This window comes from Facklamia hominis CCUG 36813 (genome assembly GCF_000301035.1).
GTDB classification, from domain to species: Bacteria; Bacillota; Bacilli; order Lactobacillales; family Aerococcaceae; genus Facklamia; species Facklamia hominis.
The window spans coordinates 461,371-519,041 of the sequence record NZ_JH932292.1 but is presented as its reverse complement, the minus strand read 5'-3'; the positions used below and the strand labels follow the sequence as shown (position 1 = coordinate 519,041).

Here is a 57,671-nt window from a genome sequence, read left to right as displayed (position 1 = left end):
GATGGCTTTTTTGGATAAACGTTGGATAAAAGCTGTTCCACTTTTTATCTCAGTACTATGACGGGTTCCTGACGGAAAAATCCCTAGATGGAAGCCTTGTTCCAGTTGCTTAACCGCAAATTTTAAGGTCTTTGGAGAAGGTTTTTCTCTGTTGACGGGAAAGACATGTGCTTTAGTGAGTAAATAACCTAACCATTTCCATTTGAATAGGGAGTTTTTTGCCATAAAAGAAATTTCTTCTGGAGCCCAGACGATAGCAAGGTAAAAAGGGTCATAGAGAGATCGATGAGTGGCAGCAATAATATAAGGCTCTTCTTTGGGAAGATTTTCAAGTCCTTGGACTTGGGTAGGTCCGTTAAATAAAAAGAAGATATGACGGACAATTCTAATGGCTAATTGGTAAAAATTCATAATCACTTGCTCCTTTGATTAAGATCATGTTTATTTTACCAATCTCTATCAGACTTGCAAGTTTGAAGTACATTTGGGAGGATTCAAATGCAAAAGGTATTTTTTGGAATCGTGGTTACAATGGTAAGCTGTATGTTTTTTACACACTCCGTAGTTAGCCAAGGCATAGAGGGGAAGGCGGAATTATTAGAAGTTTTTCCTTTAGAAAAGCAGATATTTACTCAAGGGTTTGAACGAAATGAGCAGGGGATGCTTTACTTGGGATCTGGTAAATATGGGCAGTCTGCCGTTGGTATCCTCGACTTAACATCTGGGGAATGGTTAACTCAAGTAGATTTGCCAGAACAATATTTTGGTGAAGGACTCACTATTGAAGGAAATCATCTATGGCAGTTAACTTGGAAGGAAGGCAAAGTCTTTAAATGGCAATTACCTGATTTCACTTTGTTGGATACTTATTCTTATCTAGGTCAAGGTTGGGGGTTGGCCTATGATGCGGATCGGTCACTATTTTGGTTGTCAGATGGAAGCAGCCAGCTTTATCAACAGGACCTGGAAAATTTTAAGCGATTAGGACAAGTCACAGTTACGCTGTTAGGACGCGAAATAGACCAATTGAACGAGTTAGAATACGCTCAAGGAGCAATTTTTGCTAATATTTGGTATGATAATAGAATCATTAAGATTGATCCAGAAACGGGTCAAGTTATTAAAGTATATGATTTATCGTCAATCTTAGATCAACTACCTTTAAGTGATGAGGCGCGTCGTCAGATGGATAGTCTTAATGGGATTGCCCATATTGATCAAGATCGTTTTTATATCACGGGTAAATACTATCCATTTGTTTTGGAAGTTCGACTGAAGAATGAGTAATTAGAAAGAAGGAATAGTGTGCCAGCAGTAACATATGAATTAATTAAAGAAGAAAAGCATACAGGTGCCCGCCTGGGAATACTCCACACCCCGCACGGATCATTTGAAACACCGATGTATATGCCGGTTGGAACATTAGCAACCGTGAAATCTTTATCACCAGAAGAATTAAAAGCCATGGGAGCTGGAGTCATCTTATCGAACACTTATCATTTATGGCTACGTCCTGGTGAAGATATTGTTGAGGATGCAGGTGGATTGCACACCTTTATGAATTGGGATCAGGGACTTTTAACGGATTCCGGTGGATTTCAGGTTTTTTCTTTAAGCGATATGCGTCATATTGAAGAGGAGGGCGTTCATTTTCGTAACCATTTATCAGGTGAGAAGTTATTTTTAACGCCGGAAAAAGCCATTCATATTCAAAATGCCTTAGGATCGGATATCATGATGTCTTTCGATGAATGTCCAGAGTTTCATCAGCCCTATGATTATGTTAAAAAATCCATCGATCGTACTACTCGTTGGGCAGAAAGAGGATTAGAGGCTCATCAAAACCCTGATCGTCAAGCCTTATTTGGCATTTGCCAAGGAGCAGGTTATAAAGACTTGCGTCTTCAGCATGCTAAAGATATGGTTTCTTTAGATTTTCCGGGTTATTCAATTGGAGGTTTATCTGTCGGTGAAACGAAGGAGGAAATGAATACCGTTCTAGATTACTTAATGCCAGTATTGCCTACTAATAAGCCACGTTATCTGATGGGCGTTGGCTCGCCGGACGCCTTAATCGATGGTGCGATCCGAGGGGTAGATATGTTTGACTGTGTTCTAGCGACTCGAATAGCCCGAAATGGCACTTGCATGACCTCTAAAGGACGCCTGGTTGTAAAAAACGCCTGTTACGCTAGAGACTATACACCAATTGATCCTAAGTGTGACTGCTATACTTGTAAACACTATACCAGAGCTTATGTCAGACATTTAATTAAATGTGATGAGACATTTGGTTTGCGTCTCACTTCGATCCATAATACTTATTTCTTACTGAATTTGATGCGACAAGTTCGTCAGGCAATTCGAGAGGATCAATTATTGGAGTTTAGGCAAGCTTTTCGTGAAGAATATGGTTATAATAAGCCAGGAGCACCTGCATTTTAGTCGTTAGCTATTGAAAGAAGTCATAAAAAACTGTTATACTTAAGAGGTAAATTAAAGGAGGAACTATTAATGGAATTTCTCGTATCGTTGATGCCACTAATTGTCATGTTTGCTTTGTTTTATTTTATGTTGATTCGTCCTCAAAAGAAAGTTGCTAATCAAAAGAAACAACTTTTGGATGCTCTAGAAGCGGGGGACGGAGTCGTAACGATCGGTGGTCTGCATGCTATTGTTGATGAAGTTGATCATCAAGAAGGAATTGTCGTTTTGGATTGCGAAGGTGTCTACTTAACCTATGAATTAAATGCAATTGCAAATGTGAAAAAGAAAGTTAAAACCGATAAGACAAGTGTTGAAGATTTGGCCCCACAAGAAGTGGTTGAAGAAGAGATCGATGTTGATCCAGATGTAAGTGAGTCTTAGTCGTTATTTTTGGAGAATTAGATTTAGATCAATAGACTTTGATCTAATCGAGTAAAAGAATAATCAATAAAAGGCGTTGGCAACAAACTTGTTTAAGTGGAGCAATGCCTTTTTTTGATAATAAGGTAGGAGGATTGGCCATGAGATAATTGGCCATTCTTAAAGGAGTTAGTATGGTAGATTTTTTTCTAGAAATGAATCCTGTCTTTCAAGCCGCTATGGCTGGGATTTTTACGTGGTTTTTACATTATTAGGTTCAGCCACTGTGTTTTTTGTTAGGGAAGTGAATGAACAGTTTTTGGCTGTGATGCAAGGCTTTGCAGGAGGCATCATGACAGCGGCCTCATTTTGGTCGCTATTAGCACCGGCTATAGAGCAGGCAAGTGTCTATTCCATGGGCTTGCCAGCTTGGTTTCCGGCTGCGGTAGGTTTTTTAGTGGGAGGTCTATTTTTAAGACTGATTGACCGGATTGTGCCCCACTTTCATTATGCGGCGGATCATGGGGACTTTAATCCAGAAAAGACTTCAATTTCCAAGACCTGGATGCTTTTCTTAGCAGTAACCATTCATAATTTGCCAGAAGGTATGGCTTTGGGGGTTGCTTATGCCGCTGTTGCGAATGGTTCTGGCTCAATGACTTTAGCAGCCGCTCTATCTTTAACTTTGGGGATTGGTATCCAGAATTTTCCTGAAGGATCCGCTTTATCAATGCCACTCTTGACCGAAGGAAAATCAAAATTTCGAGCCTTTAATCTTGGACAGATGTCCGCTTTAGTAGAACCGATCGGAGCAGTTATTGGAGCAATGGCTCTATTATTTATGCAGCGGTTATTACCGTATGCACTTTCATTTGCAGCGGGAGCCATGATATTTGTCGTCATTGAAGAATTAATTCCTGAATCACAATCTGCTCATTCAACGGACCTTTCAACGCTAAGTTTTATGTTGGGCTTTGTTATTATGATGATATTAGATGTTGCCTTAGGTTAATTTGATTGAGAAGGGGCTTAGTATGACCAATAAACAAGAAAATGTTCTCCGATATATTCAATCGCTTCCCTTGGGGTCTAAGATTTCTGTTAGAAGTCTGGCTAAAAAGTTTGGTCTGTCTCAAGGGACCGTTTATCGAGCAATTCAAACAGCAAGAGATTTAGGTTATGTATCGACCATTGAGCGAGTAGGGACTATTCGGATATCTAAGAAATTAGATAGTCGGGTTGATGACCTAAATTTTTCTTCGATACTTTCTTTAATCGATGGCCATGTTTTAGGTGGTAAGTCGGGAATGAATAAGCCCCTGTCTAAATTTATCATTGGGGCTATGACCTTAGATGCTATGGCAAAGTACTTTGCCAAGGAGACCCTTTTGATTGTCGGTAACCGAGCGGATGTTCAGCGCTATGCCTTGAAAAATGGGCTTGCTGTTTTAGTTACTGGTGGATTTACTTGTCAAAAAGATATTATTGAATTAGCGGATCGTTTAGAGTTGCCACTTTTAACAACTGTTCATGATACTTTTACAGTTGCCAGTCTTATTAATCGAACTTTGAATGAACAAATGCTTAAAGAAGAAATAATCCGAGTGGAGGAGATCTATACTCCCTTTGAAAGGACTCTATGTTTGAAACCAACAGATACGGTTAAGGAGTTTAATCAAAAATCAATGGTTTCAGGTTTATCGCGCTTCCCGGTTGTAGTTAATCAACGATTGGTCGGGGTGGTAACGGCTAATGATTTAATGGGCTTGGGACAGACTGGGAGTATTGAACGAGCCATGTCTAAGGAATTGATAACGACGGATCTCCACACTTCTTTGGCAGCTATTTCCTATAAGATGGTTTGGGAAGATATTGAAATGATTCCAGTTGTCGCAGATGATCGTACCTTATTGGGAGTCGTCTCACGTTATGATGTTATGAAAGCTCTTCAAGTTCATCAAAAACAGCCTCAAAGCATTCAAACTTTTGAAGATAAGATTTCGGACCATATTGAACGTATTCCAAAAGAGGACTTTGCCATGTCTTATGATTATCGCATCAAAATTGAAGCACCGATGGTGAATCAACTAGGTACTCTGTCTTATGGCTATTTGTCAGAATTGATTGTGCAAGTAGCAACGGATAAGCTTAAGGAAAAAATTGGACAAATGGTGATGCTAGAAAGTTTATCTCTGCATTATTTTACGAGTATTCAGCTAGGACATCGGCCCTATTTTAAGGTTAATATTTTAAATTTAAACCGTCGAAGTGCCTTGGTGGATGTCAAGATTTATTTAGAGAATGTGGTTGTCGCTCAAGCTAATGTAGGAATGCAAATTATTGAAAAAACCTATCGGGAGGTATAACCATGCAATTAGAGGCAAAAGTTAGAGAAGAGATTTTTGAAGCCATTCAATCCTTTCAGACAATTATTATTCATCGTCATCAACGACCAGATCCTGATGCCATTGGTAGTCAGCTAGGGTTAAAGAGTTTTATTAAAGAACTTTATCCTGAAAAAAATGTTTTAGCGGCCGGGACCATGAGTGAAGGATTAACTTGGATGGGTCAAATGGATTCGGTAGAGCTTGCTGATTATCAGAATGCTTTAGCCATTGTTTTAGATACGGCTAACCAACCGCGAATTGATGGTGAGTGGTATCAAGAAGCATCCAAGCTTATTAAGATTGATCATCATCTAATTGTCGATTCATATGGCGACTGGCAATGGGTCGATGAATCAGCCTCATCTTGTGCTGAGGTACTATGCCAAATGATCTTTGACCAGTTTCCCCAATTAAATTTGACTAAAGAGGTGGCCGAATTATTTTATGCGGGTATCGTGGGTGATACGGGACGTTTTCAATTTTCTAACACAAGGTCAGAAACCTTTGAAGTTGTGAGTCGGTTGATGCATTATGGCATTGACTTAGCTGCCATTAATCAACGCTTTAATGAACTAACAAAGGAAGAATTGGATTTTATGGCTTTTGTGATGGGACGGATTGTTCTTCATCCGGCAGGAGTCGCATCTGTTTTGTTAAATCAGTCTGATTTCACAGACTTTGGGGTTAAGGAGGAAGCGAGCAATCAGATCACTCATATTCCCGGCCGAATAAAAGGGGTCCTTTCTTGGGTGATTTTTATCCAACAGGCTGGGCATAATGGTAATTATCGGGCTCGCATTCGGTCCAAAGGGCCTAGCATTAATGAAGTAGCGATGCATTTTGATGGGGGTGGGCATGCTATGGCTTCAGGAGCTAAGGTGGCGGATTTAGCTGATAGGCAAGCCTTAATTCAAGAACTTATTCAAACAAATCGAGACTATTTAGCCCAGTCTAACTAGTTAGTTTTTGTTAATTAGTGACAAAGACCCTCTTGTTAGCAAAATAGTTGATAAAAAGCCCGATACAGAATTAGCTAAAATCTATAGGAGCTAATTTGTATCGGGCTTTTAGTCATAAACTAGATTAGTTAATCATCTATCCAATGACGATGATCTTTTTGTAAAAGTTGATAGGCTGCCTCAGGACCTCGACTAGCGGCAGGGTATGAGTGAAGAGGAAGCCCTTTTTTTGTAAAGGTTTGGCGTATTTGATCGATAAATCGCCAAGCATATTTCACCTCTAATGCGTGAGCAAATGAAGAAAGATTTCCTTCAATACAGTCTAGAATTAGTTTTTCATAATCGCTGGGAATTTGGGCTAAGTGCTCTTGTTTTAGACGATATTCTAAATTAAGGGGTTGCCATTGATGTTGGGACCATGAATCTTGTTGGTTAAGTTGTAAGTTAAAATGTGGATCAGGTGCAATTTTAATTTGGAAAAAATTCGATAATAAAGCTTCGTGCTGATTTTTAAAGATCAGCTTTATATCTGTTTGTTTTTGAGATAAGGCTTTGCCGGACCGAATATAAATAGGAACTCCTTGCCATTCTGGAAGATCAATTTCTGCTTTAAAAGCGAGAAAAGTTTCTACTTGGGATTGTGGATCTACCTGGTCTTCTTGGCGATAACTAGGGAGATTCAAGTCAGAATTGGCACTATATTGTCCGCGAACTACATGATCAATGGGGGGATCTGCTAATTTAAGATGGTCTAGGATCTGGATCTTGCGCTGCCTTAAAGTGTCGCTGTCCATACTTGACTGGTCTAAGCTGAGAGTTACAAGAGTTAGTAATTGCAAGGCATGATTTTGGATCATATCTCGAGCGACACCTGCTTGTTCGTAGTAACCTGCACGACCAGCGACACCTAAGTCTTCATTCAGGGAAATCTGGATATGGTCAAGCCATTCTGGTTGCCACAACTGTCTAAATATGGGGTTATCCTGCCGAATGGGTAAAATTTGATTGACAATGGATTTGCCGAGATAATGGTCCATACGAAAAATTTGTTCTTCTTCAAAGGATTGACATAATTGTTTTTGTAGTTGATCCGCTGATGCTTGATTATAGCCAAAAGGTTTTTCAATGACCAAGCGATTAAAACCGTTACTGGACATAGTCGCTTCTTCTTTTAGATAGCGGCTGATCGTAGGGAAAAGTTCTGGGGCAAGAGAGAGATAAAAGATACGATTGGGTGCTTGATAATTATGGGCGAGTTCGTCCAATTTAGCTTTTAATTGGGGATAGTCCTCTTTTAGACTAGCATTGTGTGAAATGTAATAACAATGCTTCATAAAGTGACTTAATTGTCTAGCGTCTAGTCTAGCTTGATGGATACTTTCGGCAATTACCTCTCGAAAATGCTGATTTGACCACTCTCTACGAGCACTTCCCAAGAGAACAAAGGAGTCTGGAAGATGTTTTTTTAAGAATAATTGATAGAGCGCAGGATAGAGTTTTCTTTTAGCAAGATCTCCACTTGCACCAAATAGTGTAAATATTATTCCTTCGTTTATCATAATGAGCCTCCCTATCTGTAACGCTATTATTATAGCCAATTTATAAAAATCCATCAACTGAAAGTCTTATGAGCTCAAGCTTTGTATGCTATAATGAGAATTAATAAAGCCCTATAAGGTGATTATAAGGAGAATACCATGTTATTTAAACAACTTTCAATTCAACCATTTATTCATGAAGCCTTAAGAAAGCTTCATTTTTCATCATTGACGCCGGTACAAGAAGAAGTTATACCACGTGCCCTAAAAGGGGAATCTCTTGTTGTTCAATCACAAACTGGAACCGGTAAGACGCATGCTTTTATGATACCTATTATGAATCAGATAAAAGCTGATCGACAAGAAGTTCAGGCTGTAATTACAGCCCCTAGTCGTGAATTGGCCGCTCAACTTTATGATGTGGCTGTTCAATTGGTTGAAGATAGCCCTGCTGCGATTCAGATTATGGCTTGTATAGGGGGGAGTGACAAGCAACGACAATTAGATCGACTTACGAATCAGCAACCGCATGTGGTCATTGGAACTCCAGGTCGGATCTTTGATCTTATGAAAGAAAATGCTCTCTGGGTTCAAACAGCACATTGCATGGTAATTGATGAAGCTGACATGACCTTAGATATGGGATTTCTATCTTTGGTGGATGAAATTGCCTCTCGCTTACCCGCAGATCTTCAAATGATGGCTTTTTCAGCAACTTTTCCGCAAAGTTTAATTCAATTTTTGAATAAATACATGAGTCAACCAGAAATTATTAAGATTGATAGTAACCGCATATTAGTGGATCAAGTTGAGAATTACTTGATCAATACAAAGGGGCGGGATCGTAAAGAACTGGTCTATCAGTTATTGACCTTAGGGCATCCTTTTTTAGCGGTTGTTTTCTGTAACACTCGTCATTACGCAGATCAGATGACCGAATATTTGCGAGAAAATGGGCTAAAAGTTGCTAAAGTTCATGGAGGCCTTGATGCGAGAGAGCGTAAGCGTATTATGAGACAGATCAAACAGTTAGATTTTCAATATGTGGTGGCGTCGGATCTTGCTGCTAGGGGAATCGATATTCCGGGAATCTCCATGGTTATTAATACGGAGTTGCCTAAAGACTTGGAATTTTTTGTTCACCGAGTGGGACGCACAGCAAGGTCGAATATTGCAGGTACCGCATATACTTTTGTGCAGCCTGATGATGATGAGCGTTTAAGTCAACTTGAGGCTAAGGGGATTGAATTTAGAGAAGTAACCCTTGTAAATGGCGAAATTAAAGAAATTGAACAACGTTATCGTCGGACACAACGTTCTGATCATCATCGTCAGGAGATTGATCACACGGTTAAGGGAATGATTCATCGCAGCAAAAAATCAAAAGTTAAACCGGGCTACAAGAAACAATTAAAAGAAAATATTAGATCTTATCAAAAACAACAAAGTAGACGGCGAGCTAAGAATCGACGTAGCTAAGTATAACGCTCCCTTTAGCTATGATTGATTTTTAATTAGAGTTAAAGAGGCTGTGACACAAGTCTCAAAAATACCCAGAAATTTTATCCAATAGGAGTAAAATTTCTGGGTTCTTTCTTTTTCTGTCTTTCTTAATCGCAATTTTCTTAGGTTAGTTGCCATTAGAGCTAATCCCATCTCATTATTCACGGCCTGTTTCCCTCGAACATGAAATCGAGTGAATCCCAAACAAGCCTTCAGATGACCAAATGTTGGTTCAACATCGATCTTCCGCTGGCTATAAATTGGACGATATTTCGGATCTTTTAAGAGCCCCCTTTGCTTGGCTTTGAAGTAGTCATACGAAGGATTAACCGTAATTTTTCGGACATATCCTTTCTGAGTAAGGGCTGCTTCAATTTCTTGTTGATTCTCATCGATCCGTTCTGCTTGATACTCTTTAAAATTTCTTTCAAAACCATACTTATCCGTTCGGGTGCGATAAGCGAAGAAATTAAATCGTACCCCTTGAGGATCGACGTAACAGTCTTCTTTTTCATCATAGTCCCAATTCATGACTTTTGAGTCGTCACTTCGCCATTTTCGACTCTGTTCTTTAAGATACGTGCCATAAGGAATTAATGCGGTGATTTCGGGAAAGCTTTCTTCAAGATAAGTATAGTTACTTTCAGAGCCATATCCTGCATCCATACTCACCACTGAAAAGGAGCGAAACAGTGCTTGATGACTCTCAAAGAAAGGTCTTAATGTCCGCGTATCTGTCGGGTTTGAAAAAAGTTCATAAGCTAAAACAAACTGATGAGAGGTGGCAATCTGTAAATTATAGCCCGGTTTCAACTGACCATTCTTCATGGGATCTTCTTTCATTCGCATAAAGGTCGCATCGGGGTCCGTTTTTGAATACGAATGACGTTCACCTAAGATGGCTCGTTGCGTTTGATAGTGTTGATGCTTGGAATGACAATGTTTCATGCGCCTCAATTGACTCTTGACTTTTCGCTGCTCCTTTTTGTGAGGATTCGGTGACAACCGAGGAGACTCTTCGATGGTTTCCTCTAAGTCTTCTAAGCGAACTTCAAGCTGGGTAATGGTTTCTTCAAGCCCTTCAAGCGTTAGTGGGGTCTCTTCTGGAATCAACCCCATTTGATAATACTGACGCATTTCATTGACGAGTTCGGTCATCTTTTGTCGATTCATTGCTTCAAAGCGGATCGTGTTCTTTTTCCAGACAAAGCTGTACTTATTGGCATCCGCTAAGATTTTTGTCCCATCAATAAAGAGATGATCATCGATAAGTCGTTGTTGTCTTAAATACCGCACAAATTCATCATAACTTTGTTTAAGAATGTCAGCTAATTCATCGGACTGTCTAAATCGACAAATTGTACGGTAAGAAGGTACTTCATTTTGACACAACCAGATAGCGGGCAGATTTTCGCGAGCCAATTGTTCCATCGAGCGACTGGTGAAGACACCGCGAGAATAAGCATATAATAATAACTTGAGTAACATCGAGAAGTCATATTTACGAGGACGACCAAAGAGATAGGGATAATGAATCTCTAGAGAGTCCACAAATTGATGAATATAGTAGCTGATGTGATCTTCTTGAGGGCGGTATTGATAAGAGACTTCCAAATAAAGTTGATTTAGGTTATAATGAGTATGCATTTTTTGGTCCTTTCTAGGATTGAAATGGAAACAGAGGGGTGAGGTCCTCTGTTTTTTTATTGATTAACTTAATTATAACATAAAAACCGGCTGAATCGTTGATATTACAACGATTCAGCCGGTTTTTTGGTGGACTTATGTCACAGCCTCTTTATTTTTGCTATTTTTTTGGATGATCATGATTTTCCTTAGAATGATCGTCAGAATTTTTATCGGATTTATCTTCGCTAGCTTTGATAAACTCTTGGATTTCATCGATTTCTTTTTGATCAATAAGATCCGCCTGATCAGGGCCTGCTAAGTATTCATGCAGGCTTTTAGGATCTTCGTTTACGAGACGAGCAAATTCATCTTTATCGATCGTTTGAATTTTTTGCATCACTTCACGGATAAAGAGTGTATGACGCTTAAAGGCGTAATAGGCAATCATTAAGATGAGTACCACAATGGCGAAAATCGGCAGATAGAAATTCGGTAAAAACATTTGAATTATTTGTAGAAAGATCAAAGGGAAGAAACTGCACATAATGACTAATTTTAATCGGTAAGAAAAAGTTAAAGGGGTATTTAGCCAAAAATTTAGAATTCCTGAGAATAAAGTTGTTAATGCGATTAAGTAAGCATAGAATAAGAAGCTTAATAGAAACGTGCTAAAGAAGACCAGTGGTTTAGACATTCTTAAGAGATCAAGACTTTGATGAAGGCTTGCTTCATTAGGAATGATTTGATAGTCAAAGGTCATTAATTGATTTTGGCCTTTTAGGTAGAATAAAATTTGATCCTTGCTTAAAATCAAATTCACTAATGAGTTTGACGATATTTTTTCAGCGTCTTCATTATTTAGTATAAGGCCACCGTCAGTACTATGGTTAACTAGTTGGTCATCAACGACCAATTGGAAGGGGGCGGAATGATAGTAAAGTGATTTTTCACCAGAGGCCAGTTGAAGTTCCTCGTTTTTAACTTGAAATTTAGGAACATGGGTATCCGCTTGGCCAATATTATCTAAGAGGTTTTGATAACTTGGACGAATCGCGATAAAAGTATTTAAAGCCATAAAAAGTGTGACAATAAGTGCCAGTATAACGTGTTTTGACCAGGCTAAATCAATACCTTCAATGAAATAGCGCGGATTTGACAAGGCGGCTTTAAGTATTAAAAATGTACGCTTCAAATAGAAACATCCTTTTCATTATATTTTCGTACTTATCTTAACGAATATTGGAATGGTCTGCAAGTTTATCTTAAGATTGATTTTTGATTAAAGTCCCTTGATCACTTTTATAAGCTGCGAGAAATAGGAGCAGTCCAAGAGCGGTGATAATGAATCCATAGAAAATTGACTTAGGGCGGTAGGATAAGGTCACTTTATGGTCACCATGTGTGATAGGAATCGCCATCATCGTATCGTTGAGGACCTTTTCTTGTTTAACAAGTTGATCATCAACTTTGATGGACCAGGCCGGATCGTAAGCCATCGGGAAAAGAAGATAAGCCTGATTTTGTTGAATGCTTATATCACCTTGAATTTTTGTTGAAGAAAAATGCTTGATTTGAAAAAGGTGACTTTGTTTTTCATGGATCATAGCTTGATACTTCTTCAGATTAAAGCGATATAGAGCCATTAAATTAGCTTTAAGCTGTCCTTTTTTTAGATTAATTCGAAAAGTTTGTTGGTTCTTTGTCTTATTATAAGAAGCATTAATAATTTGGCGGCCATCAGATGTAAGGTGGTAGTCGTAATCTTGACCATTTAGCCTTAATTCTACTTGCGATGGTGAATACTGGCTAGGAAGGGTAAAGTAATAGGGGTCGCTGCTTGTTGTTGAAAAACGAATCAAGATAGATCCAGGTCGGTTGTTATCCTTTTTAGCATAAGTATAGAAGTCCCCGTCGCCCCGATCCAATACCTCCACATTATCATATTGCGTACTATCTAATTCGATGGGTTCGAAGAAGGGTTGATGGTCACCATCATAAGCGATTAATTGTAGAAGTTTTTCTTGATTTTGGATGGGTTGATAGTTATTAAATTGCGACTGAATAATTTTAGGGGACACCTCAATGCCAAAACCTAAACGTTCAGTATTTTCATAAATTCGATAACGATTTTTCGTTTCGATAAGTGGGTATGAAAAGATATCTAAGTCTTTAGTTTTAGGATATAGGGTATAGCCTTTATCAGGGGTAGACATCTCGGTATTAGAGGTTACATCTAGCAGATAGCGGACATTGAACAAATCATCCGTAAAGAGCGTTCCCGGTGAATAGGTCATTGTGTTCATACCACTGGTTAGCCCCAAATACTGATAAAGGGTTGTCATATGTTTTTCTAATGTCGAACTAAAGTGGTTCAGACCAAAGTAATTTCCAAAAAAAGCTTCATTTTTTGTTCGGAAAAAGTTTTGACTGATTCGATAGAATTGATCACGCTTTGGGCGAATCGGATCGATTGCTTCATCGAGCAATTGAGTATAGTCTTGATAACGATCTGCTAAGAGATAGGTATCATTATCAGAAATAATCAAGAAAGCATTTGAAGTTAGTTCTGCTAAACAAAGGGCAAGTAGCAGGATTTGTCGGTGATTTTTGGGTAACCATTTATTGGCTAATAACCAAAGCGTTAGGATCCAGAATAATCCTGTTAAGGCAATTTTTCCAAAGCTTAAATAAGCGTAATCATTTCCCTTGTATTGAATTCCCAAAACAAAGAAAGCAACTAACAAGATGAGTGCTTGTTTATTGGATAGGGAACCTTCGATTTTTCGCACAGATTTTAGGGCTAATACCAATAGGAAAAAACAGAAAGTAAAAGAAAATCTGAAATTATACCAGATAGGGAATTGTCCCATATGCCAAAGCTTATCGAATAGCTCGATCGAAAAAGAGACATAGTACATTAAAAGTATAAATATGGCTGCTAACTTGTCTTTAAGCGGGATTTCTTTTGTCATAAAATAAGAAAGAGCTAGAATAAAAGCAAACATTCCTATATAGATATTAGGAGATCCAGTAGCCATTTGATCATAATTAAAGGCTCCTATGAAGAATTTAGAAGCAATATCCAAAAAAGAGTGCTCTTGAACAATCTCCCAGACGAGCTGATTATCCCCTGTCATCTGAGCTGCTTTTGATGACAGCATAGAGATAAATGCTGGAACAAGAACGATCCCTGCTATTAAAGTAGCGATGAGTGAATACTTTACAAAATGAGTATACCGTTTAAGAATATTTTTAAAGTTGATTGAGGATTCTTGACAAATAATCGCATACAAGGCATAGAAGGCTAGAAATATGCAGATCATGTAACCAATATAATAATGACAGATTAGACACAGACTTAGGCTAAAGACATAAAACGTAGGTGATTGTTGGCGAATCATTTTTTCAAGGCCATAAACTATAAGAGGTAATAGCACCAATCCATCAAACCACATAATGTTTAATGAAAAGGCGATTGTATAAGACATGAGGGCATAACATTGGGCTAGCGCTAAATTATTATATTGAGTCTTGGGAGAGAGTGATTTTGCTAAAAAATAAAAACTGATGCTAGAAGCCATGATTTTCGCAGCAGTTAGAAAACTGATGGCTAGGTCCAAATGATTCTTAGGAAAGATAAGAAGAATCAGATTAAAGGGACTAATAAGATAGTAGGCCCATAATCCTAGCATTTCGCCACCTAGACCTTTATGAAAGGAGTAAAGGATTTGACTAGGGTCATGTAGTAAGGCCTGACGAAACAGGGCAAAAAAGTCAAGGTATTGTTGACTTAAGTCAATTGTTAGAAGGCTTCTACCATCTTCAATAGCGAAGGGAATAAAACGATTGACTAGGGCAAGTAGAGCGAGTAGTAAGCCGGTTATGGTTCCTGTAAGCAGGTAGTCGGCATATTTAAATCTCAACATATTGGACTCCTTAAAATAAAATTCTCAACTATCATAACAAAGACGCTTTGTTTTTGCATGGGGGATTTCTCATTTTGTAAGCAATCAGATAAAAGAAGTAAATTTTCAGAAGGAAATTATTTTAATTGCTAAAGGGCCTACCACTATGAAGAATATTTAGAAGATTTGGCTAAATCATTTGACTAAATTTTTTATCTCGGTTTTAAACGGTTTGATAATTTGCTATAATTTAATGGATTATGATTTGATCAAGAGAAAGTATGAGGTTTATGATAAATTCAAACTATAAATTAAAAAGAAAAAAGAAAAAATCGCACATTCCTCGCCGTTTAAATATTTTATTTACGGTATCCTTCTTAGCATTTGTGGCACTCTTTGTTCGATTAGGTTATTTGCAACTTTATAAGGGACAGAGTTTGACTCAAATGGTAGAGCGAACAGATTCAACGATTTCAACGGGGTCAGTTCCTCGGGGAATGATCTATGATAGTTTAGGTAGAATCGTTGTTGGTAATCAACCAGAGAGAGCGATTCTATATACGCGGGGTCGAGATTCCCAAGTTTCTTCTAAAGAGATTTTAACAGTAGCCAAACAACTAGCTTCCTTAATCGAGTTGCCGACTCAATCTTTAACCGAGGTGGATCTAAAAAATTACTTTTTAGCCACTAGGAGAGATGAAGTACTTAGTCGGATGACTGCTGAAGAAAAAACCTTAAAAGGTACTAAGGGTTATCAGGCTCAACTTGATAAAATTAAGCCGGAAGACTTAAATTTTTCGGATGTTGAGTTAGAAATAGCAATGATCTATAACCGAATGTCCTCTGCCTATGCTCTATCTACAGTTCCTATTAAGAATAAAAATGTAACCCAGGAAGAAATTGCACGAATTAGTGAAAATATGTCTGTTTTACCAGGAATACAATTGGGGACCGATTGGCAACGGACTTATCCACAAGGTGATATGTTAAGGTCAATTTTGGGTCAGGTGTCTACCGAAGAACGCGGAATTCCTAGCGATACTGCTAAAGAATTATTAACGCGTGGGTATGCCATGAATGATCGGGTAGGAATGTCCTACTTGGAAGAACAATATGAGACCGTTTTACGAGGTACTAAGTCTGTGAATAATATTGTGACGGACTCACAAGATGATATTTTAAAAAATGAGCAAGTCTATCCCGGAAATAAGGGAGCTAACTTAGTATTAACCATAAATAGTGATTTCCAAAAGAAATTAGATCAGGTGGTCGAGGAGAATCTTAAAAATATTGGCCCTAATCAATATCTTAACGATCGGATTTATGTGGTAGCTCTTAATCCTCAAAATGGAGATATATTAGGGATTTCTGGTAAAAAATTTGCCTATGATCAAGCCACTGATTCTTATAACTATGATCAAATTCAAGACGATGTCCTAGGGGCCATCAATTCTTCTTATAGTATGGGTTCTTCGGTTAAGCCAGCAATGGTGGCAACCGGATATCAAGAAGGAGCGATTAGTTTAACTGATAATGTTTTAGTGGATGAGCCAATGAAATTCCAGGCATCTCAAGTTAAGTCATCCGTTTTTAATCGGAATGGTCAGGTACCTGTCGACGATATTACAGCTATTCAAAAGTCCTCTAATATTTATATGATTAAATTAGCTATGAAGATTGGTGGTCAACTAAATTACGAAAAAGAGGGTCGATTAAATATTAATCCTGATACTATTAATATTATTCGACGACATTTTTCAGAGTTTGGTCTAGGGACATCAACGGGTATTGATTTACCAAATGAATCTCAAGGTTTTTCTCCTAAGAGTAATCAATTGGTATCTGCCTTGGATTTATCTTACGGACAGTTTGACTTGTATACGCCCTTACAGTTGGGGCAGTATGCAGCAACGATAGCTAATGGGGGCAAACGATTTTCTCCACGTTTGGTTAAAGAAATTCGGAGTACTGATTCCAATGGTGAACTTGGGGGTGTCTTAGCAACGGTTCCTCCAAAATTATTAAATGATATCAATATTGATCCTGCGGCTATGGATCGGATACACCAAGGGATGTATCAGGTTTCTCACACTAATGAAGGTGGGGCAAGCCGGTACTTCTTGAATTATCCGATAAAATTAGGTTCAAAGACCGGAACGGCAGAGGCATTCTATTCAGGACCTATCCAGTATGCAAAAAATAATCCTGTAACGAATGCGTCATTTATAGGTTTTGCTCCCTATGATAAGCCGGAAATTGCGGTTGCAGTGGTGGTTCCTTATCTTAAGGAAGGAATTCTAGGGGTTGACGTATTGAATTTAGCCAAGCAAATTATGGATATTTATTTTGAATCACAAAGTGAGACGAATCAGTTAATTAAGGGTCAAGAAGGTGTTGATACGAACGCTATTTCTACTTCAACTGAGGCGGACTCAGAAAGTTCAGTTGAACAAACGACAACCAGTGTTCAATAATATTTATTGGCTTTTTTACTCAAATTGGATTTAATTTGTTATAATAAAAGAAAAATATAGAAGGTGAAAAGAATGGATATATGGATTTTAGTATTGGCATTTTTAGTGATTGCGATTATTTTATTATTCGCCTCACTTTTTGCTAAAGACAGTCAGGATTATCAAGAGATGGATGACAATTTTAATGAGCATCAACAAAAGCTTTCTGATTTGCAGGGTCAAATCAAACAAATTGAACGGGATATCTATGAAGAAGTGGGACTAGAAGATAATGAAAATCTTCCAAATGTATCTTCCCTAACGGCAGATCAGGTTTATCACAATTCTACAAATCCCGCTGATTCAGATATTACCGTAAAAGTAGCGGATCAATCTGGTGTTTCTACAGAAGTCGTTGATGAAGGACCGAGTGTAAATATGAATATTACAGAAAGAACGAGAGAGGAAATTATTCGTTTCTACTCTCAAGGTTACACAGTGAATGAAATTGCCAAGGAAGTGAATGAACAAGCTGAGACCGTTCAATACTTCATTGATGAATATATTGAGAACCGTTAAAAGGAGGATGAGATAATGAGTAAGCAATCCTTACGCTCACTCGGTGTAGGCTTTTTACTAGCTGCTATTCTAACGGGGGCATTTGCTATTTTTTATCAAGGACAGGTCCCCATTTCTGGAATTACCTTACCGAGTGTTTTAAAAGGACAGAATTCAAAGGCCAATGAATCTGTGGTCGAAGAGCTGAGTCAAGTCAAGGAAGAAAAGGATCAATTAAATTTAAATATTGCATCGATCAATCTTGAAAATACGGGTCTAACTGAAAAAGTAAATAATCAAGCTGAGTCTTTGGAATATTATAAATCTCTATTAGAATCAAATGGTATCTTGTTACCTAAGGATGATAGTGAAACTGCCGAGGATGAGAGTGAATCAACTGTTAAAGGGGATCAAATATTTACAGTCAATCAAGGTGAAAGTGCAGGGGAGATAGCTCAAAGACTTGAATCGGAAGGCTTTATTTCTTCAGCGGCCGAATTTGAACAGTTGATTTCTGATTGGAATCTATCCGGATTGATCCAAGCAGGTGACCACGAGTTGTCTACCTCGATGACCATTCATGAGATAGCAAGTCAATTAACGAATGGTGCCTACTATCATCAATAATAAAAAAACGGTAGCATGAATGTGTCAATCGTGTTATACTAGTTAGGTGCTTCTAGTAAGATAATTTTAGATCCGATTGGAGGGAATATGATGCGCGTTAATATTAACTTAGAATGTACTGAATGTGGAGAACGTAATTACTTAACCAGTAAGAATAAAAGAAACAATCCTGACCGGATTGAAACTAAAAAATATTGTCCACGTGAACGTAAAGTAACACTTCACCGTGAAGTTAAAAAATAATCTTTATTGAAGACGGTTGTATGACCGTCTTTTTTATTTTCAATATAAGATGTGTATGTTCAAGGTAAAATTTGGCACGTATAATAATTGGAATAGGTCATTAATTCGTTTAGAAGGTAACTAATCTTGGACTTTTGTTAATTTACTCGTCAGCAGAGGGGGGAATCATGTATAATAAGGTTAATTAATAAAAAAGGAGGTCTTTATGCACCTACTATCATCCTATAAAAAATCATATGTTACTTTTAGTTTACTACTTATTAATGTAATCGTTTATGCTTATATGTTGATTCGGTTTGGATCAAGCACATCTTTTGATGCTTTGATTGCTACCGGTGCCAAGTCCAACTTTCATATTGTCGCTTATCATCAATGGTATCGATTGATTACACCTTCATTTATTCATATAGGCTTCGAACATTTATTTTTTAATTGCTTGACACTCTATTTTATTGGGCAGGATTTAGAAGCTTTAATGGGTCATTGGCGTTTTGCCTGTTTGTTCTTTGTGGCTAGTTTTGGTGGCAATCTTTTTTCTTTTGCCTTAAATATGAATGTATCAGCAGGCGCTTCAACAGGAATTTTTGGATTATTTGTGGCCTATGTTATTTTAGCTAAGATGTATCCTCACTCATTCGCCTTGCAACAAAGAGCCATCAACTTTGCTTTATTAATTGTATTAAATATTGTCACAGGCTTCATGTCCACCGGTATTGATAATTGGGGTCATTTTGGTGGAGCAGTCTTTGGAGCACTGATTACATTAATATTAGGATTGGGATCAGGTTATCGATCAACCATTGATAAAAGAGATCGATTTCTTGCTTTAATAGCCGTTATTTTACTAAGCCTAGGAATGTTATTTTGGGGAATTCAACGTACGAAAGGAGCGATACTCGGTGGCTTCTAAGAATAAATTAAGTCTGGCCATCGATTTAGGTGGCACTTCTGCGAAGATGGCCTTGATTGACACTGAGGGAGCTATTCACCATCGATGGTCTTTGCCTACAGATATTCGTGACCAGGGGCGCTATATCGTTTCCAATCTAATTCAGTCAATTCATGAGCAACTAACCATTTTGGATCTAGACTTACTAGATATCAAGGGGATTGGTATGGGGACACCTGGGATTGTTTTAGCAGATGGGTCTGTTAAAGGAGCCTATAATTTGAATTGGGCGACAGCGTTCCCTGTTAAAGAGAGTTTTAATTTATCCTTACCTCTGCCTTTTTATTTAACCAACGATGCTAATGCGGCGGCCTTAGGAGAGCAATGGTTAGGTGCTGGAGCAGGGCATCAAAGTTTGGTAATGGTTACTTTGGGAACAGGTATTGGTGGTGGAATTGTCAGCGGTGGTCGTTTAATCGAAGGCTCTTGGGGCTCTGCCGGTGAGATTGGTCACTTAACGATTGATACAAGTCGAACGTATCGCTGTACTTGTGGGAAATATGGTTGTTTGGAATCGGTGGCTTCTGCAACGGGTCTAGTCAACCTTCTAGACCATTATGCTCAAGAAAGTATTGTTTCATCAGAATTGCTCAAGGATTATCGTTCGGGGGCAATGATCGACGCTAAGCAAATTATCAATGCGGCAAAGTCAGGTGATTTGTTGGCTTTGCAGATTTTTGATGAATTTAGTCATTATTTGGCTTTAGCTTGCTCACATATTGCCAATATTCTTAACCCTGAATTAATATTGATAGGTGGCGGCGTTTCAATGGCGGGAGAATTTTTGATCCATGCGATTAAAGAGAAATATTTGAACTATGTATATCCACCTATTAAAGAGCAAACCCAAATAGCACTAGCAAATTTGGGCAATGATGCGGGATTAATTGGGGCAGCAGCTTTAGTTATTCGGAATAATTAGAAAGAAGGATCTTATGTCATTTTTAAGAGTTTTATCGAGTGTTATTTTAATAGTAATTATTTTGTTTGCAGTTTATCAGGCTTATCTATGGTTTTTGCGCAAACGGTCGGCTCAAATGATCAGTGCGATGGATTTGAATGAACGGATTCGTAAGCTTCAATTGGTGGATGTCCGAGAAGCCGCTGAATTTGATCGTGAACATATTTTAGGAGCCCGTAATATTCCTTTTACCCAGTTTAAGATGCGGAGCGGCGAGATCCGTCGAGATCTACCGGTGTGTCTTTATGATGAAGGGGGAAATCATCTGACCTCACGTGCAGCAGGTATCCTAAAGAAACAAGGACATTCTCAAGTCTATATTTTAACAGGCGGTTTGGAAAAATGGTTTGGAAAAACAAAATCTAATTTATCTTAAATTGATAAAAAGTTCGATTTTGATGCATGTAATGATGCGTCAAAATCGAACTTTTTATTTGAAAAACATTTTTGAAACTTGTTCAGGACTTTCCTTGCCTCCTTTTTTTATCCAATGAAGTGCGATGCTAATATTGGAAGCGATAAATACCTCATAAGCATAATCTGATGGTAGCGGGATTTGATTTTTGATGTATTGTTGTAGGCTAGGATATGTCTGGATTAGCTGCCATAAATAATCTCTAAGTATTTTTTCAATATAATCTGGGCGTGCTTTGACGACGCTTTCAATGAAATCGAAATCTTTTTCCAGCCATTCGATAATCGGTAAGATATTTGGTTGCCAGCTAGTCTGTTGATCAATATTAGCTAAGTGATTTGATACATGATCCAGTAATCCTTGTAAAAGTTGATTCATCATATCTTCCTTATCTTTATAATGAAGATAAAACGTGCCACGATTAATATTGGCAGCTTGGCTAATTTCAGAGATGGATAAAGTCTCCCAGGATTGATCGTGGAGGAGTCTTGTGAGCGCGCTTTTTATGGCATTTTTAGTGTTAGTATGTCGTTTTGCTTTCATAGAGCCTCCTACTTGTATCTTAGTCAAGATTATTATAGAATAGTTAGGGTATTAAATCAACACAATGTTCAATTAAGGAGTAGAAATATGGCATATATCGAGTTAAAACATAGTTATAAGCGGTTTAAGTCAGGTCAAAGTGAAATCATCGCGAATGAAGATATTAGCTTTGAAGTGAATCAGGGTGAATTAGTTGTTATTTTAGGAGCCTCGGGAGCAGGTAAGTCTACCCTCTTAAATATTTTGGGAGGAATGGATTCTAATGATGAAGGACAAGTAATTATTGATGGTCAAAATATTGCAAACTATAGCTCGAAAGAACTGACCACTTATCGACGCAATGATGTAGGTTTTGTTTTTCAATTTTATAATTTGGTTCCGAATCTTACCGCAAAAGAAAATGTTGAACTGGCTTCTCAAATCGTTGTCGATGCCCAAGATGCTGAGGAGGCCTTGATATCGGTTGGTTTAAAAGATCGAATGAATAATTTTCCAGCCCAATTATCTGGAGGTGAACAGCAACGGGTCTCTATTGCGCGTGCGATTGCTAAGAATCCTAAGTTATTATTGTGTGATGAACCGACGGGTGCTTTGGATTATCAAACGGGTAAAGCGATACTTCAGATCTTACAAGATCGATCACGTGAGCAACATGCCACAGTAGTAATTGTGACCCATAATGCGGCGATAGCACCGATTGCAGACCGTGTGATCCATATGCATGATGCCAAGATTCGGTCAATTGAAGTGAATGAACATCCTAAGAATATTGAAGATATCACTTATTAGGAGGGAAAATTTTGAAGAAGAGTTTAAATAAAGACATTTTTCGTTCATTTCTAAAGTCCAAAGGACGATTTTTCTCCATTCTTATGTTAGTCATGTTAGGATCCTTTGCACTAGTGGGATTGAAGGTGACAGGTCCTATGATTAATGAAGCGGCATCGTCTTATCTAAACAATTATCATACAATGGACTTGGCTGTTATTTCAGATTGGGGCTTAAGTGATGAAGACCGTCAGGATATCAATAAACTTAGGGATCATGCTGTGATCGACTATGGTTATTTTACCGATGTCGTCGTTAAGGACTCTAGCCAAGCAGTTCGGATTTTTTCTAAAACTGAACATAATTCACAATTTGAATTAGTTAAGGGCCAATATCCTAAATATAAAGACGAAATTGCCTTAGCATCTTTCTATCAAGGTCGTTATCAAATTGGTGATAAGATTACTTTTGAACAATCAAACTCTGCACTCCTTAAAGAAGATAGTTACACAGTTGTTGGCTTTGTAAATTCGACCGAGATCATCTCTAATATTGAATTGGGACAGGCATCTTCTGGATCTGGAGCGCTGGCTTTTTATGGTCTGGTCGATCAGCAAGCTTTCGATAGTGAATACTATACGATAGCACGATTGACCTACTCTGATTTAGCAAAGTTGAATTGTTTTAGCGATGAGTATCAAGAACGGTTGGAACAATACCAAGATGAATTGGATCAATTATTAGCAGATAATGGTCAAAAAAGATATGAGCTAATTAAAAGCGAAATTAAAGATCAGATTGAAGAAGGACAAGATAAGATCGACCAAGGTAAGAAAGATTTGCAAGATGGTCAAGAACAATTAGACCAAGCACAAGCGACACTTGATCAGCAAAGGGCTGATCTTCAAATTAAAATTGATGCTGTTAAACAACAGATGTTGGCTCAGGGAATCAAGGAAGCAGATATCATTTATCCAGCTGAACTCCAAGCAGGTATCGATCAATTAGATCAAGCACAATCAGAACTTGATCAAAAGAAGACTGACTATCAACGCGAGGCAAAAACAGGCCAATCTGATATTGATCAAGCACAGTCAGAGATTGATGACGCCCAAGAAACATTAATGAATCTTTCAGTGCCTACTTATAAAACTTATACGCGGCGAACTATTCCTGGTGGAAATGGTTATTTAAGTGTCTTTTTATCTTCGAATGGGATTTCTGCGGTGGGTAATCTATTTCCAGTTATTCTATTTGCAGTCGCTATTTTAGTATCAATGACAACGATGACTCGATTTGTGGCCGAAGAAAGAACCAATGCAGGGGTCATGAAAGCATTAGGATATAGTAATCGACATGTTATTAGGAAGTTTCTTTACTATGGATTCTCTGCTTCATTTATTGGGGGAATCTTAGGAATATTGATGGGGACATACTTATTACCTAAACTTTTGGAGACGGCGCTACTATCAGAAACGATATTACCATCAATCAAAGAGCGCATTTACTGGCCAATTTCTTTATTGGCTTTGCTAATTTCCGTTCTTTCTGCTTGTATTCCAGCTATTTGGATTGCCTATAAGGAGTTGAGTGAATCATCTGCTCAATTATTGTTACCTAAACCTCCTGCCAAAGGATCTAGCATTTTATTAGAAAAGATCCCTTTTATCTGGAATCGACTCTCTTTTATTAACAAAGTGACTGCCCGTAACATGTTTCGTTATAAACAGCGAATGTTAATGACTGTGATTGGGGTGGCGGGCTCTGTTTCCCTATTATATGCTGGACTAGCTATGCAATCCTCTTTGTCTGGTGTTGCTTCCTATCAATTTGGAGAGGTGATTCAATATGATGCCATGGTGGTTCATAAGGATCATTTAAGTGACCAAGAAAAAGAAGATTTATTTCATCAGTTAGCCGATTCGGCTATTGACCAGAAATTGCCAATTTATAGTCAACAAATGACTAAAGAGATTGATGGACTGAGCGATCAACAACAAGTAAATTTGATGGTAAGTGATCAAGCAAATATGAAGGGCTTTATTCAACTTTTTGATGACCAATCGGGTGAGCGAATGGACCTACCTAAAGATGGGGTTATTGTATCAAGTAAATTAGCTAAGCTGCTGAAACTACAAGTGGGGGATTCTTTTACATTAAAAGATGATCAAGGCCTTGAATATACTTTTAGATTAAAGGGGATTGCTCAAATGTTTGCGGGTCATTATGTGTTGATGAATGCAGATTATTATCATCAAGCAATGAACCATGATTTTGAATCCAATGCTCACCTATTGAAACTAAATAATCAGCAGGCAGAACATGTTCAGGCTGTTGCGGCTGATTTTATGGCTTTGGATGGGGTCAAGGCTGTCATTCAAAATACTGCTATTATTAATCAAATTGATAGCTTAGTAGAATCTTTAAATAGTGTGATGAATGTGTTGACAATTGCAACTTTAGCCTTGGCCGTTGTGATTCTATATAATCTAACGGTAATTAATATTTCAGAAAGAATTCGTGAATTATCGACGATTAAAGTACTGGGCTTTTATAATCGAGAAGTGACCTTATATATCTATCGTGAAACCATTGTCTTATCAATTATTGGCATTTTGCTAGGATTAATAGGGGGACGACTCTTACATCGGATTATCTTAGAAGGGGTGGCACCGGATACGATGCAATTTCCATTAAGTGTCAGTTGGTCAGTTTACGCGATTCCAATTGGATCGGTCTTGCTGTTAATTTGTTTATTAGGATTCTATGTCAACCATCATCTTAAAAAAGTGGATATGTTAGAAGCTTTAAAATCCGTTGATTAGTTCTTAGTGTAATATAAAAACTCGACCCTGTGATTGGTCGAGTTTTTTGTATTTAGTACAATTTCATCTTTACTAGTTAAAGTAGGGGTAAGTTAGGATTAAAGCCATTTACTAATGGGGTAGATAGTCGATTAGCGTAATATATAAAGTAATTGCAAGTCCAATCAGCATTACTAGTACCATTAATAAAGACATGATTCGAATCATGCGATCATACTTACTGGCTTTTTTCTTTTTCTTCTTTGCCAAACAGACGACCTCCTTCGTCAAGATAAGCTCATTTTACCAAAAATATACTGAAAATCCAAGAAAGACTGGTAATCAAACTTTTAATCCGATTAAACTTTTGCTAAAATTAGAAATAATTAGGTAGATTTTAGAGGGTTGTCATTCCTTAGGAAGGAACAGGAGAACTTTAATAATGAATAGATAAGGAGTTATAAAATGACTTTAGCACAAATTGGTGTTGTTGGCATGGCGGTAATGGGAAAGAATTTAGCACTAAATCTTGAAAGCCGGGGCTATCATGTGGCGATCTTTAATCGTAGCTACGCGAAAACTCAGGCAGTTAAAGATGAATTCCCCCAAAAAAATTTAATCGCAAGTCAAGAACTTTCAGCGTTTGTTCAATCGATTGAACGTCCGCGCCGGATTATTCTAATGGTAAAGGCAGGATCAGCGACAGATGCAACCATTGAAAGCATCTTACCATTGTTAGATTCTGGTGACATTCTTATTGATGGCGGAAATAGTTACTATCAAGATACTAGACGACGTAGTCAAGCGATTAATGCCACGGGCATTCACTTTATGGGAATGGGTGTTTCTGGTGGCGAAGAAGGGGCTTTACACGGCCCTGCTTTGATGCCAGGGGGACCAAAAGAAGCTTATGATCAGGTTGCGGAGATCTTACAACAGATTGCGGCAAAAGACCCTCAAGACCATGAAGCCTGCGTAGCTTATATGGGTCCGGATGGCGCGGGTCATTATGTCAAAATGGTCCACAATGGCATTGAATATGCTGATATGCAATTGATTGCTGAGATCTATGAATTTATGCGCTATCGGATGAATTTGCCCGTTGAAGAAATTGCTAGCATTTTTGACCAATGGAATCAAGGAGAGCTCCAATCGTATTTGATTGAAATTACAGCTAATATCTTAAGCAAAAAAGATCCAAAAACCGGAGAAGCAATGATTGATATGATCTTAGACCGCGCTGGTAATAAAGGAACGGGAAAATGGACTTCTCAATCTGCTTTGGATCTAGGTTTGCCTTCTTTTACAATTACAGCGTCAGTTTTTAGTCGATATATCTCAGCTTTTAAAGAGCAACGAGTTAAGGCGAGCCAATATCTATCTGGTCCAGATGAAGACTTATCTTTTGATGTGGATAAGGAAGCACTCATCGAACAGCTTCGACAAGCCCTTTACTTAGGGAAACTCATCGCTTATGCTCAAGGATTTTCTCAATATCAAACGGCTTCGGTTGAGTATAATTGGCAATTAGATTGTGGTCAAATTGCTCAAGTCTTTAGGGGTGGCTGCATTATTCAAGCACGATTTTTACAAGAGATTACCCAAGCCTATCGACGTGATCCAGAATTAGAAAATTTATTGTTGGATCCTTATTTTGCCAAAGTATGCCAAGACTATCAGAAGAGTTTAAGACAGGTCATTGTTTTAGCAACTCAGACTGGCATAGCAATTCCTGCCCTTATGTCTAGCTTGTCATACTATGATGCCTATCGTAGCGACCGCTTACCAGCCAATCTTATTCAAGCTCAAAGAGATTATTTCGGAGCGCATACTTATGAGCGCGTGGATCGTCCAGGAGCTTTTCACTATCATTGGCTGACTCAAGGAGAAGAAGAAGTGTAAATAGATAAAAATAGAAGATTTTTATTTTATCATAGCTTTTTAAGATGAAAAAGTTTACAATATGAGTGAGTATATGAGAAGGGAAGCGTTTTTATGAATACCAACCATAATCAGAAGATTCTAATTGTCGAAGATGAGAAGAATTTAGCGCGTTTTGTTGAATTAGAATTACAACATGAAGGCTATGAAACAGAAATATGTTATGATGGGCGGTCAGGATTAAACCGAGCCTTGGAGGATGACTGGGATGTTATTCTATTAGATTTAATGTTGCCAGAATTAAATGGTCTCGAGGTTGTTCGTCGCATTCGCCCTATTAAGGATACACCAATTATTATTATGACGGCTCGTGATTCAGTGATTGATCGCGTATCGGGTCTTGATCAAGGAGCTGATGATTATATTGTCAAACCTTTTGCGATTGAGGAACTTCTAGCTCGATTGCGAGCCCTATTTCGACGGATCGAGAGTGAAGAGGATATCCGTACTCAACAACAATTAGTGATTCGCTATCGAGATTTAACGATTGAGAAAGCTTCTCGAATCGTTCGGCGAGGAGATGAAGTGATTGATTTAACCAAGCGGGAATATGAATTGCTCTTATTCTTGATGGAAAATGTTAATATGGTTTTATCGAGAGATGTGCTATTAGAAGAGGTCTGGGGATATAAGACAGAAGTTGAGACCAATGTAGTGGATGTGTATATTCGTTATTTAAGAAATAAAATTGATGTTGAAGGGCAAGAGTCTTATATCCAAACTGTACGTGGCACAGGTTATGTAATGAGAACTTAAAAAATGAAAAAACCGACAATTAATTTTTTAAAGCATCCCCCTTCCTTAAAATGGAAATGGCCAATATTGTTATTTGTAGCATTTATGACTTTATCAATTGGATCCTTGATTGCCTACCAAAGAATATCGGTGAATCATTTCCATAATCAGGTTAAGGAAGTTTATCAAGAACGATTGATGGACTTAACGCAAGAACTAGCCTCCTTAGAGCGTCCTATTAATTCGACCAATTTTATGGATCCAAGTTTATCGAAAAGAATGGATCTTCAACAGCGATTAGTTCGTTTGTATGTTGAAAAAAATGTGGATGTACGTGTTTACACTCCTGAAGGTCGCTTGGTATATGAAAGCAAACCCTATGCCTTGTCTTATCAAAAAACGAATCAAGTTTTAACAGATAAGATGATTCAAGGAAAACAGTATCTTGTCGGAAATGAACGGGTTATCTCTCCTAGCTCAAATAAGCACTTAGGCAGCATACAGATGATCGTTTCCATGGATCGCATGGAAGAATTAATGCGAGGTCAATATCGTGATGGGCGAATTGCCTTAATCGTATATGTCTTATTATCTCTAGGTCTAGCTTATATAATTTCTTATTATTTTCTAAAACCCTTATCTTATATTAATAACACCTTGGATTTGTTGGAAGAGGGAACGTTATCTGAAGTGCGATTAATGGAGCCACGATCGAATGATGAGTGGAGTGATTTGTGTCTACATTTAAATCGACTTTTGGATAAGATTGACCAATATGTGACAAATCAAAAACAATTCGTAGAGGATGTCTCACATGAATTGAGGACTCCTGTAGCCATTGTTGAAGGGCACTTAAAAATGCTCAATCGTTGGGGTAAGGAGGATCAAACGGTCCTTGAGGAATCAATTGCTGCTTCTTTGCAAGAAATAACTCGAATGAAGGATCTTGTTCAAGAAATGTTAGATCTTTCACGGGCAGACCATGTTGATGTGGATTATAAAAATGAAATGACTGAAGTCGTTTCGACGACGAAACAGGTCTTTAATAACTTCGTCATGCTTTATCCCGATTTTAAAATCTTTTTAGATGCGGAGAAGAGCCAGGATCCTATTTATGTGAATATGTTCCGCAATCATTTTGAGCAGATTTTAATTATTTTAATGGATAATGCCGTCAAGTATTCTACTAATCGTAAAGAAATCCATTTATCCTTGAGTAAAGGGGTTAATAAGGTAGAAATTGCGGTTCAAGATTTTGGTGAAGGAATGCGAGAAGAAGATAAAGAACGTGTGTTTGGGCGTTTTTATCGAGTGGATAAAGCGCGTGCTCGCAATCAAGGGGGCAATGGATTGGGCTTAAGTATTGCTAAGCAATTGGTTGAAAGCTACCGTGGTCAAATCCGTTTGGAGTCTGTTTATGGACATGGTTCCATTTTTTATGTTGAATTTCCTATTATGACTGATCAACGTGCAATCTATAAAAATAAACAGGCTCAATTAGAAAAAGAAATTAAATAATACAATGAGCTATGATTTTGGAGGCTGTGACATATTTGTTGCAGCCTCCAAAATTTTAGACGCTCCTATTCTATTGGGAAATTATGTTATATTGTGGTCCATTAAAAAAGTCTCCCGAGTGCTATATTTTAGCATTCGGGAGACTTTCATGATTGAAAAACTTGATAAGCTCTTTTTTATGTTAAGAGAAGGACTTATCGTTGATTCCGATTTTGTTTGCCAGCGTTGCGTCCTTGACCCTTGGAGCTGCTCTTAACAGGGACGATCCGTTTAGCATTTTCAGCTTTAATGGCATTTTTGTTTTCTCTAGCGGCCTTTTTTCGCTTTTCGCGAGGAAGATCGGCATACTTTTTGGCTTTTTCTTCCATCTCAGCTTGAATCTTAGGGCGTGCAACGTGATTCATATAAATTTGTTGAAGGAGAGATACAATGGATCCAGCTAAGAAATAGACACCTAAACCAGCGTTAGAAGCATAAGTGAACCAACCTAACATGAGTGGGTTCATAATTAACATTGAATTTTGCATTTGGCTGGCTTGTGGGTTGTCAGTCGCAGGAGTTGGTGCAGCTTTTTGCATCAACCAGGAAGATAAGAAGGTGGCTACGACAACTAGAACAACGATTGCGATACTACGTTGCCCCAAATCAATACCTAAGAAGGTTGAATGGGCAATTTTTTCGGAGGACCGAATGGCGGCATAAACCGCTGAAATGAAGGGCAATTGAATCAATAGGGGCAAGCAACCTGACATTGAAGAGAGCATGTTAATGTCATATTTAGCATAAACTTGCATTAATTCTTTTTGTAGGTCTGCTTTTTCTTTTGGATCATCGGTATCATTCATTTCTGCTTGAATTTCACTAATTTCTGGTTGAGCATACTTCATTTTTGCGGATGATTCCATGGTGTTTTTAGTCATTTTATAGGTGGAAGGCAACATTAACAGTCTTACTGCTACGGTTATGATAATAATTGCCATTCCATACGAACCATTAAATAGATGGGCTAGAAAGTCCATTAAGCGAGCGGTTGGAATTCCGATATATTGGTAAACCGTTCCTGTTGGCATGCCTGATTTATCATAGCGGACGCAACCGGCTGCTATCAGACAAATAAAGGCAAATAAAAGAATCTTTTTGCCATGTTTTTTGATAAACTGCATAGTTCACACTCCATTAATATTTTTCTTCCTAAAAGTTGGAAGCTAATCCTCCTTATTTTATGCTAAAATAGCTTTCAGTGCAAGGAGTATTATAGTGAAAGCTCATCGCCTAGACAACTTTATGGTATAATGGACGATACGATAAGCAATGATCGAAGGATGTGAAGGAATGACTGTAGGTAAGAAAAATAATTCAAACGCTAAGAAAAAAAAGCAATCTCAAGTGACTTATCAGAATACTTACTTGATTTTAGGTCTAATTATCGTTTTCTTAAGTTTAGTATCTGTCTTTAATTGGGGCATGGTCGGTGTCATGATGACTAATGGATTTAGGCTACTTGTTGGTGAGACTTATACGTTGGTCTTGGCCTTTGCGATTTGGTTAGGCTTGGCATTAATCGTTCGAGGCCGAATGGTGCGGATTGAAGGACGCCAAGTTATTGGCGGAATATTTGTTTTGATGGCCTTAACGGGTATTTTACATATCTCAACTTTTTACTCTAGCTTTAGTCAACAGACGGGACAGTCTATCTTTGCTTACACCTTCCAATTGTATAAGAATGAATTATTAACTTGGCAGATTGTGGATAGTCTTGGAGGAGGGCTATTAGGTGCACTCTTATATCAAGGGTTAATATTTTTAGTAGGTCGGTGGGGAAGTTATTTATTACTTTGGACCATCTTTTTTATGGGATTAATTTTAGTCATTAACCAGACTCTATATGCTGCATGGCAAACACTTAGGTATGTTGGTGAGTGGCTTTTTAAAGGATTAAGAAAAATTAATCCAGACTTACAGCAAATAAAGCAGGTTTTTAATGATGAAAATAATCTAAATGATCAAAATTACTCTCAAGAAGAAATTTCAACATCCTTGGAAGATATTCAAGTTGCACAAGACTCTTCAAAAAAACGATCTATTTCATGGATAATGACCCCTTTTGAAAAATTTAAGCACTTCTTTTTCGGAGATTCTGATCAAGAAGCAGTTGATTTGAGCCAAGACGTATCTCCACAGTCAGATCAAACCGCACGATATATGCCAAGCGTAGAAAGAGATGAGGAGCCTGTATTTCAACCTAATACGCCTTATGATTTTGAACCTTATAAGTTATCGGATCCTAAGGCTCATACAGCGTCTGTAAAGCGTAAAATGAGGCCCGAACAGGAACGTATTTTGGATTTAGACTTTTTTGATCAAATTCAACAACAAAGAAAGACTTCGAATGAGCAAAGAGAACAAGTATCTGGACCACTCAAAACAATTATTAAAGAAAATTTAGAACATCATGATCAGCCTAGTTCAGTCAGTCAATCTACTAGATCTTCTGCTAGTCCTTCAACAGAATCACAGGTGACAGATCCGTCAATGACAGTCTTTCCGGAGGTTTCCAAATTGCCAGAAGATAAAGCAAATGAATTTGAGAAGCAAGCGGATACTAAAATATCAGAAGTTGATCAGACGGGAAGAGATGATGATTCTCAGTTAGCGTCATTCTCAGAATCAAGCAAAATGGACCAATCACAAGCACAGCGTAGTCACTGGCAAGAAGCGAGTCATCAAACACAAGAGTTAATTCAAGATGATTCTCCGAATGCAACGGCTCCTAATATTAAACAAAGCAAAAAAATCGCCAACAAGAAATTAAATCAAGAATATCAGTTTCCAGGGGTAGATCTTCTTAATAAGATGGAACCTGTTGATCAAACTGAAGAGTACGAACGGATTGAAGAAAATATTAAGAAATTGGAATTGACCTTTGAAAGTTTTGGCGTTGATGCAAAAATTGTTAAGGCAAATTTAGGTCCGGCTGTGACTAAGTACGAGATTCAACCTGCGATCGGCGTTAAGGTCTCAAAAATTGTTAATTTAGCTGATGACATTGCCTTAGCACTTGCTGCTCGTGATGTACGGATTGAAGCACCAATACCAGGTAAATCTTTGATTGGAATTGAAGTTCCGAATAGCCAAGTGTCGCCGGTTGCTTTTTCTGAAATTATTGAAGCAGGCTTAGCAAGTTCCAATAAGTTGGAAGTGCCTCTGGGTCGGGATATTTCTGGTTCGGTATGCTTAGCGGATCTAAGTAAAATGCCACACCTACTGGTTGCAGGGGCAACGGGATCAGGCAAATCCGTTGGTATTAATGTGATTATTTGCTCAATATTGATGAAGGCACGTCCTGAGGAAGTTAAGTTCTTAATGGTTGACCCGAAAAAAGTTGAATTAACCTTATATAATGACTTGCCCCATCAACTCTCTCCAGTAGTGACCAATCCACGTAAGGCGGCCCGTGCCTTGAATAATGTCGTTGAAGAAATGGAACGACGCTATGAGCTTTTTGCTACGACTGGTGTACGTAACATCGATGGTTATAATGAGCAGGTGGATTCTTGGAATCAAGAAAATGGGACAGGCTATGAACGTTTACCTAAGATTGTTGTTGTCATTGATGAGTTAGCGGACTTAATGATGGTCGCTTCAAATGATGTTGAAAATGCTATTATTCGACTAGCCCAAATGGCTCGTGCAGCAGGAATCCATATGATTATAGCTACACAACGACCATCGGTGGATGTTATCACAGGGATTATTAAGGCCAATGTTCCATCACGATTGGCTTTTGCAGTATCCTCTGGGACGGATTCTCGAACCATTATTGATTCTGTGGGTGCTGAGAAATTACTTGGAAGAGGGGATATGCTCTTCCAACCGATGGGTAAAAATAAACCGGTTAGAGTTCAAGGTGCGTATATTTCTGATGACGAAGTTGAACGAATTACAGATTATATCAAGATGCAGCAAACTGCGGATTATGATGAAAAAATTGTAGTAGCAGACCAAGATCTTTCGGCAGAAAATGCTTCTGATGACGAATATTATGAAGAAGCCGTTGACTTAATTAGTGATCAAGAGACAGTTTCTATTTCTCAGCTTCAACGAAAATTCCGGATTGGATACAATCGTGCCGCTCGCTTGATAGACGATTTAGAAGCGAATGGCTTAGTCTCTGCTCAAGATGGGTCCAAGCCCCGACAAGTACTTATTGAAGGGGATCAACCAGAGGGTTAGATGAATTGATCATGGCGTTTGAAAGCCGTTGATCCATCTAAGACATTTTGAAAATATTGGATAACAATCCCCATTGTCAGGCTTCCTAGAATACAGTTCTTGGATCGTTCTGGCGATGGGGATTTAATAGATTAAGCTTTTTCGGATTAACTAAAATAATAATGAAAAGTTATGTGGCTATTAGAATATAGATTGAATACGCTTTTTATTTTCGATATAATCTTTCTAGAATGTCTTAAAAGCGATTTGGAGAGGTGATGAGGATGGCATCGGATAAAATAGTCATTGAAATGCGCAATGTTTCTAAGCGTTTTGGTGATTTTTATGCCAATAAAAATATTAATTTCTGTTTGAAAGAAGGAGAAATCCATGCACTCTTAGGTGAGAATGGAGCAGGAAAATCGACAATGATGAATCTGTTATCCGGATTGTTAGAGCCGACTTCCGGTCAGATCTATTTAAATGGTCAAGCGGTTAAAATTGATTCACCGGCTAAGGCCAGTGAACTTAAGATTGGTATGGTCCACCAACATTTTATGTTAATTCAAGATTTTACGGTGGTAGAAAATATTATTTTAGGGCATGAACCAACCAAAGGATTAGTGGTTGATAAACAATCTGCACGAGAAAAAATTATTGACCTCTCTAAAAAATATGGCTTAGATGTTGCACCTGATGAGAAAATTGAAAATATTAGTGTGGGTATGCAGCAACGGGTTGAAATCCTAAAGACTCTCTATCGCGGGGCAAATATATTGATTTTTGATGAACCGACCGCTTCTTTGACCCCTCAGGAGATCGAAGAGTTGATGCAAACATTGTCTTCTTTAGCGAAAGAAGGCAAGTCGATTATTCTTATTACGCATAAATTAAATGAAATAAAGCAAGTTGCAGATCGCTGTACGGTTATCCGGCGAGGAGAATCTATTGACACAGTCGATGTAGCAAATACAAGCTCTGTGGAATTAGCGACTATGATGGTTGGAAGGAATGTCTCATTTAAGATAGATAAAAAGCCAGCTAAGGTTACCGACTTGGCCTTAAGTGTACAAAATATTGAGGTCAAAGATAGCCGAGGAGTTATGAAAGTGAAAAACCTTTCATTTGATGTGCATCATGGTGAAGTCGTCGGAATTGCTGGGATTGATGGTAATGGTCAATCTGAGTTGATTTTGGCGATTAGTGGGCTAATGCCGGTGGATTCAGGAAAGGTTATCTTGAACGGTGAAGAAATTACGCACTTGAGACCGCGCCAAATTAATGAACGTAAACTAGGGCATATTCCAGAAGACCGTCATAAATACGGGTTAATTCTTGATATGCGTTTAGAAGAAGATCTCGTCTTAAAAGAATATTATCATGAACCCTTTTCTAGAAGGAGCTTTTTAAACTTTAGACAAATTCGAGAACGTGCTAACCATTTGATTGATTCTTTTGACGTACGCACGATCTCTGAAAAAGTACCAGCCGCTGCTTTATCGGGTGGAAATCAACAAAAAGCGATTATTGCCCGAGAGCTATCTGGCGATCCAGACTTCTTGATTGCGGCTAATCCAACGCGCGGATTGGATGTTGGGGCGATTGAATTTATTCATCGTGCTATAATCAATCAACGGGATAACAATAAAGCGGTTTTATTAATGAGTTTTGAATTAGATGAGATCCTAGATGTATCAGACCGAATATTAGTCATGCATGATGGCGAGATTGTTGCTGATATTCCTGCTCATGAAACAAATGAACAAGAGCTTGGTCTCTTGATGGCAGGGACTTCTTATGAAGAAGTTCTTGAGCATCGTCAACAGCAAAAGGAGGGTGTCTAGACCATGTCATCATTTAAAAAAATATTTGTCTCGCTAGCCTCTGTGATATTAGGACTGATTTTTGGGGCGATTTTAATGCTAGCTTTTGGTCATGATCCAATTCAAGGTTATCAAACTTTATATAAAGGAGCTTTTGGGACACCATTTTCTATTGGACAGACGATTCGAGCAGCGACTCCTTTGATATTTACGGGTTTAGGTTTTGCGGTCGCATATATTGCCGGATTTTTTAATATTGGTTTAGCAGGACAAGCACTTTGGGGCTGGTTTGTATCGGTATGGGTCGGTCTATTGTTAGCCGATGCACCGCTTTGGATCATGCTTCCTCTAGCTATTATTGCAGGAGCGATTGCTGGTGGATTATGGGCAGGAATTGCGGGTGTTTTGAAAGCTTATTTTTCAACCTCAGAAGTGATCGTAACAATTATGTTGAACTATGTGTCTATTTATGTGGTGGATTATTTAATTCGATATGTTTTAACAGATCGTGCCGATCGCACCCCATCAATCGGTGATACTCCACCTCTTAGAATGGCTTGGTTGTCTGAATTGACCCAAAATTCAACCATCCATGCTGGGATTTTCTTAGCGATTATTGCAGCAGTTGTCGTTCTAATTGTAATGTCACGAACGACTCTAGGATTTGAATTGAAGTCAGTTGGACTGAATCCTTTTGCCTCGGATTATGCTGGGATGTCTGCTAAGCGAAATATCATTTTAGCAATGTTAATATCTGGAGCATTAGCTGGTTTAGGCGGAGCGATGAATGGTCTTGGCGAATTTGGCTTCATTAACTTACAGAATGGTGTAGCTCCAGCAATTGGATTTAATGGGATGGCGGTTGCTCTTTTAGGAGTTAATCATCCGATTGGTATCATTTTTGCAGCATTATTATTTGGTGCTTTAAATACCGGAGCACCAGCTATGACTTTTGCTAAGATTCCTTCAGAAATTGTACAGATTGTGATTGGTATTATTATTTTCTTCGTTGGAGCTTCTTACATCATTACTTATTGTTGGGACAAACTTGCGAGACGAAGAGATCAACTTTCCAATAATGTCAGCCAAGAAGAGGAGGGAGCCTAATGAGTTCAGCTTTAGTAGCATTGATCGTATCATCGACTTTGGTCTATTCAGCACCCTTAATATATACGGCTTTAGGAGGTGTGTTCTCCGAACGAGCGGGAGTTGTAAATGTGGGTCTAGAAGGGATCATGGTTATCGGTGCTTTTGCTTCAGTTGTTGCTAGTTTGTATCTAGGACCTACTTTAGGAGCGGAGTGGACACCTTGGGTAGCTATTTTTGCTGGGGCTTTAGCAGGAATGTGTTTTTCCTTGATTCATGCTCTGGCAACAGTCAATCTGAGAACGGACCATATTATATCGGGGACGGTATTAAACTTGATTGCACCAGCCCTCGCTGTTTTCTTAACTCGGGTACTCTATGAGGGCAAAGGGGAAACGCCATCTATCCAACATGCTTTTGGCTATGGTAATATTCCTTTGCTTTCTAAGATTCCAGTGTTGGGTCCCGTTTTGTTCCAAACAACATCTAGACCTGCCTTTTTTGGCATGTTAGTAGCAGTGCTCGTCTGGTTCATCATTTACAAGACTCGTTTTGGTTTAAGGCTTCGTTCAGTGGGTGAGAACCCCCAGGCTGCGGATACTTTAGGCGTCAATGTATACCGGATGAAGTATGCGGGCGTATTGCTTTCAGGATTTTTAGGTGGAATGGGTGGTGCAGTTTTAGCTAATTCTATTACCCTAAAATTTTCAATATCGACAGTCGCTGGTCAAGGCTTTATGGCCATGGCCGCTATGATCTTCGGTAAATACCATCCAATTGGCGCTTTGTTGGCGGCTATATTCTTTGGCTTTGCACAGACGATTGCTGTCATTGGGTCTCAAATTCCGGTTATTGAATCCATTACGCCAGTTTATTTACAGATTGCGCCGTATATTATTACCATTATTGTCCTCGTGGGCTTAGTCGGTAAATCTAAGGCCCCTGCCGCGGATGGAAAGATCTATGTTAAATCAAAATAGAAGAATCACTAGCAAGTTAGAGAAGAGACCCTTTCAAGTCGGTCTCTTCTTTTTCTTTGAATTGTTCTTAAGACATAAACATGATAGAATAAAGCTTGATTGGTGTTTGACTCACGATAGAAAGGAAGATGGATCAATGACCCTGGAAAAGACGGTCTATATGAATAAGCTCTTATCTTTCTATCAAGATTTATTAACTGAAAAACAACAAGCTATTATGCGTGATTACTATGAGGAAGATTATTCATTAGCAGAAATCTCACAAAATCAAGGCATCTCTCGTCAAGGGGTTCATGACCATGTTCGTCGATCAGAACAAGCCTTGCTTGAACTTGAGTCGGTTCTGCATTTGGCTCAAAAAAGTGATCAACGATTAGCAAATTATCGACAGCTCGAATCGATAATCGATCGACCAACCGAGGCAAGTCACCTACTTAAACAACTGATACAAGAAGAAATGAATCTATAATAAAGGAGACAGACTATGGCATTTGAAGCATTATCTGAACGATTACAAAATTCGATCTCTCAAGTGGGAAAAGGCGGAAAAATTACTGAAGCTGACCTGAAACAAATGATGCGGGAAATTCGTCTGGCCTTACTAGAAGCTGACGTTAATTTTAAGGTTGTTAAAGACTTTGTAAAGCGAGTAAATGATAAGGCGCTAGGTTCTGAAGTTTTATCATCCTTATCACCTGCTCAACAAGTGGTAAAAATTGTTAATGAAGAATTAACCCTTCTAATGGGTGGCGACCATGTTCCATTAAACATCTCAACTCAGCCACCGACTGTTATTATGATGGTTGGTCTTCAAGGGGCAGGGAAAACGACTACCGTCGGAAAATTGGCAAAATATATTCAAGGCCAAGGTCTTAAGAAGCCTTTGCTTGTTGCTGGTGACGTTTATCGTCCAGCTGCGATTGATCAGTTACAGACGATCGGTCAACAATTGAACTTGGAAGTATTTAGTCAAGGAACTGAAGCCAATCCAGTTGATATTGCTAAGAATGCTTTGGCAAAAGCTAAAATCCAAGGGAACGACGCTGTGATTATTGATACGGCGGGACGTCTCCATGTGAACCAAGAATTAATGGAAGAGCTGCAAAATATTAAGGCAGCTGTTCAACCTCACGATATTTTGCTAACGATTGATGCCATGACTGGACAAGATGCCGTCAATGTCGCTAAGGCCTTTAATGATGATTTGGATATTACAGGGATTGTTATTACTAAATTAGACGGCGATACGCGTGGTGGAGCGGCATTATCAATTCGGTCAATTATTAACAAACCTATTAAATTCACGGGTCAAGGGGAACAATTAGATGCCTTAGAACTCTTCTATCCAGATCGGATGGCAGGACGGATTTTAGGTATGGGCGATATGATGACCTTAATCGAGAAAGCCCAACAAGATTTTGATGAAGAAGAAGCCGCTAAGATGGCTGACAAATTAAAAGATGCCTCTTTTGATTTTAATGACTTTATTAATCAGATGGATCAAGTTCGTAAAATGGGACCCATTAAAGACTTAATGAAGTTGATTCCTGGAATGAGTAAAATTCCGGGACTGGATGATTTTGATATCGATGATAAGAGTATGAATCGGATTCGAGCGGTCGTTCAATCGATGACACCTTATGAACGAGAAAATCCTGATGTGATTTCACAAAGTCGCCGCAAACGGATTGCTGCAGGATGTGGGCAACCTCTCAATGATATTAACCAATTAATCAAGCAATTTAATCAATCTCGTGAGATGATGAAGCAGATGTCAAATGGACGAATGGGCGGACTCAACAAGATGATGGGGCGCCTTAATGCGCAAGGAGGCATGAAAGGTCCAGCCATGGAAAAGATGAAGTCTCCTGAGCAAATTAAAAAAGAACAGAATCAAAAACAAATTGCCCGCCTCCTTAAAAAGAATAAAAGGAAAAAAAGATAATTTTTTAAGCTGTAAAGCAAAAAGACTTTACAGCTTATCTTTTTTCTGTTAGTATAATCAAGTCAGATAAAAATAACTAGGAGGTCATTAAACTATGGCAGTAAAAATTCGTTTAAAACGTGCAGGAGCTAAGAAAAGCCCATTCTATCGTATCGTCGTTGCAGATTCTCGTTCACCTCGTGACGGACGTATTATCGAAAAGATTGGTACTTACAATCCTTTATTAGATCCTGCAGAAGTAGTTCTTGATGAAGAAAAAGCTTTAGCATGGTTAGAAAAAGGAGCACAACCTTCTGATACCGTTCGCAATCTTTTATCGAATCAAGGAATTATGGCTAAATTCCACCAAGCTAAATATACTAAATAAACGCTCAGTCTAAAGAAAAAAGTATAAGGATGTGTCAACCATGTCAGCTAAAATTGAACAGTTAATTCATACGATAGTGGAACCTTTAGTCGATCATCCAGAAGAATTAAAGATTGAACTCGGTGAAAGTGAAGACTTTATGGAATACAACCTTATTCTACATCCTGATGATGTTGGACGCATTATCGGTAAAAAAGGACGGGTGATTCGTGCAATTCGCACCATCATCTATAGTGCTCGTAATCGCGACGAAAAGCGTGCTCGTATTACCATTGCCGATGATCGTTCAGAAGAAACGATGACTGAAGAAGACTAATCAATGAAGCTAGTGATTCCTGGTGAATGACTAGCTTTTTTGCTAATAATAATCAAAGAAAGGTGGAAATAAGTGACCTATTATAAGATAGCTCGAATTGTTAATACCTTTGGTATTCGAGGGCAATTGAAGATTCTTGTGGATACAGATTTTATGGAAGAGCGCTTTAAGATAGGAAATATTTTATATATTTTGGATGGCGATAAGATGTGTGCTAAGGTTCAGGTGGCTTCATTTGCGCCTCATAAAGGGGCTTATTTAGTAGCGTTTGAAGGTTATAATCAGATTAATCAAGTCGAAGGATTCAAAGGTATGACTTTGGCGATTGCTGAAGAGGATCAAGCTGAATTGGAGGAAGGAGCCTATTATCACCATCAAATTAAAGGCTTGACAGTGGTTGATTTAGCCGGAACAACTATCGGAAAAATTAAAGAAATCCTGACATTGGGGTCTAATGATGTCTGGGTGGTGGATCCTAAGGATAAGGATCGTAAAGACTTGTTACTGCCATTTATTGATGATGTGGTAAAAGATGTTGACTTAGAAAAAGAGATAGTTACTGTCGATATTCTGGAGGGGCTCTGGGATGAAGATTGATATTTTAACACTTTTTCCACAAATGTTTTCTCCTTTGAATGAATCAGTCATGAAATTAGGTCAAGAAAAGGGACTTTTTGAGATAACGACCCATGACTTCAGGCAGTTCGCCGTTGATAAGCATGGCCATGTAGATGATTATCCTTATGGTGGTGGTGCAGGCATGTTGCTTCGTGTGGAGCCAATTGTGCATACATTGGAGTCATTGAATCTTGCAGAAAATTGTCCAATTATTCTGATTGATCCAACAGGCCAACCTTTTGATCAGAAGATGGCGGAATCCTGGTCAAAAGAAGATCAATTGGTCTTTATTTGTGGTCATTATGAAGGATTTGATGAACGAGTACGTTCTTTTGTGACTCAGGAGGTTTCACTTGGAGATTTTATTTTAACGAACGGAGAGATTCCTGCGATGGTAATGATCGATGCAACCGTGCGATTAATTCCCGAAGTAGTGGGGAATGCCGAATCGATTGTTCATGAGTCTTTTCAACAAGATCGCTTGGAATATCCTCAGTACACTCGCCCCGCACAGTTTAGAGAAATGAAAGTACCGGATGTGCTATTATCTGGTCATCATCAAAATATTGAACGTTGGCGGAGTAAACAGAGCTTCTTAAAGACTTTAGAACGTCGTCCTGATTTAATTGATCAAGAACAATTGACCGATGAAGAAAAAGGTTGGTTAAAAGAGTACAATGTGATCAATCCATCTTAAAATAATAAAAGAACGCTTGATTATTTAGGTAAAGACATCTATAATAGTAGGAGTGTAAAATACAGCAGCCTTAGAAAAGGAAAGCGCGTCAACAGTCAACAGCTTTAGGCATACAAGTAACCGCGGCTGCAAAGGTGAAAGTTCGACTGCACGCATTCGGTTTTCTAACTCTTATTTTACTCCACAAAAATTTACTTTATGGAGGAATAATATGTCACGTTATACAGGACCTCAATGGAAACAATCTCGTCGTCTAGGAATTTCTTTAAGCGAAACAGGTAAAGAATTAGCTAAAAGACCTTTCCCACCAGGACAACACGGAAATGCTCGTAAAAAACTATCTGAATATGCCTTACAAAAGAACGAAAAACAAAAACTTCGTTTTATGTATGGATTAACAGAACGTCAATTCCGTCGTTTGTTTAATAAAGCTGGTAAGATTACTGAAGGTAAGCATGGTGAAAACTTCATGATCTTATTAGAACAACGTTTAGACAATTTGGTTTATCGTTTAGGTTTAGCGACAACGCGTCGTCAAGCTCGTCAATTAGTAAACCATGGTCATATTACAGTTGACGGAAAACGTGTTGATATCCCATCATACTTAGTACAACCTGGTCAAGTGATTGCTGTTCGTGAACGTTCACGTGATTTAGCAATCATCAAAGAAGCAGTTGAGTCAATGAATGTTCGTTTAGAATTCGTTAACTTTGATGCTGATAAGTTAGAAGGTACTTTAGTACGTTTACCGTTACGTAGCGAATTAAACGCTGAAGTGGATGAAGCCCTAGTCGTAGAATACTACAACAAATTAGGCTAATTATAATCTATAATAACCGCTTAGGAATGTTGATTATTCAATGTTTCTGAGTGGTTTTTTGATTGAATAGCCATTGTGTAAAATATAGTCGTAAAAATTTATAATTTTATAATTATTTGGATGGTTATTTAATAAAAGGAACACAATCTATGATTTCTTTTGACTGGCTTAAACTATAAAAAAGATGGTGTTTACTATCTCTATGCGTTATGGTAGGTAAAAGCCAGTATTTGATTGCTTGATAGACTATAATAGCTTTATTTTTGACTTGGTAAAAAATTGAGAAAAAATCAAATGTTAAATAGTGATGGTTGCTAGTAATCGCTAGTTTATATCTAAATTTGGAAGCTGATTCTATGTCTAAAAATATGGTGGACTTTGCTAAGGAATACGGATATGAGACAGCTGCATATTTAGGTGTTTATCAATCAAAAAGAGTTTACGAGGATATCTACAGAGATGATAACAAATGTTATTATATTGAATTGCCAGCTTTCATTTTGGGTAGTAATGATGGATTAGAATGGATTCAAGATCAACGATCGTTTTCTATTATGAACAACTATTATTAAACTTAAATATATTACACATAGTTATAAATGTATGTAGGTGTTTGCTGTCTTAAGGCATATGGTAGACGGACACCAACCATTGGTTAGCTGATAGACTATGATTAGTTTCTTGTTGGTGAATCAATCGTATACTATGAAAGAACTGATAATGAAAGAAGGGAGAATGATGACATACTATGATAGGGTTAACAATTAATCAGCTTAAAGAATCAGTGACACGGAATCTTACTAATGTAGTCTTTGATGTTGACGGAATTCGTTGTGGAATATATCCGTCTACTCCTGATAGTTATGACGTAGGGATAGGAGAACGATTGATTGAGAACATAAAAGATTTTGATAATCTTCTTGAAGTTAAAATTAAAGGCAAGAAACTTTCTGAAGCTATTGGGGAAGCAACTATCGATATTTATTAAATAAGCACTCACTCAACCGAGGGGTGCTATTTTTATAGTCTGAATTTAAGAAGTGTAGCCTAATAATTAAAATGTCAAACAAGTTGATGATATCGTTAAAGAAATCAAGATCTTTGAAAATTGAGATTTTAAGTAAATAACTATTTTTAAAGAAATAGAAAAGCTTATAAAGTTAAAGGAATTTATAGTTCTTAAGCTTAATGACTTTAAAATAAACGTTAGAAATGATACAATATAAGTTGACAAATTACTATTTATACGATTGGATAGTTTGAAAACAATCAGATTAATGTAGAGGAGCAAGGAATATGGGATTAAAATTTACAGATATTCTATTCATAATCGTTGTCTTGATCCTATTAGTATACGGTTTGATTTATTTCTTCCGTACACAACGTAGTAAAGAAATTAAAGAGCTAGAGCAACGTAAGGATGAAATGATGTCTGTTTCAATTGCCGATCAGCTCTTCACCTTGAAGAATATGAATCTCTCAGGTCAGACAAAACGTAAATATGAAAGCTTAGTTGCTAATTGGCAAACCATTACTAATTTTCAATTTACAGAAATTGAAGCTGCGTTAGTAGGATCAGAACAATTTGTAGAACAGATGAATTTGGTGAGAGCCAAAAATGCGCTCAACCAAGCACGGGAGTTATTGGATGAGACTGAATCACAGGTGAATGATCTACATCAACAGTTAACAGACCTACTTGAGACAGAATCAGATAATCAAGAACGCTACGAGGACCTTTTGGAGCGCTATCAAACAGCTCGAAAAAAAGTAATGAACCATGCGTTTGATTTCGGGCCAGCAATTGAGACTTTAGAAAAGAATTTACAACTCTTAGAATTGGATTTTACCACTTATAATGAATATACTAGTGAGGGCGATTATTTAGAGGCACAAGATCTGCTTAATTCGATCGAAAAAGATACCCAAGACCTGGAAGAAATATTGGAAAAAATTCCACAGATGAACGATCAAATTAAGAATGACTATGAAGACAGCTTAGCTGACTTGCGTGATGGTTACGAGAAAATGGTTGCGAGTCAATTTAACTTTGCTAATGTGAATATTCCGGAAGAGATTGATGCGATTCAAGAACAGTTAAACAAGGCGAAATCTGAAATTAAAAATGCTGATCTTGAAAAAGCAACCACTTTAATGGATAAGGCGGACCGTGAAATTAATTCACTCTATGAATTAATGGAGGCTGAAGTTCAAGCTAAGACCTTTGTGAACCAGCATATCAACCAATTAAAACGTCAAATCGATGAAGTGAAGGAAAGTAATCGTTATGCTGGGATTGAAGTTGACCGGATTTCTCAATCCTATATTCTTCATAATAATGAAACGGACCAAGTCAATGACTTAACACGTCAAATTGAGTTAGAAGAGAATCGTTTTATGCAACTTAATCAGGAAATCGAAACTTCCCATGCAGTATATACACAAATTGAGGCATCTATTCGTAAGATCGAACGTAATGTAGAAGAGATAGCCCTTAAACAACAGGATCTAGTTAAGTCTTTGAGCAATTTGACGGCACGCGAGAAAGATGCTAAAGCGAACCTAGATATGTATGAATTAGATTTAAGGAATCTTAAGCGACGATTGGAAAAAAATAATCTTCCTGGCTTGCATGAAGTCTATTACCAACAATTCTATAAGGTTACGGAAGAGATTGAAAACTTATCTCAATTCTTGAATCGTGTGAAAGTTGACATGGATGAAGTGGATCAATTAGAAGTTAAATTACAAGAAGACATGGATCAGTTAGAGACAATTACCGAAGAGATTATTGATTCTGCGACTTTGACTGAGTATATGATCCAACATTCGAATCGCTTCCGTTATGATATCCCAGAAATGGATCAAGCTATCCGAGATGCTCAATACTATTTCTACGAAGAGTTTCGCTATCGAGAAGCACTCGCAGTCATTGAAAAAGCCTTACGGCGAGTTGATCCAGAGGGACCAACTCAAGTTCGTAGGATGTATCATCAAGAGAAGCAACACCGTATGTTTTAATTAAATCATCCGAATAGTCCTGCTTAGCTGGTACTGTTCGGATTTTTTATGGAAAAGAATGAGAAAGGAAAGGAAAAGAATGCTTTATTTTGATCATTCAGCGACTACAAAACCAAGCGAAGAGATCTTGGATACATACCTTAGAGTAAGTCGGGAGTACTTTGCGAATCCATCATCAGCTCATCAAGCCGGTCAAATTTGCCAGCAGCTCTTGGAGCAAGCAAGAACGCAAGTGGCTCAGATCCTGTCAGTTAAAGCTGACGAAGTTTATTTTACCTCTTCGGGGACGGAATCGAATAACTGGGTCCTACAAGTGATTCTAGATCAAGCAGCTAAGAGTCATCCAGATCGTCATCAGGTAATTCTTTCAGAAGTTGAACATCCTTCTATTTTTAAGCAGATTCCCTTACTACAGTCGAAAGGATATCAAGTTAAACTAGCCCCCGTGGATGAGTCCGGCTGTATCGACATCGACCAACTAGAAAACTTATTAAGTGACGATGTGTTACTATTATCAACTATGGCTGTTAATAATGAAGTGGGCAGTGTTCAGGATCTTAAGGCGATTAGTCGTTTGCTAGAGGATTATCCTCAAATTTTATGGCATGTAGATGGGGTTCAAGGAGTTTGTTTGCATCTAGATAGGATGAAGCAAGAGCGGATCGATCTTTTGACACTATCTGGACATAAATTTCATGCACCTCGGGGTACAGGCATCTTGATGATGAAAGAACGTGTGAATAGAGCACCGCTTCTTTATGGGGGCGGACAGGAGCGTGGTCTTCGTTCTTCAACGGAGAATCTGGCCACAATAGTATCAACGGCTAAGGCACTTCGATTTGCTGAAGCTAAGCAGACGGCATCTTATGTATTCCTAAAAGGGGAGCATGATCGGATTGTGGAAGCGTTAGAATCACAGAATTGGACCGTTTTTGCTAAAGATTCAGCAAGCCCTCATATTATTTGTGCCGCTTATCCAGGGATACCAGGAGAAGTCCTGATTAATGCTTTTTCTCAAGAGGGTGCGATGGTATCAACGACTTCTGCTTGTTCCAGTCGCAAGCATCAAGCTCATCATACCTTACAAGCCATGGGTGTTGACCCGTCATTAGCTCAGTCAGCGATTCGGCTTTCGATGAGCCAGTCTACTTCTGCTGTCGAAGTGGAACAATTATTAGCCGTGATTGAAAGAATCTCAAAATGCTTTAGTCTTGACTTACAAGGGAGGTAACTGTATGAAAGAAATGATGATTCATTATGGTGAATTAACCACGAAAGGACAAAATGGCAAGCGGTTCCGTCAACAAATTGCCCAACATATTCGTTTTCAAACGAAGGATTTAGAAAAAATAAAAATCATTGCTGGCCATGATTTTATGCACTTAAAATGGCAAGACCTCCCCTATGAGACGGTCATCGAGGTTTTGCAAAAAACCCCTGGAATCCAACGCTTTGAACCGGTCTTTGCGGTAGAGCGAGATCTGGACCAGATTGGTCAAAAAGCAATCGAATTGTTTAGTGAGTTGGATTTAAAAGCGGGACAAAGCTTTAAAGTCGTTGCTAAAAGAACGGACAAAAGTTATGAACATGAAAGTATCACAATCAAACGTGAAATTGGTGGCCAAATTTTAACAGCTTATCCTCAGTTAAATGTTAACCTTCGCCAGGCAGATTGGAAACTCATGGTCCATATTCAATCAGACGCAGCTTATTTGAGTCTCAAGTCTTATCCAGGTCTAGGAGGATTGCCATACGGCTCTTCTGGCAAGGGCTTATTAATGCTGTCTGGTGGCTTTGATTCGCCGATAGCAGGTTATCAAATGATTCGCCGGGGGATGGCCTTAGAGATGGTTCACTTTGCTTCGCCTCCTTATACAAGCCCTCAAGCTGTGGAAAAAGCTAAACGTTTAACCAGTGTTTTGGCTCAATACGCTACTGAAATTGTCTTTCATGAAGTTCCTTTTTCGGCCATTCAGCTAGCTATCCGAGAACAAGTTCCTGATAAGTTATCAATGACTGTTATGCGTCGAATGATGCTTCGGGTTATGGACCGTCTTTTAATCCAACAAAAAGCCAAAGCCATCATAAATGGGGAGTCCTTAGGCCAGGTGGCTTCACAAACAATCGAATCGATGCAAGTGATTAATGAAGTCAGTGAATCTTTAATACTTCGCCCTTTAATTGCGATGGATAAAAATGATATAATAGCATTAGCGGAAGAGGTTGGAACCTATGATATTTCCAATCAACCGTATGAGGATTGTTGTACGGTCTTTGCACCACGGTCACCATGGACTAAACCTAGACTACATACCGTTAAAAAGTATGAAGACCTCTTAGAGGTGGATCGCTTAGTCGATGAAGCGGTCAGTCAGATTCAAAGCTCGGTAATCCATGCCAACTATGAAAACGAAGCCCAAGCAGCGATTCAAGATTTGTTGTAGTTTCTTTGTTTTTATTAATTAAGAGAAAGAGGAATGTAGAATGGCAGAAATTAAGACAATTGCAACGACCCATGCACCAGCAGCGATCGGACCTTATTCTCAAGCCAAGGTCATTGGTGATTTAGTGTTTTGTTCAGGTCAAATTCCGATTAATCCTGAAAGCAATCAAATTGATGCAACAGATATTCAAGGTCAGACCGAACAAGTTATTAAGAATGTTGATGCCTTATTAAAGGCGGCTGGCTCAAGTTCTGACAAGGTTATTAAAACAACTTGCTTCTTAGCGGATATGGGCGATTTCGCTGTTTTTAACGACATTTATGGTCAATACTTTACCTCTAAACCAGCTCGTTCAGCGGTTGCTGTTAAGACACTTCCAAAGAATGCTTTGGTTGAAATTGAAGTTATCGCTAGTTTATAGAATTTTATAATTTGTATTAAGACTCCATTCCTATTGGTTGTGGCCTGTAGGAAGGAGTTTTTTGTTAAAGCTGTTATAATGGAATTGATTGTCTGATCAAGTACATTCTAGTCGATAGGTATCTTTATTTAAAATTTTGATTTATTTTGTCATTATTAAAGGGGGTATTTACATGATCGATCAATCTGCTGAGGCTAAGTTGCAGAAAATGCAAACAGCTATCGACCAAAGTAGTCATCTTGTATTCTTTGGGGGAGCAGGGGTCTCTACTGCTTCTGGCATTCCAGATTTTCGTTCTTCAAAAGGGATATATATGAAAGATACAGGCTATCATTGTCGTGCAGAAGAGATTCTGTCCCATGATTTTTTTGAAGCTCATCCAGAAATCTTCTTTGATTTTTATTTTAAGCATTTGATATATCCCCAAGCTAAACCTAATCCAGCTCACCAGTATTTAGCAACTCTTGAGCAACAAGGTAAGTCTGTAATGGTGATTACTCAAAATATTGATGGATTGCATCAACGAGCAGGGTCTCAAAATGTGATAGAATTGCATGGGACGACCTTGGATAATTATTGCCTGAAATGTGGTCAACATTATTCATTGAAAGAATTGGAACGCGATGCTAAAGGTGTTCCACGTTGCCCGATAGATCAGGCAATTGTACGACCGAACATTGTTTTATATCAAGAAAGCTTAGATCCAATGACCATAATGAGTAGTATTGAGGCTATGAGCCAAGCAGACTTGTTGATTGTTGCTGGGACTAGCTTGAATGTCTATCCTGCGGCTTCCTTTATCCAGTATTTTAATGGAAAGTCTTGTGCGGTTATTAACCAATCACCTATAAGAAATCTTCCACCCGGTTCTTTCGTATTTAATGATCGAATCGAAAGCGTTTTTAGTCGATTAAAATAAGAATTTCTTGTTTTTTTCCTTATGGTACAGACTCTTGCCCTAGTTTATATTTCATGATAGACTAAGGTCTATAATAATAAAATGAAGGCGATGAAGAGAGGGACATTGACCATCGGCTAGAGAGAAAACATTTGGTGAAAGTTTTCAAGGTGAATGTGGTAGCTTGGAGTCTTAAAGTATGAGAAACATGGATTAGTACTTTACGGAGCCTTGGCTTCGATATCAAAAAGAGTGACTTTCGGGTCAAAAATTAGGTGGTACCACGTTATTCATACGTCCTATGCGAAGGCATAGGGCTTTTTATTTTAAAATATTAAAGGGAAGGTGTCTTATGAAAGCAGAAGAAATGTCAACCAAATACCAACCTCAAGAGGTTGAATCGGGGAAATACCAGTCTTGGTTAGAAGAAGATCTATTTAAACCCTCAGGTGATAAAAAAGCAAAACCTTATTCAATTGTTATTCCACCACCCAATGTTACTGGGAAATTACACTTAGGACATGCTTGGGATGTGACCTTACAAGATATGATTATTCGTCAAAAAAGAATGCAAGGTTTTGATACCTTGTGGTTACCCGGAATGGACCATGCCGGGATTGCAACTCAAGCCAAAGTTGAAGAGAAGTTGCGTCGTGAAGAATCGATATCGCGCCATGAATTAGGCCGGGAAAAGTTTGTAGAAAAAACCTGGGAATGGAAGGAAGAGTATGCTGAAACCATCCGTCAGCAATGGGCAAAGATGGGAATTTCAGTTGATTATTCAAGAGAGCGATTTACCCTTGATGAGGGCTTGAATGAAGCGGTTCGTAAAGTCTTTGTTGATTTATATCAAAAAGGTTGGATTTACCGAGGGGAATATATTATAAATTGGGACCCTGAATTCCAAACAGCGCTATCGGACATCGAGGTTGTCTATCAAGATGATCCAGGTAATTTTTGGCATTTACGCTATCCTTTAGCTGATGGATCAGGTTATGTGGAGTTAGCAACGACGCGTCCGGAAACATTATTAGGTGACACTGCGGTTGCGGTTAATCCTAAGGATGATCGTTACCAAGATTTGATTGGTAAAACGGTGATTTTACCCTTAATGGATCGTGAAATTCCAATTGTTGCTGATGATTATGTTGACCGAGAATTTGGAACTGGGGTTGTTAAAATTACACCAGCTCATGATCCTAATGACTTTGCCGTGGGCAATCGGCATGATTTGCCTCGAATTAACGTGATGAATGATGATGCGACAATGAATGAGAATGCGGGCAAGTATCAAGGAATGACCCGAGAAGAATGCCGAAAAGCAGTCGTTGAAGATCTTGAAGCTGGCGGATTTTTAATTAAAGTTGAAGAGATCGTTCACTCAGTGGGACATTCGGAAAGGTCTCACGCTGTTGTAGAGCCTCGTCTATCCACTCAATGGTTTGTAAAGATGGACCAATTAGCAAAAGAAGCGATTGCCAATCAAGAAACAGATAATCGGGTAGATTTCTATCCACCTCGTTTTGAGAATACTTTCTTGACCTGGATGGAGAATGTCCATGATTGGGTTATTTCGCGGCAATTATGGTGGGGACATCAAATTCCTGCTTGGTATCATAAAACGACCGGAGAGGTATATGTTGGATTAGAAGCACCTCAAGATGCTGAAAATTGGCGACAAGAGTCTGATGTGTTAGATACCTGGTTCTCTAGTGCCTTGTGGCCCTTCTCAACGATGGGATGGCCCGACGAAGGACAAGCAGACTATCAAAGATATTTTCCAACGGATACCCTAGTCACAGGGTATGATATTATCTTCTTCTGGGTTAGCCGAATGATTTTCCAATCCTTGGAATTTACGCATAAACGTCCTTTTAAAAATGTTTTAATTCATGGGTTGATTCGTGATGCTCAGGGACGAAAAATGTCTAAATCCTTAGGTAACGGGGTAGACCCAATGGATGTCGTGGACGAATATGGAGCAGATGCTCTCCGTTGGTTCTTGGCAACAGGATCGACACCAGGGCAAGATGTTCGCTATTCAACAGAAAAGATGGCTGCTGCTTGGAACTTTATTAATAAGATTTGGAACGCCTCCCGTTATGTCTTGATGAATGTTGATGATCTAAAATTAGATCAAATAGAGATTGGACAGGATTTAACTCTGGCTGATCGTTGGATCTTATCTAAACTTCAAACAACGATTGAAGAAGTAACCCGTCTATTTGAGAAATTCGAATTTGGGGAAGCGGGTCGCATTTTGTATCACTTTATCTGGAATGATTATTGTGATTGGTATATTGAAATGACAAAAGAACAACTTCAAGCAGATCATTTGAATAGTCGGACGACCCAATCTGTCCTGATTTATGTTTTGGATCAATTTTTACGTTTACTGCATCCGATTATGCCTTTTGTAACGGAAGAAATCTGGCAACACATCGCGCCATCAGGTGCCAACTTATGCCATGCTAAGTATCCAGAGGTTAAGGTTGAATATCAAAATGATCATTCAGAAAAGGCGATGGATCAACTCATTCAGGTGATTACAGCAGTTAGACAGATTCGCAATGAGATGAATACACCATTATCCAAGCCTTTAGATATTATGATTCAAACCAAAGAAGCTCAAGTCATCACTGATTTACAAGATAATCAGGCTTATATTGATCGCTTCTGCCACTGTCAATCTTTAAAAATTGGTGATGAATTTGCTGTTGATGAAGAAATGGTCACTCAAACATTGCCCTTTGCCCAAGTGTTAATCCCTCTTGCAGGGTTGATTAAGATTGAAGATGAAATTCAACGTCTGCAATCTGAAGTGAGTCGTCTGCAATCCGAAGTGACTCGTGCCAGTAAAAAATTGGACAATGAATCCTTTGTCGCTAAAGCACCGGAAGCAGTCGTTGAGCAAGAACGACAAAAATTAACACAGTATGAAGAACAATTACAAGCGGTTAAAGCGCGAATCGAAACGCTTCAATCGATGAATTAATCCATTAAGGGAGATAAATAAATGGAATTTACAAGGATTGAAGAAGCAACGGACTGGCTTTTAAATCAAGTCAATCCGATACCACGTCCGGATATGACGAAGATGTATCAAGCATTAGAATACATGGGGAATCCCCATCTTGGGTTGCCGGTCCTTCATATTACGGGGACTAATGGTAAAGGATCAGTGGTCGCTTATTTGAGAGACTTATTTCAAAGTCAGGGCTTAAATGTGGGTTCTTTTACTTCACCACATATTGAGCGATTTAATGAACGGATTAGTTATAACCATGAACAGATCTCAGATGAAGCGGTTATTCGTTGGACAAACCGTTTAAAAGAATTGAATACTTATATGGAGACTCATTCAGAGTACGGTCGCTTAATATATTTTGAATTGTTTACCATATTAGCCTGCTTATACTTTCAAGAAAAGAAGCCTGATGTATGTCTTATTGAAGCGGGTATTGGTGGAATGCATGATTGTTCTAATGTTCTGGATGGACAGGTATCTGTTATCACATCCATTGGTTTAGATCACGCAGAAATGTTGGGTGATACTAAAGAAAAGATCGCTTATGAGAAAGCGGGAATTATTAAGCCAGGCCATAGTGCGGTGACTGGTTATATGGAAGAGGGCCCATTAGCGGTTATCGATCAATGGGCTCAGGACCATCATGCTAAAGCCTATCACTATGATAAAGAGTATCAAGTCAGTCAGGTTAAAGATTTGGGGCCTCACGGGGCAGAATTTATTTTTAAGAGTCCTTTATGTTTGAATGAATCATTAGCGGTAAAGATTGCTATGATTGGTGAACATCAAGTCCACAATGCAGCAACTGCTTTACAAGCGTTTATTCTATGGATGCAAGGCCATCATTTAGAAATTGATTGGTCCAAGGCTCTTCAAGCTTTGAGCCAGACTCACTGGATCGGTCGTTTGGAAGCAATTAGTGAGCAGCCTTTGATTTATCTGGATGGAGCTCATAATATGGAAGGATTAACAGCTTTAAAAGAAGTTGTCTCCCATCAATTTAAAGACTATCAGATTGAATTGGTTTATGCTGGACTAAGAAAGAAAAATCAGCACGACCAAGTTCCTTTATTATTAACTTTTGAGGTTGATCAGGTTAATTTTACCGGCTTTGATCATTTTGAATCTATGGAATTGGAAGACTTCCAAGCTATCTTAGAACAAACGGATAAGCCGATAGAACAGGCGTATCATTTTATTGAAGATTGGCCGACATGGATCGACCAGTATTGTCATGACCATAGTGGATCTGATCGTTCTTTACTGTTGATAACAGGTTCTTTATATTTTGTCTCACAAGTTCGGGAATACATTCTATCACAAAAGCTTAATGGTTAAAGCGCAAACCCCTCCAATTCATCTAATTATAGGTGAAGGAGGGGTTTTACTATGGCATATATCGATGCTAGTTTGAAAAAGAAGGCGGTTCGGCATCCAGAACAACCAAGAGAAAGACTCGTTCAGTATGGTGTAAAGGCCTTATCCAATCAAGAATTATTGGCCATCCTATTGAGAACAGGCACTCGAGAGCAATCAGTCATGGATCTAGCTGGGCAGTTCTTGGCTTGTTTTTCTTGTTTAAATGATTTAAAGCAGGCTTCTCTTGAAGAGTTCCAATCGATTAAAGGAATTGGTCGGGTTAAGGCGATTGAATTGAAAGCGGCGATTGAGTTAGGGTCTAGGGTTCATATATCCAATTTACCGAGATATGGTATTGCAACTTCGACCCAGAAAGTCGGTCAGTGGTTAATCCAGGAAATGGGAGACCTGCAACAGGAACATCTTGTTTCGTTGTGTTTAAATACAAAAAATGAAGTGATTCGTAAACAAACCGTTTTTATTGGATCTTTGGCCTCCAGCGTGGCACATCCTCGAGAAATTTTTAAAGAGGCAGTAAAGTATCCTACTGCTCGAATTATTCTGGCTCATAACCATCCATCAGGTAATCCTGATCCATCACCGGCAGATTTATATTTTACCAAGCGGATGATTGCTTGTGGTGATATGATGGGCATTGAATTGTTAGATCATATTATCATTGGAAATGGCATATACCATAGCATTCGAGAGACGAGTAACTTATTTGATTAATACCTCTAAGAAAGAGACTAGACTCTATGATTAGGGCTAACCATAGGATTAGACCTAGGATATCCATTGAATCAAGTTAGGTCTTTTGATATAATTTATCAAGCTATATCATTAATGAGGAGGAAGGAACGTGGCAATTTTTGGCAAGGAACGATTAGGTATTGATCTTGGTACAGCGAATACAGTCATATCGGTTGCTAATAAAGGGATTGCCTTACGGGAACCCTCATTATTGGCAGTTGAAAAGCAGACTCAAAAAGTCGTCGCTTTTGGCCGAGAAGCTAGTAGGATGGAGGGACGTACTTCTGATAATTATGAACTGATTCATCCTTTGCAGCACGGAGCGATCGCTCATTTTTCTTACACTAAACAAATGTTGGCTCACTTTATGTCGGCCTCATTAAAATATTCATTTTCAAAACCGGAAGTGGTTTTAACGGCTCCTTGCGACCTTTCTAAGGTAGAAAGAAAGGCGATTATTGATTCAATTCGTGATCTAGGAATTAATCGAGCAATGATCGTCGAAGCACCTTATGCGGTGGCCTTAGCAGCTGGTTTGGAAGTCGAACAGGCGCGCGGTAAGATGATTGTAGATATTGGTGAAGGGACGACGGATATTGCAGTTATCTCCTATGGTGAAACAGTAAAGTCTCTAACCCTAAAGCAAGCCTCGGGTAGTATGAATGATAAAATTGCGCAAGCAGTTCGTAATGAACATCAGTTGCTCATTGGTGACTATACTGCTGAGACCTTAAAAATTGTTTTGGGAAATGCTCATTATGAAAGTGATGACCAAGATCATCTATTAGTACGGGGGCGCAGCGTAGCCCAAGGAGTGCCGAGCCAAGCTAAGGTTTCAGCGGCTTTGGTGGCAGAGGCTATCAATGAAGTGATCGGACAAATCCTTTTAGGTATTCGACAAGTATTGGAACAAACACCTATTGAGTTATCGGCTGATCTTCTGGAAACTGGAATCCTATTAAGTGGGGGAGGATGTCTCTTAAAGCGTTTAGCAACGCGTATTGAAGGAGAAATTGGAATTCCTGTACGTTCATATGATTATCCTTTTGATGCAGCTGCGATAGGAGCCGGTAAGTTATTTGACCAACTCAATTATCAAAGTAAACAGATCGAGCGTCAAGCACGTCTATAGGAAGAAGGAAGACTATTTATGCTCAATAACAAAAAATTAATTGGGATTCTTTTAGGTGGGATTCTAATTGTTTCCTTGATTAGCTACTCACTTTTCAATTCAACCAACAACATCTTAAAATTGGCAGTGAATGAGACGGTATCTTGGACTGGTCGTGTTCTATCTGAGCCGGTGAACATGGTGGTGCGTTTCGTCAATTCGGTGGATGATTTGGTGAATACCTTTGAGGAAAATGAAGCCTTAAAATCTAAAATCGATCAAGCATACGAGATGCAGGTTCGAATTGCTGACTTAGAGACTGAAAATGAAAAATTACGTTCGCAATTAGATCTAAGTGAAACACTTTCTGAATTTACAACGGTTAATGCTACGGTTATCTCTCGTAATCCCGATCAGTGGACTGAAACTTTGATTATTAATGCGGGTGAAAACAAAAAACTTAAACCAAACATGGCGGTGATGGCAGGAAATGGTCTAGTGGGCCGGGTAATTGAGGTGTATCCAACTTCAGCCAAAGTCTTGCTCCTAATGTCACAAAAGAGTAAAGATGGTATGGTGTCGGCTCGCATCCAAACTGATGATAAAGGGGCCTCGGCGATCGGTGTTCTTAGTGAGTACGATCCCCAGACTAAAGAGTATTTAATGACTCAGGTTTCTCCAGATGCTAAGGTTAAGAAAGGGAACATGGTAATTACCTCTGGATTAGGGGGAGTGATTCCATCAACCTTATTAATCGGTGAAGTTACTTCGACCCAGATGGATGACTATGGTCTTTTCCAAATTGTTCGTATCAAACCCGCCGGAGAAATGACCGATATTCGATTTGTAACTGTGATTCAAAGAGCAGGTGAAGCTAATGAGAAGGACTAATCTGGCTTATAATCAAAGTTATCAACGCGATCGGAATATTAAGGGATTAATTCCCTTGGTCCTGTTAATTGCTTTAGTCGTAGATGCCGCCTTATCTACTTTATTTCCTAAGGCATTTATTGGCGAACAGCAGGTCATAGTGCCTCATTTTTTGGTATATTTTATCCTTGTGTTCGCCTTTTATCTGAGACATTCCTATATTTTATGGTATAGTTTTTTGATCGGTCTGGTTCAAGATGCATATTTAACGACAGTATTGGGCCTGTATGCCATCATTTACTATTTATTAACTTATTTTATTCTGAAGACAAGAAGGTACTTTCCAAGGAATGCGATTATTCATTTTATGTTGTTTATTGTGGCGATTACCCTAATCGATTTTGTCGTATATTATTTTTATTTAAGAGTGGGCCTTGTTGATATGAGTGTCCAAACTTACATACTGGTTCGCTTGGGACCTAGTTTAATTTTTAATACTGCAATGGCCTTCTTCTTATATTTCCCAGCAAAAGCTTTACTCCGTTGGTTGGGCTATAATGATCATATTATTTTTTAATGATTTAAAGCTGCTTTTAAAAGCAGCTTTTTTGGTAGGGTCTAAGATTGATAGGCCTTTTTTTAGTATGATATAATACAGATAATTTTAAGAAAGAGGTGCTTGTATGACGATTGATCGACAGTTAGTAAAAGAAGATTTATACCAAGCAGTGAATGGCGATTGGCTTAAAACAGCGGTTATTCCTAATGATAAATCTCGTACAGGAGGGTTTTCAGTTTTAGCGGATGAGCTTGAGGAGACCATGTTGTCAGAAGTGGACCAGATGCTTGCTGGAAACGTTGAATTAGAAGACGAAGCACTATTGGAATTTGTGAAGCTTTATCGACTAGCTTTAGATCAAGATAGTCGCACGAAAATTGGAGTGCAAGAAGCGAAGAAAATTTTGGATTGGATTCTAAAAGCGGAAGACTACGAAAATTTACAAGATAGAATCTATCGAATGATAGAAATGGGTTGGACGAGTCCTTTTAATTTATCGGTTAGCCCAGACCTGAAATCAGCTAAAGAGCATGCTTTATATTTAGATGTACCTAATCTAATTCTACCAGATACTGTTTATTATCAAGAAGGAAATAAAAAGGGACAGAGTTTGTTAGCAACTTATGAAAAACAAAGCCAAGCTCTATTAGAAAAATATGGCTATTCAAGTGAAAGAGCTGAGTTACTTGTTCAATTAGCTTTGGAATTGGACAAAGCTTTTGCTCAAAAGCAAAAATCAAGAGAAGCATTAGCTGATTATACTAAGCAATATAATCCACGTCCTAGCAATGAAGTCATCGCTTATTTTAATAACTTGAAGTTTGATGCGATCATTACAGGCTTGATTGGTTTTGTCCCTGAAAACATTATTGTGACCCAAGTTGAGTTTTTTGAGGCTTGGAACTCTTTCTTTAAAGAAGATGGCTTTAAAAAATTGCAAGCCTGGTTATTGGTCCGAGTTGCTAATGATCTAGCTAATATATTATCTGAAGAAATTCGGCAATTGGCTAGTCAGTATAGTCTGGCCTTGTCAGGCAACCCAGAAGTGCAGAGCTTTAAA

51 protein-coding genes and 1 pseudogene (2 of these 52 only partly in view) are annotated in these 57,671 nt (G+C 38.4%); 44 read left to right on the top strand and 8 right to left on the bottom strand.

Features of this window, described 5'->3' with window-relative positions; translation table 11 throughout:
• Positions 1 to 411: the 5' portion of a lysophospholipid acyltransferase family protein gene (locus HMPREF9706_RS02320; protein WP_006907756.1), read on the bottom strand. Its footprint begins 207 nt before the window's first position; only the first 411 of its 618 coding nucleotides appear in the window; it begins with the start codon at positions 409 to 411; its stop codon lies beyond the left edge, outside the window.
• A gap of 87 nt (positions 412 to 498) precedes the next feature.
• On the opposite strand from HMPREF9706_RS02320, the gene HMPREF9706_RS02315 reads away from it, so the two are divergent.
• The 6 genes and pseudogenes from HMPREF9706_RS02315 to HMPREF9706_RS02290 all read left to right on the top strand — a co-directional run bounded on the left by HMPREF9706_RS02315 (position 499) and on the right by HMPREF9706_RS02290 (position 6,193).
• A complete protein-coding gene (locus tag HMPREF9706_RS02315; RefSeq protein WP_006907755.1) occupies positions 499 to 1,287 on the top strand; it encodes a glutaminyl-peptide cyclotransferase in 789 nt (262 codons plus the stop codon).
• A gap of 18 nt (positions 1,288 to 1,305) precedes the next feature.
• Entirely contained in the window at positions 1,306 to 2,445 is a 1,140-nt protein-coding gene (gene tgt, locus HMPREF9706_RS02310) for a tRNA guanosine(34) transglycosylase Tgt (protein WP_006907754.1), read from the top strand.
• Between the two features lie 69 nt (positions 2,446 to 2,514).
• The gene (gene yajC / locus HMPREF9706_RS02305) at positions 2,515 to 2,868 is read left to right on the top strand and encodes a preprotein translocase subunit YajC (protein WP_006907753.1); all 354 of its coding nucleotides are present in this window, start codon (positions 2,515 to 2,517) and stop codon (positions 2,866 to 2,868) included.
• 173 nt (positions 2,869 to 3,041) lie between these two features.
• Positions 3,042 to 3,859 (top strand): annotated as a pseudogene (locus tag HMPREF9706_RS02300) (ZIP family metal transporter).
• 22 nt (positions 3,860 to 3,881) lie between these two features.
• Positions 3,882 to 5,213, top strand: a complete 1,332-nt coding sequence (locus HMPREF9706_RS02295) for a DRTGG domain-containing protein (RefSeq protein WP_006907751.1) — start codon at positions 3,882 to 3,884, stop codon at positions 5,211 to 5,213.
• Between the two features lie 2 nt (positions 5,214 to 5,215).
• Entirely contained in the window at positions 5,216 to 6,193 is a 978-nt protein-coding gene (locus HMPREF9706_RS02290; protein ID WP_006907750.1) for a DHH family phosphoesterase, read from the top strand.
• A 128-nt stretch (positions 6,194 to 6,321) separates the two neighbouring features.
• On the opposite strand, the gene zwf is transcribed toward HMPREF9706_RS02290, so the two are convergent.
• Positions 6,322 to 7,752 (bottom strand): glucose-6-phosphate dehydrogenase, encoded by a 1,431-nt coding sequence (zwf, locus tag HMPREF9706_RS02285; RefSeq protein ID WP_006907749.1) that lies wholly within the window; start codon positions 7,750 to 7,752, stop codon positions 6,322 to 6,324.
• A gap of 138 nt (positions 7,753 to 7,890) precedes the next feature.
• On the opposite strand from zwf, the gene HMPREF9706_RS02280 reads away from it, so the two are divergent.
• Positions 7,891 to 9,210 (top strand): DEAD/DEAH box helicase, encoded by a 1,320-nt coding sequence (locus HMPREF9706_RS02280; protein WP_006907748.1) that lies wholly within the window; start codon positions 7,891 to 7,893, stop codon positions 9,208 to 9,210.
• 18 nt (positions 9,211 to 9,228) lie between these two features.
• Here the strand turns inward: HMPREF9706_RS02280 and HMPREF9706_RS02275 are convergent, their stop codons facing one another.
• From HMPREF9706_RS02275 to HMPREF9706_RS02265, 3 genes are all read right to left on the bottom strand, one after another.
• On the bottom strand, positions 9,229 to 10,881 hold the full coding sequence (locus HMPREF9706_RS02275; RefSeq protein WP_006907747.1) for an IS1182 family transposase: 1,653 nt from the start codon (positions 10,879 to 10,881) through the stop codon (positions 9,229 to 9,231).
• 160 nt (positions 10,882 to 11,041) lie between these two features.
• Positions 11,042 to 12,055, bottom strand: coding sequence for a DUF1189 family protein (locus tag HMPREF9706_RS02270; RefSeq protein ID WP_006907746.1), 1,014 nt, complete (start codon positions 12,053 to 12,055; stop codon positions 11,042 to 11,044).
• Between the two features lie 70 nt (positions 12,056 to 12,125).
• Positions 12,126 to 14,789, bottom strand: a complete 2,664-nt coding sequence (locus HMPREF9706_RS02265; RefSeq protein ID WP_006907745.1) for a YfhO family protein — start codon at positions 14,787 to 14,789, stop codon at positions 12,126 to 12,128.
• 260 nt (positions 14,790 to 15,049) lie between these two features.
• Between HMPREF9706_RS02265 and HMPREF9706_RS02260 the strand changes: the two genes are divergently transcribed.
• The 7 genes from HMPREF9706_RS02260 (at position 15,050) to HMPREF9706_RS02230 (ending at position 20,935) form a co-directional block, all read left to right on the top strand.
• Positions 15,050 to 17,242: a peptidoglycan D,D-transpeptidase FtsI family protein gene (locus HMPREF9706_RS02260; protein ID WP_006907744.1), complete on the top strand. Its 2,193-nt coding sequence runs from the start codon at positions 15,050 to 15,052 to the stop codon at positions 17,240 to 17,242.
• A gap of 72 nt (positions 17,243 to 17,314) precedes the next feature.
• Entirely contained in the window at positions 17,315 to 17,800 is a 486-nt protein-coding gene (locus tag HMPREF9706_RS02255) for a terminase gpP N-terminus-related DNA-binding protein (protein WP_006907743.1), read from the top strand.
• Positions 17,801 to 17,815: 15 nt separating this feature from the next.
• Positions 17,816 to 18,406: an MltG/YceG/YrrL family protein gene (locus HMPREF9706_RS02250; protein ID WP_006907742.1), complete on the top strand. Its 591-nt coding sequence runs from the start codon at positions 17,816 to 17,818 to the stop codon at positions 18,404 to 18,406.
• 90 nt (positions 18,407 to 18,496) lie between these two features.
• Positions 18,497 to 18,649: a 50S ribosomal protein L33 gene (gene rpmG / locus HMPREF9706_RS02245; RefSeq protein WP_006907741.1), complete on the top strand. Its 153-nt coding sequence runs from the start codon at positions 18,497 to 18,499 to the stop codon at positions 18,647 to 18,649.
• A gap of 205 nt (positions 18,650 to 18,854) precedes the next feature.
• Entirely contained in the window at positions 18,855 to 19,559 is a 705-nt protein-coding gene (locus HMPREF9706_RS02240) for a rhomboid family intramembrane serine protease (protein WP_006907740.1), read from the top strand.
• Positions 19,549 to 20,520, top strand: a complete 972-nt coding sequence (locus HMPREF9706_RS02235) for an ROK family glucokinase (protein ID WP_006907739.1) — start codon at positions 19,549 to 19,551, stop codon at positions 20,518 to 20,520. Before HMPREF9706_RS02240 ends, HMPREF9706_RS02235 begins: the two co-directional genes overlap by 11 nt.
• A 13-nt stretch (positions 20,521 to 20,533) precedes the next feature.
• Positions 20,534 to 20,935: a rhodanese-like domain-containing protein gene (locus HMPREF9706_RS02230; RefSeq protein ID WP_006907738.1), complete on the top strand. Its 402-nt coding sequence runs from the start codon at positions 20,534 to 20,536 to the stop codon at positions 20,933 to 20,935.
• A gap of 54 nt (positions 20,936 to 20,989) precedes the next feature.
• Here the strand turns inward: HMPREF9706_RS02230 and HMPREF9706_RS02225 are convergent, their stop codons facing one another.
• Positions 20,990 to 21,517: a TetR/AcrR family transcriptional regulator gene (locus HMPREF9706_RS02225; RefSeq protein WP_006907737.1), complete on the bottom strand. Its 528-nt coding sequence runs from the start codon at positions 21,515 to 21,517 to the stop codon at positions 20,990 to 20,992.
• 87 nt (positions 21,518 to 21,604) lie between these two features.
• Here HMPREF9706_RS02225 and HMPREF9706_RS02220 point away from each other — a divergent pair, with 87 nt between their 5' ends.
• Together HMPREF9706_RS02220 and HMPREF9706_RS02215 are read left to right on the top strand one after the other, a co-directional pair.
• Positions 21,605 to 22,306 carry an ABC transporter ATP-binding protein gene (locus HMPREF9706_RS02220; protein ID WP_006907736.1) on the top strand — a complete coding sequence of 234 codons (702 nt, stop codon included), beginning with the start codon at positions 21,605 to 21,607 and terminating at the stop codon, positions 22,304 to 22,306.
• Between the two features lie 11 nt (positions 22,307 to 22,317).
• A complete protein-coding gene (locus tag HMPREF9706_RS02215; protein WP_006907735.1) occupies positions 22,318 to 25,110 on the top strand; it encodes an ABC transporter permease in 2,793 nt (930 codons plus the stop codon).
• Positions 25,111 to 25,221: 111 nt separating this feature from the next.
• On the opposite strand, the gene HMPREF9706_RS09025 is transcribed toward HMPREF9706_RS02215, so the two are convergent.
• Positions 25,222 to 25,359: a DUF4044 domain-containing protein gene (locus tag HMPREF9706_RS09025; RefSeq protein ID WP_164999400.1), complete on the bottom strand. Its 138-nt coding sequence runs from the start codon at positions 25,357 to 25,359 to the stop codon at positions 25,222 to 25,224.
• Positions 25,360 to 25,554: 195 nt separating this feature from the next.
• On the opposite strand from HMPREF9706_RS09025, the gene gndA reads away from it, so the two are divergent.
• The 3 genes from gndA (at position 25,555) to HMPREF9706_RS02200 (ending at position 29,283) form a co-directional block, all read left to right on the top strand.
• Positions 25,555 to 26,991, top strand: a complete 1,437-nt coding sequence (gene gndA, locus HMPREF9706_RS02210; RefSeq protein ID WP_006907734.1) for an NADP-dependent phosphogluconate dehydrogenase — start codon at positions 25,555 to 25,557, stop codon at positions 26,989 to 26,991.
• Between the two features lie 93 nt (positions 26,992 to 27,084).
• Complete coding sequence (locus tag HMPREF9706_RS02205) at positions 27,085 to 27,786, top strand: response regulator transcription factor (protein ID WP_006907733.1); 702 nt, start codon at positions 27,085 to 27,087, stop codon at positions 27,784 to 27,786.
• 3 nt (positions 27,787 to 27,789) lie between these two features.
• The gene (locus HMPREF9706_RS02200) at positions 27,790 to 29,283 is read left to right on the top strand and encodes a HAMP domain-containing sensor histidine kinase (RefSeq protein WP_006907732.1); all 1,494 of its coding nucleotides are present in this window, start codon (positions 27,790 to 27,792) and stop codon (positions 29,281 to 29,283) included.
• Between the two features lie 194 nt (positions 29,284 to 29,477).
• Here the strand turns inward: HMPREF9706_RS02200 and yidC are convergent, their stop codons facing one another.
• On the bottom strand, positions 29,478 to 30,446 hold the full coding sequence (gene yidC, locus HMPREF9706_RS02195) for a membrane protein insertase YidC (RefSeq protein ID WP_006907731.1): 969 nt from the start codon (positions 30,444 to 30,446) through the stop codon (positions 29,478 to 29,480).
• 169 nt (positions 30,447 to 30,615) lie between these two features.
• Here yidC and HMPREF9706_RS02190 point away from each other — a divergent pair, with 169 nt between their 5' ends.
• From HMPREF9706_RS02190 to HMPREF9706_RS02070, 25 genes are all read left to right on the top strand, one after another.
• Positions 30,616 to 33,516: a DNA translocase FtsK gene (locus HMPREF9706_RS02190; protein WP_006907730.1), complete on the top strand. Its 2,901-nt coding sequence runs from the start codon at positions 30,616 to 30,618 to the stop codon at positions 33,514 to 33,516.
• Positions 33,517 to 33,779: 263 nt separating this feature from the next.
• Positions 33,780 to 35,339, top strand: coding sequence for an ABC transporter ATP-binding protein (locus HMPREF9706_RS02185; RefSeq protein WP_006907729.1), 1,560 nt, complete (start codon positions 33,780 to 33,782; stop codon positions 35,337 to 35,339).
• Between the two features lie 3 nt (positions 35,340 to 35,342).
• Complete coding sequence (locus HMPREF9706_RS02180) at positions 35,343 to 36,425, top strand: ABC transporter permease (protein ID WP_006907728.1); 1,083 nt, start codon at positions 35,343 to 35,345, stop codon at positions 36,423 to 36,425.
• Complete coding sequence (locus tag HMPREF9706_RS02175) at positions 36,425 to 37,384, top strand: ABC transporter permease (protein WP_006907727.1); 960 nt, start codon at positions 36,425 to 36,427, stop codon at positions 37,382 to 37,384. The genes HMPREF9706_RS02180 and HMPREF9706_RS02175 overlap by 1 nt, the downstream gene beginning before the upstream one ends.
• A gap of 136 nt (positions 37,385 to 37,520) precedes the next feature.
• Positions 37,521 to 37,853: a YlxM family DNA-binding protein gene (gene ylxM / locus HMPREF9706_RS02170; RefSeq protein ID WP_006907726.1), complete on the top strand. Its 333-nt coding sequence runs from the start codon at positions 37,521 to 37,523 to the stop codon at positions 37,851 to 37,853.
• A gap of 15 nt (positions 37,854 to 37,868) precedes the next feature.
• The gene (ffh, locus tag HMPREF9706_RS02165; RefSeq protein WP_006907725.1) at positions 37,869 to 39,329 is read left to right on the top strand and encodes a signal recognition particle protein; all 1,461 of its coding nucleotides are present in this window, start codon (positions 37,869 to 37,871) and stop codon (positions 39,327 to 39,329) included.
• A gap of 94 nt (positions 39,330 to 39,423) precedes the next feature.
• Positions 39,424 to 39,696 carry a 30S ribosomal protein S16 gene (rpsP, locus tag HMPREF9706_RS02160; RefSeq protein WP_006907724.1) on the top strand — a complete coding sequence of 91 codons (273 nt, stop codon included), beginning with the start codon at positions 39,424 to 39,426 and terminating at the stop codon, positions 39,694 to 39,696.
• A gap of 40 nt (positions 39,697 to 39,736) precedes the next feature.
• Positions 39,737 to 40,012 (top strand): KH domain-containing protein, encoded by a 276-nt coding sequence (locus HMPREF9706_RS02155; RefSeq protein ID WP_006907723.1) that lies wholly within the window; start codon positions 39,737 to 39,739, stop codon positions 40,010 to 40,012.
• A 72-nt stretch (positions 40,013 to 40,084) separates the two neighbouring features.
• Entirely contained in the window at positions 40,085 to 40,609 is a 525-nt protein-coding gene (rimM, locus tag HMPREF9706_RS02150) for a ribosome maturation factor RimM (protein ID WP_006907722.1), read from the top strand.
• Positions 40,599 to 41,327, top strand: a complete 729-nt coding sequence (gene trmD, locus HMPREF9706_RS02145) for a tRNA (guanosine(37)-N1)-methyltransferase TrmD (protein ID WP_006907721.1) — start codon at positions 40,599 to 40,601, stop codon at positions 41,325 to 41,327. The genes rimM and trmD overlap by 11 nt, the downstream gene beginning before the upstream one ends.
• 211 nt (positions 41,328 to 41,538) lie before the next feature.
• Positions 41,539 to 42,147, top strand: coding sequence for a 30S ribosomal protein S4 (rpsD, locus tag HMPREF9706_RS02140; RefSeq protein ID WP_006907720.1), 609 nt, complete (start codon positions 41,539 to 41,541; stop codon positions 42,145 to 42,147).
• A gap of 356 nt (positions 42,148 to 42,503) precedes the next feature.
• The gene (locus tag HMPREF9706_RS02135; RefSeq protein ID WP_006907719.1) at positions 42,504 to 42,719 is read left to right on the top strand and encodes a hypothetical protein; all 216 of its coding nucleotides are present in this window, start codon (positions 42,504 to 42,506) and stop codon (positions 42,717 to 42,719) included.
• 176 nt (positions 42,720 to 42,895) lie between these two features.
• Positions 42,896 to 43,135: a hypothetical protein gene (locus HMPREF9706_RS02130; protein ID WP_006907718.1), complete on the top strand. Its 240-nt coding sequence runs from the start codon at positions 42,896 to 42,898 to the stop codon at positions 43,133 to 43,135.
• A gap of 308 nt (positions 43,136 to 43,443) precedes the next feature.
• Positions 43,444 to 45,168, top strand: coding sequence for a septation ring formation regulator EzrA (locus HMPREF9706_RS02125; RefSeq protein WP_006907717.1), 1,725 nt, complete (start codon positions 43,444 to 43,446; stop codon positions 45,166 to 45,168).
• Positions 45,169 to 45,247: 79 nt separating this feature from the next.
• Complete coding sequence (locus HMPREF9706_RS02120) at positions 45,248 to 46,399, top strand: cysteine desulfurase family protein (RefSeq protein ID WP_006907716.1); 1,152 nt, start codon at positions 45,248 to 45,250, stop codon at positions 46,397 to 46,399.
• Positions 46,400 to 46,403: 4 nt separating this feature from the next.
• Positions 46,404 to 47,612: a tRNA uracil 4-sulfurtransferase ThiI gene (gene thiI / locus HMPREF9706_RS02115; protein WP_006907715.1), complete on the top strand. Its 1,209-nt coding sequence runs from the start codon at positions 46,404 to 46,406 to the stop codon at positions 47,610 to 47,612.
• Positions 47,613 to 47,652: 40 nt separating this feature from the next.
• Positions 47,653 to 48,033: a RidA family protein gene (locus tag HMPREF9706_RS02110; RefSeq protein ID WP_006907714.1), complete on the top strand. Its 381-nt coding sequence runs from the start codon at positions 47,653 to 47,655 to the stop codon at positions 48,031 to 48,033.
• A gap of 172 nt (positions 48,034 to 48,205) precedes the next feature.
• Complete coding sequence (locus tag HMPREF9706_RS02105; RefSeq protein ID WP_006907713.1) at positions 48,206 to 48,952, top strand: NAD-dependent protein deacylase; 747 nt, start codon at positions 48,206 to 48,208, stop codon at positions 48,950 to 48,952.
• Positions 48,953 to 49,283: 331 nt separating this feature from the next.
• Positions 49,284 to 51,926, top strand: a complete 2,643-nt coding sequence (locus HMPREF9706_RS02100) for a valine--tRNA ligase (protein WP_006907712.1) — start codon at positions 49,284 to 49,286, stop codon at positions 51,924 to 51,926.
• Positions 51,927 to 51,947: 21 nt separating this feature from the next.
• Positions 51,948 to 53,297 (top strand): bifunctional folylpolyglutamate synthase/dihydrofolate synthase, encoded by a 1,350-nt coding sequence (locus tag HMPREF9706_RS02095; RefSeq protein ID WP_006907711.1) that lies wholly within the window; start codon positions 51,948 to 51,950, stop codon positions 53,295 to 53,297.
• Between the two features lie 51 nt (positions 53,298 to 53,348).
• On the top strand, positions 53,349 to 54,050 hold the full coding sequence (radC, locus tag HMPREF9706_RS02090; protein WP_006907710.1) for a RadC family protein: 702 nt from the start codon (positions 53,349 to 53,351) through the stop codon (positions 54,048 to 54,050).
• Positions 54,051 to 54,180: 130 nt separating this feature from the next.
• A complete protein-coding gene (mreB, locus tag HMPREF9706_RS02085; protein WP_006907709.1) occupies positions 54,181 to 55,203 on the top strand; it encodes a rod shape-determining protein in 1,023 nt (340 codons plus the stop codon).
• A gap of 18 nt (positions 55,204 to 55,221) precedes the next feature.
• The gene (mreC, locus tag HMPREF9706_RS02080) at positions 55,222 to 56,073 is read left to right on the top strand and encodes a rod shape-determining protein MreC (protein WP_006907707.1); all 852 of its coding nucleotides are present in this window, start codon (positions 55,222 to 55,224) and stop codon (positions 56,071 to 56,073) included.
• Positions 56,060 to 56,629, top strand: coding sequence for a rod shape-determining protein MreD (mreD, locus tag HMPREF9706_RS02075; RefSeq protein WP_006907706.1), 570 nt, complete (start codon positions 56,060 to 56,062; stop codon positions 56,627 to 56,629). The genes mreC and mreD overlap by 14 nt, the downstream gene beginning before the upstream one ends.
• Positions 56,630 to 56,735: 106 nt before the next feature.
• On the top strand, positions 56,736 to 57,671 hold the start of the coding sequence (locus tag HMPREF9706_RS02070) for a M13 family metallopeptidase (RefSeq protein WP_006907704.1). Its footprint extends 969 nt past the window's final position; only the first 936 of its 1,905 coding nucleotides appear in the window; it begins with the start codon at positions 56,736 to 56,738; the stop codon falls past the right edge of the window.

Coding starts and splice junctions, on each gene's coding strand:
- HMPREF9706_RS02315 (WP_006907755.1), top strand. CDS start 499: ATGCAAAAGGTATTTTTTGGAATCGTGGTTACAATGGTAAGCTGTATG.
- yajC (WP_006907753.1), top strand. CDS start 2,515: ATGGAATTTCTCGTATCGTTGATGCCACTAATTGTCATGTTTGCTTTG.
- HMPREF9706_RS02295 (WP_006907751.1), top strand. CDS start 3,882: ATGACCAATAAACAAGAAAATGTTCTCCGATATATTCAATCGCTTCCC.
- HMPREF9706_RS02290 (WP_006907750.1), top strand. CDS start 5,216: ATGCAATTAGAGGCAAAAGTTAGAGAAGAGATTTTTGAAGCCATTCAA.
- zwf (WP_006907749.1), bottom strand. CDS start 7,752: ATGATAAACGAAGGAATAATATTTACACTATTTGGTGCAAGTGGAGAT.
- HMPREF9706_RS02280 (WP_006907748.1), top strand. CDS start 7,891: ATGTTATTTAAACAACTTTCAATTCAACCATTTATTCATGAAGCCTTA.
- HMPREF9706_RS02275 (WP_006907747.1), bottom strand. CDS start 10,881: ATGCATACTCATTATAACCTAAATCAACTTTATTTGGAAGTCTCTTAT.
- HMPREF9706_RS02265 (WP_006907745.1), bottom strand. CDS start 14,789: ATGTTGAGATTTAAATATGCCGACTACCTGCTTACAGGAACCATAACC.
- HMPREF9706_RS02260 (WP_006907744.1), top strand. CDS start 15,050: ATGAGGTTTATGATAAATTCAAACTATAAATTAAAAAGAAAAAAGAAA.
- HMPREF9706_RS02255 (WP_006907743.1), top strand. CDS start 17,315: ATGGATATATGGATTTTAGTATTGGCATTTTTAGTGATTGCGATTATT.
- HMPREF9706_RS02250 (WP_006907742.1), top strand. CDS start 17,816: ATGAGTAAGCAATCCTTACGCTCACTCGGTGTAGGCTTTTTACTAGCT.
- rpmG (WP_006907741.1), top strand. CDS start 18,497: ATGCGCGTTAATATTAACTTAGAATGTACTGAATGTGGAGAACGTAAT.
- HMPREF9706_RS02240 (WP_006907740.1), top strand. CDS start 18,855: ATGCACCTACTATCATCCTATAAAAAATCATATGTTACTTTTAGTTTA.
- HMPREF9706_RS02230 (WP_006907738.1), top strand. CDS start 20,534: ATGTCATTTTTAAGAGTTTTATCGAGTGTTATTTTAATAGTAATTATT.
- HMPREF9706_RS02225 (WP_006907737.1), bottom strand. CDS start 21,517: ATGAAAGCAAAACGACATACTAACACTAAAAATGCCATAAAAAGCGCG.
- HMPREF9706_RS02220 (WP_006907736.1), top strand. CDS start 21,605: ATGGCATATATCGAGTTAAAACATAGTTATAAGCGGTTTAAGTCAGGT.
- gndA (WP_006907734.1), top strand. CDS start 25,555: ATGACTTTAGCACAAATTGGTGTTGTTGGCATGGCGGTAATGGGAAAG.
- HMPREF9706_RS02205 (WP_006907733.1), top strand. CDS start 27,085: ATGAATACCAACCATAATCAGAAGATTCTAATTGTCGAAGATGAGAAG.
- HMPREF9706_RS02200 (WP_006907732.1), top strand. CDS start 27,790: ATGAAAAAACCGACAATTAATTTTTTAAAGCATCCCCCTTCCTTAAAA.
- yidC (WP_006907731.1), bottom strand. CDS start 30,446: ATGCAGTTTATCAAAAAACATGGCAAAAAGATTCTTTTATTTGCCTTT.
- HMPREF9706_RS02190 (WP_006907730.1), top strand. CDS start 30,616: ATGACTGTAGGTAAGAAAAATAATTCAAACGCTAAGAAAAAAAAGCAA.
- HMPREF9706_RS02185 (WP_006907729.1), top strand. CDS start 33,780: ATGGCATCGGATAAAATAGTCATTGAAATGCGCAATGTTTCTAAGCGT.
- HMPREF9706_RS02180 (WP_006907728.1), top strand. CDS start 35,343: ATGTCATCATTTAAAAAAATATTTGTCTCGCTAGCCTCTGTGATATTA.
- HMPREF9706_RS02175 (WP_006907727.1), top strand. CDS start 36,425: ATGAGTTCAGCTTTAGTAGCATTGATCGTATCATCGACTTTGGTCTAT.
- ylxM (WP_006907726.1), top strand. CDS start 37,521: ATGACCCTGGAAAAGACGGTCTATATGAATAAGCTCTTATCTTTCTAT.
- ffh (WP_006907725.1), top strand. CDS start 37,869: ATGGCATTTGAAGCATTATCTGAACGATTACAAAATTCGATCTCTCAA.
- rpsP (WP_006907724.1), top strand. CDS start 39,424: ATGGCAGTAAAAATTCGTTTAAAACGTGCAGGAGCTAAGAAAAGCCCA.
- HMPREF9706_RS02155 (WP_006907723.1), top strand. CDS start 39,737: ATGTCAGCTAAAATTGAACAGTTAATTCATACGATAGTGGAACCTTTA.
- trmD (WP_006907721.1), top strand. CDS start 40,599: ATGAAGATTGATATTTTAACACTTTTTCCACAAATGTTTTCTCCTTTG.
- rpsD (WP_006907720.1), top strand. CDS start 41,539: ATGTCACGTTATACAGGACCTCAATGGAAACAATCTCGTCGTCTAGGA.
- HMPREF9706_RS02135 (WP_006907719.1), top strand. CDS start 42,504: ATGTCTAAAAATATGGTGGACTTTGCTAAGGAATACGGATATGAGACA.
- HMPREF9706_RS02130 (WP_006907718.1), top strand. CDS start 42,896: ATGATAGGGTTAACAATTAATCAGCTTAAAGAATCAGTGACACGGAAT.
- HMPREF9706_RS02125 (WP_006907717.1), top strand. CDS start 43,444: ATGGGATTAAAATTTACAGATATTCTATTCATAATCGTTGTCTTGATC.
- HMPREF9706_RS02120 (WP_006907716.1), top strand. CDS start 45,248: ATGCTTTATTTTGATCATTCAGCGACTACAAAACCAAGCGAAGAGATC.
- thiI (WP_006907715.1), top strand. CDS start 46,404: ATGAAAGAAATGATGATTCATTATGGTGAATTAACCACGAAAGGACAA.
- HMPREF9706_RS02110 (WP_006907714.1), top strand. CDS start 47,653: ATGGCAGAAATTAAGACAATTGCAACGACCCATGCACCAGCAGCGATC.
- HMPREF9706_RS02105 (WP_006907713.1), top strand. CDS start 48,206: ATGATCGATCAATCTGCTGAGGCTAAGTTGCAGAAAATGCAAACAGCT.
- HMPREF9706_RS02100 (WP_006907712.1), top strand. CDS start 49,284: ATGAAAGCAGAAGAAATGTCAACCAAATACCAACCTCAAGAGGTTGAA.
- HMPREF9706_RS02095 (WP_006907711.1), top strand. CDS start 51,948: ATGGAATTTACAAGGATTGAAGAAGCAACGGACTGGCTTTTAAATCAA.
- radC (WP_006907710.1), top strand. CDS start 53,349: ATGGCATATATCGATGCTAGTTTGAAAAAGAAGGCGGTTCGGCATCCA.
- mreC (WP_006907707.1), top strand. CDS start 55,222: ATGCTCAATAACAAAAAATTAATTGGGATTCTTTTAGGTGGGATTCTA.
- mreD (WP_006907706.1), top strand. CDS start 56,060: ATGAGAAGGACTAATCTGGCTTATAATCAAAGTTATCAACGCGATCGG.